General features: G+C 60.0%; 44 protein-coding genes and 1 tRNA gene (2 of these 45 only partly in view). 32 read left to right on the top strand and 13 right to left on the bottom strand.

Going from position 1 to position 57,671, the window contains the following annotated elements; translation table 11 throughout:
* Together thiC and cytX are read left to right on the top strand one after the other, a co-directional pair.
* Nucleotides 1-1,820: the 3' portion of a phosphomethylpyrimidine synthase ThiC gene (thiC, locus tag D8U70_RS00645; protein WP_110644886.1), read on the top strand. The gene continues 70 nt to the left of window position 1, outside the view; only the last 1,820 of its 1,890 coding nucleotides appear in the window; its start codon lies beyond the left edge, outside the window; its stop codon occupies nt 1,818-1,820.
* A 69-nt stretch (nt 1,821-1,889) separates the two neighbouring features.
* Complete coding sequence (gene cytX, locus D8U70_RS00640; protein WP_130928093.1) at nt 1,890-3,182, top strand: putative hydroxymethylpyrimidine transporter CytX; 1,293 nt, start codon at nt 1,890-1,892, stop codon at nt 3,180-3,182.
* Here the strand turns inward: cytX and D8U70_RS00635 are convergent.
* The gene (locus tag D8U70_RS00635; protein ID WP_016771974.1) at nt 3,151-3,897 is read right to left on the bottom strand and encodes an RsiV family protein; all 747 of its coding nucleotides are present in this window, start codon (nt 3,895-3,897) and stop codon (nt 3,151-3,153) included. The two genes, cytX and D8U70_RS00635, sit on opposite strands and share 32 nt — an antisense overlap.
* Nucleotides 3,898-4,124: 227 nt before the next feature.
* On the opposite strand from D8U70_RS00635, the gene D8U70_RS00630 reads away from it, so the two are divergent.
* The 9 genes from D8U70_RS00630 to D8U70_RS00590 all read left to right on the top strand — a co-directional run bounded on the left by D8U70_RS00630 (nt 4,125) and on the right by D8U70_RS00590 (nt 13,624).
* Nucleotides 4,125-4,742, top strand: a complete 618-nt coding sequence (locus D8U70_RS00630) for an NUDIX domain-containing protein (protein ID WP_130928092.1) — start codon at nt 4,125-4,127, stop codon at nt 4,740-4,742.
* Nucleotides 4,733-5,185 carry a DUF1249 domain-containing protein gene (locus D8U70_RS00625; RefSeq protein WP_039756811.1) on the top strand — a complete coding sequence of 151 codons (453 nt, stop codon included), beginning with the start codon at nt 4,733-4,735 and terminating at the stop codon, nt 5,183-5,185. Before D8U70_RS00630 ends, D8U70_RS00625 begins: the two co-directional genes overlap by 10 nt.
* A gap of 97 nt (nt 5,186-5,282) precedes the next feature.
* Entirely contained in the window at nt 5,283-6,098 is an 816-nt protein-coding gene (gene cpdA / locus D8U70_RS00620; RefSeq protein ID WP_130928091.1) for a 3',5'-cyclic-AMP phosphodiesterase, read from the top strand.
* A 290-nt stretch (nt 6,099-6,388) separates the two neighbouring features.
* Entirely contained in the window at nt 6,389-6,997 is a 609-nt protein-coding gene (locus D8U70_RS00615; RefSeq protein ID WP_071174223.1) for a YqiA/YcfP family alpha/beta fold hydrolase, read from the top strand.
* Nucleotides 6,998-7,038: 41 nt separating this feature from the next.
* Nucleotides 7,039-8,946: a DNA topoisomerase IV subunit B gene (gene parE / locus D8U70_RS00610; RefSeq protein ID WP_024011346.1), complete on the top strand. Its 1,908-nt coding sequence runs from the start codon at nt 7,039-7,041 to the stop codon at nt 8,944-8,946.
* The gene (locus D8U70_RS00605; protein ID WP_130928090.1) at nt 8,946-9,935 is read left to right on the top strand and encodes an esterase-like activity of phytase family protein; all 990 of its coding nucleotides are present in this window, start codon (nt 8,946-8,948) and stop codon (nt 9,933-9,935) included. Before parE ends, D8U70_RS00605 begins: the two co-directional genes overlap by 1 nt.
* Complete coding sequence (locus D8U70_RS00600) at nt 9,932-10,456, top strand: TIGR02281 family clan AA aspartic protease (protein WP_130928089.1); 525 nt, start codon at nt 9,932-9,934, stop codon at nt 10,454-10,456. The genes D8U70_RS00605 and D8U70_RS00600 overlap by 4 nt, the downstream gene beginning before the upstream one ends.
* Before the next feature lie 7 nt (nt 10,457-10,463).
* Nucleotides 10,464-12,728, top strand: coding sequence for a DNA topoisomerase IV subunit A (gene parC, locus D8U70_RS00595; protein WP_024011349.1), 2,265 nt, complete (start codon nt 10,464-10,466; stop codon nt 12,726-12,728).
* Nucleotides 12,729-12,913: 185 nt separating this feature from the next.
* On the top strand, nt 12,914-13,624 hold the full coding sequence (locus D8U70_RS00590; RefSeq protein WP_024011350.1) for a PqiC family protein: 711 nt from the start codon (nt 12,914-12,916) through the stop codon (nt 13,622-13,624).
* 347 nt (nt 13,625-13,971) lie between these two features.
* Here the strand turns inward: D8U70_RS00590 and D8U70_RS00585 are convergent, their stop codons facing one another.
* Nucleotides 13,972-15,483: an AhpA/YtjB family protein gene (locus D8U70_RS00585; RefSeq protein WP_130928088.1), complete on the bottom strand. Its 1,512-nt coding sequence runs from the start codon at nt 15,481-15,483 to the stop codon at nt 13,972-13,974.
* A gap of 134 nt (nt 15,484-15,617) precedes the next feature.
* On the opposite strand from D8U70_RS00585, the gene serB reads away from it, so the two are divergent.
* Entirely contained in the window at nt 15,618-16,832 is a 1,215-nt protein-coding gene (gene serB / locus D8U70_RS00580; protein WP_041477650.1) for a phosphoserine phosphatase SerB, read from the top strand.
* A 104-nt stretch (nt 16,833-16,936) separates the two neighbouring features.
* Here the strand turns inward: serB and D8U70_RS00570 are convergent, their stop codons facing one another.
* The 4 genes from D8U70_RS00570 to D8U70_RS00555 all read right to left on the bottom strand — a co-directional run bounded on the left by D8U70_RS00570 (nt 16,937) and on the right by D8U70_RS00555 (nt 22,027).
* The gene (locus D8U70_RS00570; RefSeq protein WP_130928087.1) at nt 16,937-18,685 is read right to left on the bottom strand and encodes a molecular chaperone; all 1,749 of its coding nucleotides are present in this window, start codon (nt 18,683-18,685) and stop codon (nt 16,937-16,939) included.
* A gap of 66 nt (nt 18,686-18,751) precedes the next feature.
* Nucleotides 18,752-19,612, bottom strand: coding sequence for an archaetidylserine decarboxylase (asd, locus tag D8U70_RS00565; RefSeq protein ID WP_024011354.1), 861 nt, complete (start codon nt 19,610-19,612; stop codon nt 18,752-18,754).
* An 18-nt stretch (nt 19,613-19,630) separates the two neighbouring features.
* Nucleotides 19,631-20,446 (bottom strand): thiosulfate sulfurtransferase, encoded by an 816-nt coding sequence (gene rhdA / locus D8U70_RS00560; RefSeq protein WP_130928086.1) that lies wholly within the window; start codon nt 20,444-20,446, stop codon nt 19,631-19,633.
* A gap of 42 nt (nt 20,447-20,488) precedes the next feature.
* A complete protein-coding gene (locus D8U70_RS00555) occupies nt 20,489-22,027 on the bottom strand; it encodes an HDOD domain-containing protein (protein ID WP_130928085.1) in 1,539 nt (512 codons plus the stop codon).
* Between the two features lie 166 nt (nt 22,028-22,193).
* Here D8U70_RS00555 and motA point away from each other — a divergent pair, with 166 nt between their 5' ends.
* Complete coding sequence (motA, locus tag D8U70_RS00550) at nt 22,194-23,045, top strand: flagellar motor stator protein MotA (protein ID WP_024011357.1); 852 nt, start codon at nt 22,194-22,196, stop codon at nt 23,043-23,045.
* Nucleotides 23,046-23,048: 3 nt separating this feature from the next.
* Nucleotides 23,049-24,089, top strand: coding sequence for a flagellar motor protein MotB (motB, locus tag D8U70_RS00545; RefSeq protein ID WP_016771961.1), 1,041 nt, complete (start codon nt 23,049-23,051; stop codon nt 24,087-24,089).
* A 106-nt stretch (nt 24,090-24,195) separates the two neighbouring features.
* On the opposite strand, the gene D8U70_RS00540 is transcribed toward motB, so the two are convergent.
* From D8U70_RS00540 to rsgA, 3 genes are all read right to left on the bottom strand, one after another.
* Nucleotides 24,196-24,681, bottom strand: a complete 486-nt coding sequence (locus D8U70_RS00540) for a toll/interleukin-1 receptor domain-containing protein (protein WP_130888311.1) — start codon at nt 24,679-24,681, stop codon at nt 24,196-24,198.
* The gene (locus D8U70_RS00535) at nt 24,681-25,640 is read right to left on the bottom strand and encodes a caspase family protein (RefSeq protein WP_073471669.1); all 960 of its coding nucleotides are present in this window, start codon (nt 25,638-25,640) and stop codon (nt 24,681-24,683) included. Before D8U70_RS00535 ends, D8U70_RS00540 begins: the two co-directional genes overlap by 1 nt.
* 312 nt (nt 25,641-25,952) lie before the next feature.
* Nucleotides 25,953-26,984, bottom strand: coding sequence for a small ribosomal subunit biogenesis GTPase RsgA (rsgA, locus tag D8U70_RS00530; RefSeq protein WP_130928084.1), 1,032 nt, complete (start codon nt 26,982-26,984; stop codon nt 25,953-25,955).
* A gap of 107 nt (nt 26,985-27,091) precedes the next feature.
* On the opposite strand from rsgA, the gene orn reads away from it, so the two are divergent.
* The 6 genes from orn to D8U70_RS00500 all read left to right on the top strand — a co-directional run bounded on the left by orn (nt 27,092) and on the right by D8U70_RS00500 (nt 38,418).
* Nucleotides 27,092-27,634 (top strand): oligoribonuclease, encoded by a 543-nt coding sequence (gene orn, locus D8U70_RS00525; RefSeq protein ID WP_016771957.1) that lies wholly within the window; start codon nt 27,092-27,094, stop codon nt 27,632-27,634.
* Between the two features lie 102 nt (nt 27,635-27,736).
* Nucleotides 27,737-28,351, top strand: coding sequence for a trimeric intracellular cation channel family protein (locus tag D8U70_RS00520; protein WP_174823854.1), 615 nt, complete (start codon nt 27,737-27,739; stop codon nt 28,349-28,351).
* Nucleotides 28,352-28,527: 176 nt separating this feature from the next.
* Nucleotides 28,528-29,562: a hypothetical protein gene (locus D8U70_RS00515; protein ID WP_130928083.1), complete on the top strand. Its 1,035-nt coding sequence runs from the start codon at nt 28,528-28,530 to the stop codon at nt 29,560-29,562.
* A 177-nt stretch (nt 29,563-29,739) separates the two neighbouring features.
* Nucleotides 29,740-32,262 (top strand): leucine-rich repeat domain-containing protein, encoded by a 2,523-nt coding sequence (locus D8U70_RS00510; RefSeq protein WP_130928082.1) that lies wholly within the window; start codon nt 29,740-29,742, stop codon nt 32,260-32,262.
* Nucleotides 32,263-32,473: 211 nt separating this feature from the next.
* Nucleotides 32,474-33,589 (top strand): hypothetical protein, encoded by a 1,116-nt coding sequence (locus tag D8U70_RS00505; protein WP_122751692.1) that lies wholly within the window; start codon nt 32,474-32,476, stop codon nt 33,587-33,589.
* An 80-nt stretch (nt 33,590-33,669) separates the two neighbouring features.
* Entirely contained in the window at nt 33,670-38,418 is a 4,749-nt protein-coding gene (locus D8U70_RS00500; protein ID WP_130928081.1) for an RHS repeat-associated core domain-containing protein, read from the top strand.
* A gap of 56 nt (nt 38,419-38,474) precedes the next feature.
* On the opposite strand, the gene queG is transcribed toward D8U70_RS00500, so the two are convergent.
* Entirely contained in the window at nt 38,475-39,575 is a 1,101-nt protein-coding gene (gene queG, locus D8U70_RS00495; protein ID WP_073471674.1) for a tRNA epoxyqueuosine(34) reductase QueG, read from the bottom strand.
* 63 nt (nt 39,576-39,638) lie between these two features.
* Between queG and D8U70_RS00490 the strand changes: the two genes are divergently transcribed.
* From D8U70_RS00490 to D8U70_RS00435, 12 genes are all read left to right on the top strand, one after another.
* Nucleotides 39,639-41,138, top strand: coding sequence for an NAD(P)H-hydrate dehydratase (locus D8U70_RS00490; RefSeq protein WP_130928080.1), 1,500 nt, complete (start codon nt 39,639-39,641; stop codon nt 41,136-41,138).
* The gene (gene tsaE / locus D8U70_RS00485) at nt 41,126-41,596 is read left to right on the top strand and encodes a tRNA (adenosine(37)-N6)-threonylcarbamoyltransferase complex ATPase subunit type 1 TsaE (protein WP_016771950.1); all 471 of its coding nucleotides are present in this window, start codon (nt 41,126-41,128) and stop codon (nt 41,594-41,596) included. The genes D8U70_RS00490 and tsaE overlap by 13 nt, the downstream gene beginning before the upstream one ends.
* Nucleotides 41,597-43,027 carry an N-acetylmuramoyl-L-alanine amidase gene (locus D8U70_RS00480; RefSeq protein WP_024011366.1) on the top strand — a complete coding sequence of 477 codons (1,431 nt, stop codon included), beginning with the start codon at nt 41,597-41,599 and terminating at the stop codon, nt 43,025-43,027.
* Nucleotides 43,024-44,931 carry a DNA mismatch repair endonuclease MutL gene (gene mutL / locus D8U70_RS00475; RefSeq protein ID WP_024011367.1) on the top strand — a complete coding sequence of 636 codons (1,908 nt, stop codon included), beginning with the start codon at nt 43,024-43,026 and terminating at the stop codon, nt 44,929-44,931. The genes D8U70_RS00480 and mutL overlap by 4 nt, the downstream gene beginning before the upstream one ends.
* Nucleotides 44,931-45,902 carry a tRNA (adenosine(37)-N6)-dimethylallyltransferase MiaA gene (gene miaA, locus D8U70_RS00470; protein ID WP_130928079.1) on the top strand — a complete coding sequence of 324 codons (972 nt, stop codon included), beginning with the start codon at nt 44,931-44,933 and terminating at the stop codon, nt 45,900-45,902. Before mutL ends, miaA begins: the two co-directional genes overlap by 1 nt.
* A gap of 95 nt (nt 45,903-45,997) precedes the next feature.
* Complete coding sequence (gene hfq, locus D8U70_RS00465) at nt 45,998-46,264, top strand: RNA chaperone Hfq (RefSeq protein WP_016771947.1); 267 nt, start codon at nt 45,998-46,000, stop codon at nt 46,262-46,264.
* Nucleotides 46,265-46,276: 12 nt separating this feature from the next.
* Entirely contained in the window at nt 46,277-47,578 is a 1,302-nt protein-coding gene (gene hflX, locus D8U70_RS00460) for a ribosome rescue GTPase HflX (protein ID WP_041480728.1), read from the top strand.
* 96 nt (nt 47,579-47,674) lie between these two features.
* On the top strand, nt 47,675-48,841 hold the full coding sequence (hflK, locus tag D8U70_RS00455; RefSeq protein WP_024011368.1) for an FtsH protease activity modulator HflK: 1,167 nt from the start codon (nt 47,675-47,677) through the stop codon (nt 48,839-48,841).
* Nucleotides 48,841-49,710 (top strand): protease modulator HflC, encoded by an 870-nt coding sequence (gene hflC / locus D8U70_RS00450; RefSeq protein WP_016771945.1) that lies wholly within the window; start codon nt 48,841-48,843, stop codon nt 49,708-49,710. Before hflK ends, hflC begins: the two co-directional genes overlap by 1 nt.
* 312 nt (nt 49,711-50,022) lie before the next feature.
* The gene (locus tag D8U70_RS00445; RefSeq protein ID WP_016771944.1) at nt 50,023-51,210 is read left to right on the top strand and encodes an ATP phosphoribosyltransferase regulatory subunit; all 1,188 of its coding nucleotides are present in this window, start codon (nt 50,023-50,025) and stop codon (nt 51,208-51,210) included.
* Nucleotides 51,211-51,264: 54 nt separating this feature from the next.
* Nucleotides 51,265-52,554 (top strand): adenylosuccinate synthase, encoded by a 1,290-nt coding sequence (locus D8U70_RS00440; protein ID WP_016771943.1) that lies wholly within the window; start codon nt 51,265-51,267, stop codon nt 52,552-52,554.
* Between the two features lie 139 nt (nt 52,555-52,693).
* Entirely contained in the window at nt 52,694-54,628 is a 1,935-nt protein-coding gene (locus D8U70_RS00435; protein ID WP_110602740.1) for a methyl-accepting chemotaxis protein, read from the top strand.
* A 90-nt stretch (nt 54,629-54,718) separates the two neighbouring features.
* On the opposite strand, the gene D8U70_RS00430 is transcribed toward D8U70_RS00435, so the two are convergent.
* The 3 genes from D8U70_RS00430 to D8U70_RS27680 form a co-directional block, all read right to left on the bottom strand.
* Entirely contained in the window at nt 54,719-56,284 is a 1,566-nt protein-coding gene (locus D8U70_RS00430; RefSeq protein ID WP_130928078.1) for an iron ABC transporter permease, read from the bottom strand.
* A complete protein-coding gene (locus D8U70_RS00425; protein WP_016771941.1) occupies nt 56,284-57,294 on the bottom strand; it encodes an extracellular solute-binding protein in 1,011 nt (336 codons plus the stop codon). The genes D8U70_RS00430 and D8U70_RS00425 overlap by 1 nt, the downstream gene beginning before the upstream one ends.
* A 311-nt stretch (nt 57,295-57,605) precedes the next feature.
* A tRNA-Leu gene (locus D8U70_RS27680) sits at nt 57,606-57,671 on the bottom strand; it runs 86 nt beyond the window's last position.

Below are 57,671 nucleotides of genomic sequence, written 5' to 3'. Positions count from 1 at the left end.
CGTTCACCCGTTCGCAAAAAGTCTACGTTCAGGGCTCGCGCCCGGACATTCGCGTACCGATGCGCGAAATCAGCCTCGATGTAACCCCGACCGATTTCGGCGGCGAGATCAATGCGCCGGTCACGGTCTACGACACCTCCGGCCCGTACACCGATCCGAATGTGGTCATCGATGTGCGCAAAGGTCTGGCCGATGTGCGTTCAGCGTGGATCGATGACCGTGGCGATACCGAGCGCCTGCCGGGCCTGAGTTCGAACTTCGGTCAGCAGCGTCTGGCCGATGCCGAACTGACCAAATTGCGCTTTGCCCACGTCAACAATCCGCGCCGGGCCAAGGCCGGGGCCAACGTCAGCCAGATGCACTACGCGCGCAAAGGCATCATCACTGCCGAGATGGAATACGTCGCCATCCGCGAAAACATGAAGCTGCAAGAGGCCCGCGCAGCCGGCCTGCTCAAGCAGCAGCACGCCGGCCACAGCTTCGGTGCAAGCATTCCGCAAGAAATCACCCCTGAATTCGTCCGCGAAGAAATCGCCCGTGGCCGCGCGATCATTCCCGCCAACATCAACCACGTCGAACTGGAACCGATGATCATCGGCCGTAACTTCCTGGTGAAGATCAACGGCAACATCGGCAACAGCGCCCTGGGTTCTTCGATCGAAGAAGAAGTGGCGAAACTGACCTGGGGCATTCGTTGGGGCTCGGACACGGTGATGGACCTGTCCACCGGCAAACACATTCACGAAACCCGCGAGTGGATCATCCGCAACTCGCCGGTGCCGATCGGTACCGTGCCGATCTATCAGGCGCTGGAGAAGGTCAACGGCGTCGCTGAAGACCTGACCTGGGAGTTGTTCCGCGACACCCTGATCGAACAGGCCGAGCAGGGCGTCGACTACTTCACCATTCACGCCGGCGTGCTCCTGCGCTACGTGCCGCTGACCGCCAAACGCGTCACCGGCATCGTCTCCCGTGGCGGCTCGATCATGGCCAAGTGGTGCCTGGCGCACCACAAAGAGAACTTCCTCTACACCCACTTCGACGAAATCTGCGAAATCATGAAGGCCTACGACGTCAGCTTCTCGCTGGGCGATGGCCTGCGTCCGGGCTCGATTGCCGACGCCAACGACGAAGCGCAATTCGGCGAACTGGAAACCCTCGGCGAGCTGACCAAGATTGCCTGGAAGCACGACGTGCAATGCATGATCGAAGGCCCGGGCCACGTGCCGATGCAGTTGATCAAAGAGAACATGGACAAACAGCTCGAATGCTGCGACGAGGCGCCGTTCTACACCCTCGGCCCGCTGACTACCGACATTGCGCCGGGCTATGACCACATCACTTCCGGTATCGGCGCGGCAATGATCGGCTGGTTCGGTTGCGCGATGCTCTGCTACGTGACGCCGAAGGAACACTTGGGCCTGCCGAACAAGGATGACGTGAAAACCGGGATCATCACTTACAAGATCGCCGCACATGCGGCGGACCTGGCCAAGGGACACCCGGGCGCGCAGATCCGTGACAACGCACTGAGCAAGGCGCGTTTCGAATTCCGCTGGGAAGACCAGTTCAACCTCGGCCTGGACCCGGACACCGCGCGCTCCTATCACGACGAAACCCTGCCGAAGGACTCGGCCAAGGTCGCGCATTTCTGCTCGATGTGCGGGCCGAAATTCTGCTCGATGAAGATCACCCAGGAAGTCCGCGAGTATGCGGCCAACCAGCGCATCGACGCGGTCGATGTGGACGTCGCCAAAGGTCTGGCGGAACAGGCCGAGCGGTTCAGGCAGGAAGGCAGTCAGCTTTACAAGAAAGTTTGACCCCGTACTGATCGTTCCCACGCAGAGCGTGGGAACGATCACAACAAATGTCCCTTTGAGATAACACCCTTGAGCATTCAACCCGGCACCTATTCTCCCGATCACGCCGTCCCCGCTGCAAAGCGTGTGTTCGGCGGGCGCGATCTGTTTTCCCTGTGGTTCTCCCTCGGCATCGGCCTGATGGTTTTGCAGACCGGCGCATTGCTCGCGCCGGGTCTGGGTCTGTCCGGTTCTTTGCTGGCGATCTTCCTTGGCACGCTGGTGGGCGTGCTGTTGCTCGCTGCAGTCGGCGTGATCGGCAGCGACACCGGCCTGTCATCGATGGCGGCGCTGAAGCTCAGCCTCGGCAGCAAAGGCGCGAGCCTGCCGGCGCTGCTCAATCTGCTGCAACTGATCGGCTGGGGCTCGTTCGAAATCATCGTCATGCGCGACGCCGCCAGCCTGCTCGGCAGCCGCGCGTTCAGTGAAGGTTCGCTGTGGTCGAACCCTGTCTTGTGGACACTGGTTTTCGGCGCATTGGCAACGTTGCTCGCGGTGAGCGGGCCGTTGACGTTCGTGCGGCAGATTCTGCGCAAGTGGGGCATCTGGCTGTTGCTCGCGGCGTGCCTCTGGCTGACCTGGAACCTGTTTGCCAAAGCCGACCTCGCGGCACTGTGGGCGCGCGCCGGTGACGGTTCGATGCCGTTTGCCGTGGGCTTCGACATTGCCATCGCCATGCCGCTGTCATGGCTGCCGCTGATTGCCGACTACTCGCGTTTCGGCAAACGCGCGAAGAATGTTTTCGGTGGCACGGCTGTGGGTTTTTTCATCGGTAACTTCTGGCTGATGAGCCTTGGGGTGGCCTACACCCTGGCGTTCGCGCCGAGCGGTGAAGTCAATGCGTTGCTGCTGGCCTTGGCAGGCGCCGGTCTGGGCATTCCGCTGTTGCTGATTCTGCTCGACGAGTCGGAAAACGCTTTTGCCGACATTCACTCGGCGGCGGTATCGAGCGGGATTCTGTTGCGTCTGAAAGTCGAGCATCTGGCCTTGGCCATCGGCGTGATCTGCACGCTGATCGCACTGCTGGCGCCGTTGGCGCAGTACCAGAATTTCCTGCTGTTGATCGGCTCGGTGTTCGCGCCGCTGTTCGGCGTGGTGCTGGTGGATCACTTCATTCTGCGCAAACGCAGTGCTCAGGTCGCGTCAGCCGCATTGCGCTGGCCGGCGTTGCTGGCGTGGCTGGGTGGTGTGAGCACCTACCACTTGCTGGCGAATCTGTATCCGGATGTCGGCGCAACCCTGCCGGCGCTGGTGCTGGCAGGATTGCTTCAACTGGTGCTGGGCCGGGCCTTCAGTTACGGCCGGGAAACAGCTCAGGCTTGAGAATGCCGTTCAGGCGCGGGTAAGGAATCTTCAGTTCGACGTGGCCCAGCGCATAGGGCGCGATGGTGGTCACGTCGTACTTGAGAATCACGCCACCGTAGGTCAGCGCCACGTGCGGGGTTTTCACGAACGGCCAGTTCGCGACGAATTCCGCCTCCTGATCGAGCTTGGTACTGATCAGCCAACTGTTGTGCGCCACTTGCGCGGCTTTCCAGAACGCCTCTTCCTGCCCCGGCAGCAACATGTCGGACAGGTTCAGCACCTTGTGCTGCTGGCGCGAATAGTTGATGAAACCGCGACCCGGCGTGCCGTGGGCGCCGCCGGTGTCGAGGTAGCTCGACAGCTCGATGATCACCAGTCCGTCATGCTGCTCGCGTACTTTCGCTTGCAGATAGCTGCTGTTGCGCGGGCCGGCGCTGGCGAGGAACTGCTCGCGGTAGGCGGCCAGGGTTGGCGCTACGGGTGCGTTCTTCTCGGTGCGAGTCATTTGCAGCAGACGTTTTTCGATGATGCCATCCAGCGCCGGCTCATCCGGGAAGCGCAGGGTGTCGATGTTCACCAGCGGGCAATCGGGATTGGAACAGCCGGGTTTGAGTTGTTCCGAGGCGTCGCGGGTGGTTTCCAGCGGCGTGCGATAGTTGGGCTGGAACAGGCTGGCACAAGCGCCCAGAGTCAGGGCAATAGCGGCCACAGAGGCAATTTTGAAAAGCGACATGGGCGTCCTTTCGAAAGCAGGGGAAGGCAAAAAGATACCGCTTCGACTCTCAACGGAGCAGTCAGTTCGCCACTAAGCTGATTAGAGTGTGTTTCAGCTTCACCGTCCATCCCGCTGACGGTAAAGGGGCTGCATCAAACGGTGCGGGCGCGTTAGGATGGCGCGAAGTCGAGGTTGCCGGTTGTACGCGGAAACCCCGTAAAGGATATGCAGTAAAGAGGATGATCATGACTGACTTTGCCAACGCCATTCCGACCGCCGTGGATATCGTGCGGCGCGAAAAATGCTACGAGGGCTTCTACAAGCTCGACCGTGTGCACTTGCGCCATGAGCTGTTCGCCGGGGGCATGAGCCGCGAGATCAACCGGGAAATCTTCGTGCGCCACGATGCCGTGTGCGTCCTGCCTTACGATCCGCAGCGCGATGAAGTGGTGCTGATCGAGCAGTTTCGTGTCGGCGCCATGGGCAAGGCCGACAACCCGTGGCTGATCGAACTGGTCGCCGGTCTGATCGACAAGGATGAGCAACCGGAAGAAGTTGCTCACCGCGAGGCGCAGGAGGAAGCTGGGCTGGACATCAAGGCGTTGTGGCCGATGACCAAGTACTTTCCATCGCCAGGTGGCAGCAACGAATTCGTGCATTTGTATCTGGGGCGTTGCAGCACCGACGGTGTCGGCGGTCTGCACGGGCTGGAAGAAGAGGCCGAAGACATTCGCGTAACGGTCTGGGCCTTTGAAGATGCCTTGCAAGCCGTGCGTGACGGACGTATTGCCAACGCGGCGAGCATCATCGCCTTGCAGTGGCTGGCGCTCAACCGCGCCGAAGTGAGGGGGCTATGGTCGTAAACAAGCTGCGCGATCGTTATCGGGTTGACCTCGTGGGGCTGCAAGCCGCCTGCGAGGCCAACTACGCGCGCCTGATGCGACTGCTGCCGGACATGCGCAACGAACCCGAGGCGCGGCGCATCGCCGTGACCCAGGGCGAGCAGATGCTCGGCGTGCTCGCCCTCGAAGTGCTGCAGACCTGCCCGTACACCACGACCTTGCAGGTACGCCAGGAGCACAGCCTGCCGTGGTTGCCGGTGCCGCAACTGGAAGTGCAGGTCTACCACGACGCGCGCATGGCCGAAGTGATCAGCGCCGAGCATGCACGACGCTTTCGCGGCATCTATCCTTATCCGAACGCCGCCATGCACCAGCCCGATGAAAAGGCCCAGCTCAATGTGTTTCTGGGCGAATGGCTGAGTCATTGCCTGGCGTTGGGGCACGAGTACGAAGTCGTTCGCTAGTTGTGAACTGCGTCCGCTTCGGCGGTTTCCCCTTTGTGTCATCCCCCAGCATAATTGCCGCACCCATCCATTGCGTGCCTAGCCCCGGGAGAGCGCCTTGCCCAGCGTATCGACATTGACCAGCGCCGACCCGGCGCTGCTGGTGCAGTTGTCCGACAGCCACCTGTTCGCCGAAGCGGACGGCAAGCTGCTGGGCATGAAGACCCGCGAGAGCCTGCAACAGGTCATCGACCTGGTGTTGGCGCAACAGGCGCAGATCGATCTGGTGCTGGCCACCGGCGACATTTCCCAGGACGGCACGCTGCAGTCGTATCAGGCCTTCCGCCAACTGAGCGCGCAGATCAATGCACCGGCGCGCTGGATTCCCGGCAATCACGATGAGCCGATGGTCATGGCCGAGGCGGCGGTGCAGAGCACCTTGCTCGAGTCGGTAGTCGACATCGGCAATTGGCGGGTGACGATGCTGGATTCGGCGGTGCCGGGTTCGGTGCCGGGCTATCTGCAGGATGATCAATTGCAGTTGCTGGCCCGCGCACTGAGCGAAGCGCCCGAACGTCATCATCTGGTGTGTCTGCATCATCATCCGGTGTCGATCGGCTGCGCGTGGATGGAGCCGATCGGCCTGCGCAACCCGGAAGCGTTCTTTGAAGTGCTGGATCGCTTTCCCCAGGTTCGCGCGGTGTTGTGGGGGCATGTGCATCAGCAAATCGATCGCGAGCGCAATGGCGTGCGCTTGATGGCTTCGCCTTCGACGTGCATCCAGTTCGAGCCCGGGAGTGCGGATTTCAAAGTGGGCGAGCAGGCGCCGGGGTATCGCTGGCTGCGGTTGTTGCCGGACGGGAAATTGGAAACGGGCGTCGAAAGAGTCACCGACTTCGAGTTCACAGTCGATTACGGCTCCAACGGTTACTGAACTGACAATCAAAGACCCTCACCCCAGCCCTCTCCCAGAGGGAGAGGGGGCCGACCGCGGTGTCTTTGGCTGTGCATCGACCTGAAACAGCGATATCGATTATGGATTCGCAGCAAAACGTTCAGGTCGGTGTAGCTCTCGAATATCCCCCAGTCGGTTCCCTCTCCCTCCGGGAGAGGGTTAGGGTGAGGGCAGCTTGTGCTGTCACACCAATTTATTGAACCCACCCCCAATCCCGGTCCTTCTCCCTGTAAACTCCGCTATCTTTCGCCGACAGCCAGGGAGCTCAAATGTCCGGTTCGATCCTCTATATCCACGGTTTCAACAGCGCGCCGGCCTCGAAGAAGGCCTGTCAGCTGGTCGCGGTCATGGAGCGGCTGGGATTGAGCGGGCAATTGCGCGTGCCGGCGCTGCATCACCATCCGCGCGAAGCCATCGGTCAGCTCGAGCAGGCAATCGCCGAGCTGGGCCGGCCGTTGCTGGTGGGAAGTTCGCTCGGCGGCTACTATGCGACTCACCTGGCCGAGCGCCATGGCCTGAAAGCCCTGCTGGTCAACCCGGCGGTCAGCCCGCACCGGATGTTCGATGGTTATCTGGGCACGCAGAAGAACCTCTACACCGATGAAACCTGGGAACTGACCCACGACCACGTCACGGCGCTGGCCGAACTGGAAGTGCCGCCACCGCAGGATCCGCAGCGTTATCAGGTCTGGTTGCAAACCGGCGACGAAACGCTGGATTATCGCCTCGCCCAACAGTATTACCGCGCCTGTGCCTTGCGCATCCAGGCTGGCGGCGACCACAGTTTCCAGGGCTTTGCCGGGCAATTGCCGGCGTTGCTGAGTTTTGCCGGCATGGCTGCCGATATGTATCAGGCAATCGATTTCACCACGCTGTGAAGTCTTGCCCCTCTTTCATGAATGACTGACGACGAGACCTTATGGCCACTCCCAGCGCTAGTTCTTATAACGCCGACGCCATCGAAGTCCTCTCGGGCCTCGACCCGGTGCGCAAACGCCCCGGCATGTACACCGACACCAGTCGGCCGAACCACCTCGCCCAGGAAGTCATCGACAACAGCGTCGACGAAGCCCTGGCCGGCCACGCCAAATCGGTGCAGGTCATCCTGCACGCCGACCATTCGCTGGAAGTCAGCGACGACGGCCGTGGCATGCCGGTCGACATTCACCCGGAAGAGGGTGTGTCCGGCGTCGAACTGATCCTCACCAAGCTGCATGCGGGCGGCAAGTTCTCCAACAAGAACTACCAGTTCTCCGGCGGCTTGCACGGCGTGGGTATTTCCGTGGTCAACGCGCTGTCGACCGAAGTGCGCGTGCGGGTCAAACGTGACGGCAACGAATACCAGATGACCTTCAAGGACGGCTTCAAGGCCTCCGAGCTGGAAATCGTCGGCACCGTCGGCAAGCGCAACACCGGCACCAGCGTGTACTTCGCGCCGGACCCGAAATACTTCGACTCACCGAAATTTTCCATCAGCCGCCTCAAGCACGTGCTCAAGGCCAAGGCTGTGCTGTGCCCGGGGCTGCTGGTCAGCTTCGAAGACAAAGGCACCGGCGAGAAAGTCGAATGGCATTACGAAGACGGCCTGCGCTCTTATCTGGTCGACGCGGTCAGCGAATTCGAACGTCTGCCGAACGAGCCGTTCTGCGGTGCTTTCGCCGGTAACAAAGAAGCGGTCGACTGGGCGCTGCTGTGGCTGCCGGAAGGTGGCGACGCGGTGCAGGAAAGCTACGTCAACCTGATCCCGACGGCCCAGGGCGGTACCCACGTCAACGGTCTGCGTCAGGGCCTGCTCGACGCGATGCGCGAATTCTGCGAATTCCGCAGCCTGCTGCCGCGCGGCGTGAAGCTGGCGCCGGAAGACGTCTGGGAACGTATCGCCTTCGTCCTGTCGATGAAAATGCAGGAGCCGCAATTCTCCGGCCAGACCAAAGAGCGTCTGTCGTCCCGTGAAGCGGCGGCATTCGTTTCCGGCGTGGTCAAAGACGCTTTCAGCCTGTGGCTCAATGCCAACCCGGAAACCGGTCTGGCGCTGGCGGAGCTGGCGATCAATAACGCCGGGCGTCGCCTCAAGGCGAGCAAGAAAGTCGAGCGCAAACGCGTCACCCAGGGTCCGGCACTGCCGGGCAAACTGGCCGATTGCGCCGGGCAGGACCCGATGCGTTCCGAACTGTTTCTGGTCGAAGGTGATTCCGCCGGCGGTTCCGCCAAGCAAGCACGGGACAAGGAATTCCAGGCGATCCTGCCGTTGCGCGGCAAGATTCTGAACACCTGGGAAGTCGACGGCAGCGAAGTGTTGGCCAGCCAGGAAGTGCACAACATTGCCGTGGCCATTGGTGTCGATCCGGGCGCGGCGGACATGAGCCAACTGCGCTACGGCAAGATCTGCATCCTCGCCGACGCCGACTCCGACGGTCTGCACATCGCGACATTGCTCTGCGCGCTGTTCGTCCAGCATTTCCGCCCGCTGGTGGATGCCGGTCACGTCTACGTCGCGATGCCGCCGCTGTACCGCATCGACCTCGGCAAAGAGATTTACTACGCCCTAGACGAAGCCGAGCGCGACGGCATTCTCGATCGCCTGGTCGCCGAGAAGAAACGCGGCAAGCCGCAGGTCACCCGATTCAAGGGTCTGGGCGAAATGAACCCGCCGCAACTGCGTGAAACTACCATGGACCCGAACACTCGGCGCCTGGTGCAGTTGACGCTGGGCGAAGACTTCGCCGAAACCTCGGAAATGATGGACATGCTGCTGGCGAAGAAACGCGCCGGTGACCGCAAATCCTGGCTGGAATCCAAAGGCAACCTCGCCGAGGTGCTGGCCTGATGCAGTTTGGCTGGGCCTTGGCGGGTGCGTTGCTGCTGAGTGCGCTGAGCGTGTCGGCCGAGCCGCTGCAACAATTGCGGCTGCTTTCCGAACACCCGGTCGAAGGCATGCGCGGCGGTAACCTGTCGGGGCTGGCCATGTGCGGCAATGAGCTGTGGACGGTTTCCGATCGCGATGACGAGCAGATCTATCGGCTCGATACCCGCGATCCGGTCTGGCAGGCGCAAACCGTGCACATCGACGTGCCGCCCGTGCCGGAGAGCGGCTTGCCGTGGGGCTTGAGTTCGCGCACCTGGGCGGCGTCGTTCATTCGCGGTGGCGATCTGGATTTCGAGGGCATCAGTTGCGACAGCGTAGGCAATCGCTACATCGTCAGTGAGGCCCATGCGGCGGTGTTGCAGGTGCCGGTCAGTGGCCCGGCTAACTGGCTGAAAATCTCGCCGCTGCTGGTTCGCGAAGCGCGGGCGAGCGGCATGCTGCTCAAATTCAATTCGATCTTCGAGGGCTTGGCGATCAACCCGGCCGGTGATCAGATGTGGCTGTCCGCCGAACGGCAAAAACGCGGTTTGCTGCTGATCAAGCGCCAGCAGACGGTGTGGGATTGTGACGGTCGCTGCGTGCTGCTCAGTGAGGGCGGCAGGGAGATGCAGCCGCCGCAGTTTCCCAAGGCGAAAGCGGTTCATCGCGACTTTTCCGACATTTCCTTGTTCAACGGCAAGCTGTTTACCCTTGAACGCAACGCTTTCGAGATCTGCCGTCGCGATGCGCAGACGGCCAAGGTCGAGCAGTGCTGGTCGTATGCCGGCGAACTGTTGCAGGAACAACGTCGGTATTCGCAGAACTACGGACTGGAGGAAGCGCTGATCATTGATGCCGAAGGTGCGTGGATCGGCGTCGACAACAATTTTGGCCCGCGTGCTGATGGCGAAGTCCGCCCGGTGGTCTGGCGCTTTGCCGCGCCGGACGGTGGCTGGAGCGCCAGGCCTTGAGTCAGCAGCCACCGGGCAAGCGTGCCGGTCGGGTGCTAATGGTCCTCGCCTGGTGCGCGGCACTTTTTCTCGCGACGCGGTTTTTCGGTCAGTGGGAGCAGCGCCAGCAGAATCCGAACATCGTGGTCACGTCGGAGCAGGGCGAAGGTTTTATCGAAGTGAAACTGGCGAGCAATGCCCAAGGGCATTTTGTCGCCAGCGGCCAGATCAACGGCGAGCCGGTGGAGTTCATGCTCGACACCGGCGCGACCGATGTGGCGATCCCGGCGGATCTGGCCAAGCGTTTGAAGCTGCAACAAGGTTTCGGCGTGACCCTGAGCACGGCCAACGGCCTGAGCCAGGGCTATCGAACGAAGATTGCCCGCCTGCAATTGGGCGACATCATCTTGCGCGATGTCCGCGCACTGGTGGCGCCGGGGCTGCATGGCGATCAGGTGCTGCTCGGCATGAGCGCCCTGAACAGACTTGAATTTACCCAGCGCGGTGGCACCATGCTGCTGCGCCAGACAACGAACCGATGAGGCCCGCATGAGCGACTCCCTTGATCTCAGCCTGGACGGTGTAGAACGCCGCTCGCTGGCTGACTTCACCGAAAATGCCTACCTCAACTACTCCATGTACGTGATCATGGACCGCGCCTTGCCGCATATCGGCGACGGCCTGAAGCCGGTACAGCGGCGTATTGTCTACGCCATGAGCGAGCTGGGGCTGGACGCTGATTCCAAGCACAAGAAATCGGCGCGTACCGTCGGTGACGTGCTCGGTAAATTCCACCCCCACGGCGACTCGGCTTGCTACGAAGCGATGGTGCTGATGGCGCAGCCGTTCAGCTATCGCTACACGCTGGTCGACGGCCAGGGCAACTGGGGTGCGCCGGACGATCCCAAGTCCTTCGCCGCCATGCGTTACACCGAAGCGCGGCTGTCGCGCTATTCCGAAGTGCTGCTCAGCGAGCTGGGCCAGGGCACCGCTGACTGGGGGCCGAACTTCGACGGCACCCTGCAGGAGCCGCTGGTGTTGCCGGCGCGCCTGCCGAACATTCTGCTCAACGGCACCACCGGTATCGCCGTGGGCATGGCCACCGACGTGCCGCCGCACAACCTGCGTGAAGTCGCCACCGCCTGCGTGCGTCTGCTCGATGAGCCGAAAGCCACGGTCGAGCAGCTCTGCGAACACATTCAGGGGCCGGACTATCCGACCGAAGCGGAAATTATCACGCCGCGTGCCGACCTGCTGAAAATGTACGAAACCGGCAAGGGCTCGGTGCGCATGCGCGCCGTGTACCACGTCGAGGATGGCGACATCATCGTTACCGCGCTGCCGCACCAGGTCTCCGGCGCCAAGGTGCTTGAGCAGATCGCCGCGCTGATGCAGGCCAAACCGTCGAAAGCGCCGCAGATCGCCGATCTGCGTGACGAATCCGACCACGAAAACCCGTGCCGCATCGTGATCATTCCGGTCAACAGCCGCGTCGATCACGAAGCGCTGATGCAGCACCTGTTCGCCAGCACTGAGCTGGAATCGACCTACCGGGTCAACGTCAACATCATCGGTCTGGACGGCAAGCCGCAGCTGAAAAACCTCCGTGCGCTGCTGGTCGAATGGCTGGAGTTCCGCGTGCTGACCGTGCGTCGCCGCCTGCAATTCCGCCTCGACAAGGTCGAACGGCGCCTGCACCTGTTGGACGGTTTGCTGATCGCCTACCTCAACCTGGATGAAGTGATTCACATCATCCGTACCGAGGAGCACCCGAAAGCCAAGCTGATCGAGCGTTTCGCCCTCAGCGAGATTCAGGCCGACTACATCCTCGACACCCGCTTGCGCCAGTTGGCGCGACTGGAAGAAATGAAGCTGCGCGACGAGCAGGACGAACTGCTCAAGGAACAAGCCAAGCTGCAAGCGCTGCTGGGCAGCGAAGCGAAGCTGAAGAAGCTGGTGCGCACCGAGCTGCTCAAAGACGCCGAAACCTACGGCGACGACCGCCGTTCGCCAATCGTCGAGCGCGCCGAAGCCAAGGCGCTGAGCGAACACGATCTGCTGCCGAACGAGAAAGTCACCGTCGTGCTCTCGGAAAAAGGCTGGGTGCGTTCGGCCAAGGGCCATGACATCGACGCCACCGGTCTGTCGTACAAGGCCGGCGATGGCTTCAAGACCTCGGCGGCGGGGCGCTCCAACCAGTTTGCCGTGTTCATCGACTCCACCGGCCGCAGCTATTCGGTTGCTGCGCATACCTTGCCGTCGGCCCGTGGTCAGGGCGAACCGTTGACCGGCCGTCTGACGCCGCCACCGGGCGCCTCGTTCGAATGCGTGCTGATGCCCGAAGACGATGCGCTGTACGTGATTGCCTCCGACGCCGGTTACGGCTTCGTGGTCAAAGGCGAAGACCTGCAAGCGAAGAACAAGGCCGGCAAGGCGCTGTTGAGCCTGCCGAACAACGCCAAGGTCATCGCGCCGCGCCCTGTGGCCGATCGTGAGCAGAACTGGCTGGCCTCGGTCACGACCGAAGGTCGCCTGCTGATTTTCAAAATCAGTGATCTGCCACAATTGGGTAAGGGCAAAGGCAACAAGATCATCGGCATTTCCGGTGAGCGCGTGGCCAGTCGCGAAGAATATGTCACGGACATCGCCGTTCTGCCGGAAGGCGCCACCCTGGTGTTGCAGGCTGGCAAACGGACCCTGTCACTGAAAGCCGACGACCTCGAGCACTATAAAGGTGAGCGTGGACGGCGCGGAAACAAACTTCCGCGGGGCTTCCAACGGGTCGATGCGCTGCTCGTCGAAAACCTCAATTAGGCGAGAACGCCTTCCTAGAGCGTTCGATCTGCGATTAAACGCGTAGATCGACGCTTTGGCGCTGGAGTCGGAACGCATATTCACGGATGATATGGCCTTTCAAGCGCCGGCGTGGCCGAGCGTTCTTCATATTTATTGAGTATTTTCACTGTGGTCAGCCTTGTGGCGGCCACCTGGACGGGATGATGACTGCTCTACGCCCCCTTATTTTGTTGCTCGCCGGCGTTCTTGGCCTGGCGGGTTGCAGCGTTCACCAGCCGGTGTCGCTGTACCAACTGGACAGCGGAAGTCCGGTTCAGCCTGCGCAAAGCGCGGGCATGGCGGTTTTGCTGGGGCCGGTGGTTGTAGCCGATTACCTGCAACGCGAAACCCTGCTGCAACGTCAACCCGACGGTAGCCTGCAAGCAGCGACCGACGGTCGTTGGGCTGGCAGCCTTTCATCGGATATCGATCAGTTGCTGATGCGTCAGGTCGCCGGTCACCTGGACAGCCAGCGTGTGGTGCTGGCGCCTGCTACCGCCGGGTTCACGCCCGATGTGCAGGTGTTGCTGACCATCACCCGTCTGGATTCCGGAGCGAAACAACCGGCGATTCTCGATGCGCAGTGGCGTTTGATCGATCGTCGCGGCAAGGTGCGCGATAACCGCATCATTCACCTGCAGGAAACGCACGCTGGCAGCACCGCGTCCCAGGTGCAGGCACAAGGGGTTCTGTTGCAGCGTCTGGCCGAGCAGTTATCGGTGGCGCTCAAGCCACTGGCCAACCAGCCGCCCGTGGCCGAGGCACCGCGTAAAGCCGCGCCGAAACCCGCAGCGCCAGCGGCGGATGCCGAGAAGCAGCCGAAGATTCCAATGGCCTCGCCGATTCGTACGGATATGGAAGTCTTTCGCTTCTGAGGCTGGAACGAGTCAGAACAGAGCCCGCCTTGTGCGGGCTTTGTTTTGTCTGGAGGTGGGGTGGAAGATCAAAAGCCCCTCACCCTAGCCCTCTCCCGGAGGGAGAGGGGACCGATTGGGGGATATTCGATAGCTACACCGACGTGAACGCGCGGAGGTGAATCCATAATCGCCAAGATCTGTCAGGTCGATATATGGCGCCAGACACCTCGGTCGGTTCCCTCTCCCTCTGGGAGAGGGCTAGGGTGAGGGGCTTTTCAGGGATGCACACATTCCAGTAACGCCGCGCACAAAAAAGCCCGCAGACAATCACTCGTCTGCGGGCTTTTGCGTATCGGGCCTAAGCCTTACGCCCGGCGCTCATGCATCCGCGCCAGTTGCCGCTCCAGCATCGACGGATACGGCTCCATCAACCGCTCCACACAGCAAGCGCCCTCAGGGCTGGCGATCGGCCGGATCCGCGCACGCTGGCGGATCAACGCGTCATCGCTGATCTTGCGTTCAACCAGTAGCAGATTGCGGCTGTGTTGCGACAAGGCCAGTGCATCCTGGGCCGAATCGGTCAGCAGCAGATCAATCTGGCTCAGACCGAACAACTCATCGCCCAGGGTCAGGCCCAGCTGCAATTGCAGGGTGATGCCGCTGTCTGCGACCTCGATCTGCAACTGATGACCCAGAGCACGCAGCAGTTCGCCGCAGCAGATGGCATTGGTCAGGTAATCGTCGCCGCAATCTTCGGTGTGGAACAGCAACAGCGTGCTGCCATCGTTGAGGGTTTCGATTTCGCCCTGATACAGCGACGCGGCCTGCTCGAGGCAGTCGCGATAGCGATCCTGCAATTCTTCCAGACGTGCGCGAGGCAAACGACGCAGTTGCTCCTGCGAACCCAGCTGCACAGCCAATACGGCGGTGTGCTGTGGCACGTCAGGGCTCGGTTTGCGCGTGAGCGGTTGTACGGCGCCGTTGAGCGATTCGTCGCGCAGGTCGGCGAAGGCGTCATCGTCATCATCGTCTTCGACCGTGCTGACCAAGTGACGCGGCGCCGGTTTCTTCGCGGCCAGCGGGCGGCTTTCGTCGAAGCTCGGATCGCGCAGGTTACGCACCTCGAATTCAGGCTCGTCTTCTTCCTCGGCGAATTCCGGCTCGGGTTCGGGTTCGGGCTCGGGTTCCGGGGCGTAGCTGGCGTGCAGCTGGCGCGCCAGATCGCCGATTTCATCCTGGCGATCGATGCCCGGTGTATGCGCGTCGATGCGGCGCAGCCACACGCGCAATTGCAGCAGTGGCGTCGACAGATAACGGCCCATGCGCAGGCTCAGAGCCAGCGACAGTGCCAGCAGAATCGCACTCAGAATGCCCATGCTTTGCAGGCTGATGGTCATTGGCTGCTGGAACTGATCCATGTCCAGGCTGATGCGCAGTTGCCCGGCAGTCACGTCCTGGAAAGTGATCTTGCTCTCGTACATGCCCTCGGCTTCGCCCAGCAGGCTGTGCTTGGGACGCTGACCGGACTCGGCGAGGATGCGGTTGTCCACGCTGTAGATCGCCGCGTGGGCGACCAGTTTGTTCTTGGTCAGGTTGTTGAGCAGCACGTTGAGGCTGAGGATGTCGTTGGACACCAGCAGCTCGGTGGCCGACGTGGCAGTCTGCGTGGTCAGGCTTTCGCCCAGCGCATCGGCCTGCTCGTGCATGGCCTGCTTGAATTGCAGCCCCATCACCCCGGCATAGATCACCAGGGCCAGAGCGACCAGGATCACGTTGTGGCTGGCAATGCGCAATGCAATCGGTACACGGCGATGGCGCAGTGCACGGAAGATCAGCAGGAAGAAGTTATCGGTTTTGACTGGCGTGGGCCGGTTCACTTGAGCTCGGCTCTTTGTCCGTGAAGTTGACGCGCAGTATAGCGACAGGCCCCAGACCGGCAAAGCGCTCGCGGTGCCCGATGGTCACTGAAAGTGGGTAGAATGCGGTTTTTTTCCAGTTGCGGGGGTGCGCGTTGCGCGAAATCGTCCTGATTAACATCACGGGAGTCGACCGTCCCGGTCTGACAGCGGCCATCACCGGTGTTCTGGCACAGGGTGGTGTGAACATTCTCGACATCGGTCAGGCGGTGATCCACGACACCCTGTCGTTCGGCATCCTGGTTGAAATTCCCGATTCCGAACAGGGCAAGTCAGTGCTCAAGGACATCCTGTTCAAGGGCTACGAACTGGATCAGCAAGTGCGCTTCACCCCGGTATCCGAAGAGGATTACCAGCAGTGGGTGGGCAATCAGGGCAAGAAGCGCCATATCGTTACCCTGCTGACGCGCAAAGTCACCGCCGGCCAATTGCAGGCGGTCAGCGCAATCACCGCCAAATACGGCCTGAACATCGACCATATCGACCGTCTGTCGGGGCGCATGCCGCTGGACACACCGGCCGACAAGGGCAAGGGCTGCATCGAATTTTCCGTGCGCGGCGAAGCTGCCGATCCGCAGGCCCTGCGCGCCGAATTCCTCAGCGTTGCCCAGGAACTGAACGTCGATATCGCCTTTCAGGAAGACTCGCTGTTCCGTCGCAACCGACGTCTGGCCGTGTTCGACATGGACTCGACGCTGATCGAAGCGGAAGTCATCGATGAGCTGGCCAAGGCGGCCGGCGTGGGTGACCGGGTCTCGGAAATCACCGAGCGCGCGATGGCCGGCGAACTGGATTTCCGCGCCAGCTTCAAGGAGCGTCTGGCGCTGCTCAAGGGCCTCGACGTCAGCGTGCTCGACTCGATCGGCGCCTCGCTGCGCCTGACCGAAGGCGCCGAAACCCTGTTCGCCGAACTCAAGCGCCTCGGCTACAAAACCGCCATCCTGTCCGGCGGCTTCACTTATTTCGCCAAGCAGCTGCAAGCCAGGCTGGGCATCGACTACGTGTTTGCCAACGAGCTGGAAGTGGTCGACGGCAAGTGCACCGGCGTGGCGATCGAGCCGATTGTCGATGCGCAGCGCAAGGCTGATCTGCTCAAGGAGCTGGCGCACAAGGAAGGTCTGCGTCTGGAGCAGACCATTGCCGTCGGCGACGGCGCCAACGACTTGCCGATGCTGGCGATTGCCGGGCTGGGCGTGGCGTTCCGCGCCAAACCGCTGGTCAAGCAGTCGGCGAAGCAGGCGATCTCAACGCTGGGGCTGGATGGTGTGTTGTATCTGCTGGGTTTCCGCGATCGCGACGGGCAGCTCTAAGATCTCGATAAGCTGATCTGGCCTCTTCGCGAGCAAGCTCGCTCCCACATTTGAAATGCATTTGAATGTGGGAGCGAGCTTGCTCGCGAAGGCCGCACCTCGGTCTAAAGTGAATTCCACAACGAATCAAAATCCTCCTCACCTCCGCCATTCTGCGCAGGATCCAGCGAGCGATAGGCGAACTGGTTGAAGCTGTGCGTACTCGCCACCCGCCGATCCAGTCCGGCGCGGTGTTCCTCGCCCTGGGTGTTGATCAACACCTTGTTGCCTTCCTGAAACGGCAGGCGCGGCGCAAGCACGGTTGCCGGCAAATCGATTGCGCTGATTTCCGGCAGCAGTAAACCGCGCAGATAATGGCTGTGATCGTCCTTCGAACGCACCAGTTGCAGACCGCACGGCTGCGCGTGTGGCGCGACCAGTTCAATGCCCATCTGCGTGCCGCTGCCGCGCACTTGGCGGATCCAGCGAATCACCGCAATGCTCCAGCCTTTGCCCTCGCTGTCCTGAATGCCGAGCATTTCCCCGGCCTGCAACTCCGGCGGTACTTCGCTGGGCCAGGCCAGGCAATAACCGCCAGGACTATGGTTGATCACCGGCAAGGCGTAAGTCGGATAATTCGGCGCGGTGCCGGGGCCGTCGTCCTCGGTCAACTGGTCGTACTGGATTTCCTCGTACGGCAACAGCTCATCGTTACTTTGCGGGGCAGCGTCGAACGCCTGACTCCAGCTGTCCTTTTCGCCGCTGGCCACGACGCTGCTGAAATTTGCCGCGCGGGCACCGGGATGTTTGAGCAATTCGCTGAAGGTGCGCTCGCCGCCGAGGTAAAAGTGCAGGGCGCTCATGCCGACGCACACGGTTAATGAGCCTTGGCCGGCGATGCGTTGAAAGCTGCGTTCCGCCGCTTGGCCCCAAGTAGCGTGCAGATGTTGCAGGGTGTCGACGCTGAGGCCGGCGGAAACGGGCAGTGGGGTCGAGGTGGACTGGTGCAGCAGGTGCGTTTCGAGCTGTTTGACCAGCGGTTGCGGATCGAAGCCCAGCAGCCCGTTCTGTTGTTCGCTGCGAAACATCTTGCGGTAGCGCGGGCCGACATCGAGTTCCGGGCTGATGGCGAACAAACCGTCCTCGGCGCTGCCGGGATGCAGTTTGAGCAGGGCGCTCCACGGCTCGATCACCTCGGCCAGCCGGGCAATCTGGCTTTGACGCAGTTGATTGCAACGGGCACTGCCCAATAGCAGTGCGGCGATGTAGGTCTGTTCGACGCTCAGTTCGCTGGTCAAAAACGCCAGATCATCGCGCAGCCGCCGTTGTTGCAGCTGCATTTGCGCAGCGCTGCGATACAGCTGATGCAATTCCAACCACACGTGTTCCGGCGGTGAACTGTACAGCTGCGTGGCGCGCACCAGTTGCGCCTTGAGGGCATGCGCGGCGCGTTGCAAGGCGGTGCCGACCAAACTCGCGCGATCCTTGCTGTATTTGGGCAGGATGCGCAGAACGATCTGTTTGTAGCCGATGGCCAATTGGCCTTGCAGCGCCTGACACAGGTTGCTGACTTTGCGCGAGCGCTCGTCGAGCATGATCGCCTGATGCAGAAAGTGCCGTTCCAGATGCTGGCAGACGAAATACACCTCGGGCCGCAGCAGCTCAAGCAATTGCAGGCGATTGTCGCTGGGGGTGAGCAACAGGTTCAGTTCGCCGAGGCCTTGATAGAGCAGGCGGGCGGTTTCGCCGATGTTGGCTTTGGGCAGGCTGGCGATCCAGCGCTTGAGGTCGCGCGGGCTGGCGTCGCAGAACGACAGGCGCGTTTGCGTGGGAGTCGGAGCGCGCAGCTTGGGAGAAAAGTTGGTCTGGCTCATGAGCAAAACCATAGCAGCAAATGCCGCGGTTCGCGGAAGCAGCCTCGGCTGCTTCCGCGAACAGAGTCACGCTTTTGGCAGTGCCAGGCCTTGGCCCATCTGCACGGGTGAACCGGCCACCAGCTCTTCAGCCCACTTCACCTGATCCGGGCCAAACAGCACGATTGCCGTCGAACCGAGCTTGAAGCGCCCCAGTTCCGCGCCTTTTTCCAGATGAATCGGTGCGCGTGCGGCTTCGTCGTAGCGGAAGGTTTTCAGCTCGCGCTTCGGTGGGGTGACCAGACCGGCCCACACGGTTTCAATCGAAGCGACAATCATCGCGCCAACCAGCACCACGGCCATCGGCCCGCGTTCGGTGTCGAAAATGCACGCCACGCGCTCGTTGCGGGCGAACAGCTCCGGGACGTTTTCGGCAGTAGTCTGGTTCACCGAGAAAATGCGGCCCGGGATGTAGACCATTTCGCGCAGGGTGCCGGCCAGCGGCATGTGCACGCGGTGGTAGTCCTTCGGCGACAGGTAGATCGTGGCGAAATCGCCGCCCATGAACGGCGCTGCGTTGGCCGCATCACCGCCGAGCAATTCGAGCACGCTGAAACTGTGGCCCTTGGCCTGGAACACGCGACCGTGCTCGATCGGGCCGAGCTGACTCACCGCACCGTCGGCCGGGCTGAGGATCGCGCCCGGAGTTTCGTCCAGTGGACGCGCGCCGTCTTTCAACGCACGCGTGAAGAAGGCGTTGAAGTGCTCGTAAGCGGTCAGGTCTTCGACCAGTGCTTGCGACATGTCCACTTGATAACGCTTGGCGAACCATTGGGTGAAGGCATTCTTGAACCAGCGCACACGGCATTCGGCGATGCAGCCGGCCAGGCGCGACAGCAGGTGATGCGGCAGCAGGTACTGGCTGAGGATAAACAGACGCTCTTTCATTAGTTGTCCTTAAAAACCTTAAATCTCGACTGGCGTGTCAGGGTGGTTGCCCCATTCGCCCCAGGAACCGGCGTAGCCCTTGACCCGCGGATAACCGAGGGCTTTGGCCACCAGATAAGTGAAGCCCGACCGGTGATGGGTCTGGCAGTGGGTAATGATTTCTTTGTCCTTGGTGATCCCGAGGTCTTCGAGGATCTGCGGCATGTCGCTGCGGATACGCAGCTGACGCGTCTGGTCCATGCCGGCGGTCCATTCGAAATTGACCGCGCCGGGGATGTGTCCACCCTTGGCAGCGAGGACTTTCTCGCCGGAATACTCCAGCGGCCCGCGCGCATCCCAGATCGCCAGATCGGCGGCGCCGAGACGGCTTTGCAGGTATTCGCGGGTGGCGGTCGGTTCGTCGTGCAGGGTCAGCGAGACCGGGCCGCCGACGGCGGCCGGCACCTGAATCGACATCGGCATACCGTCCGCCAGCCAGGCCGGCAGACCACCGTCTATATAGTGGTACTTGTCGTGGCCAATGACATCGAGCAGCCAGATAAAGCGTCCGGCCCAGCCACCGCCCTCATCGTCATACACCACGTAGACCGCGTCTTTGCGATGACCGAGCTCACCAAACAACGCTTCCAGATCGGCCTTCGCCGGCATCAGCCCGGGCGCCGGTGGCTGGCCGAGCTGGGTGCGTTTCGGGTCGACAAAACGTGCGCCGGGCAAGTGACCTTCGGCATACCGGGCAGGGCTGGTCAGGTCCACCAGAATCAGTTCCGGGGACTCCAGACGCGGCAGCAGGTCGTTCGGCTCGATGACAAGCGGCAAGCCAGAGAAGTCAGACATGTGAGGTCTCCAGAGCACAAAGGGGAGGATTGTAGCGCAGGCTCATTGGCCACGGCTGCTAAAGCTGTGCAGGGCTTTTTCGATGCACTGCGCGGTTTTGCCGAAGGCTTGCACAGTGATGTCGGCGAACGGCCCGCCGCCCTGATCGGCAACGACGATCATGATCACCCGGCCGTTGTTGACCAGCGAACGCAGGAACAGATGCTCACCTCGAAACAGCGTGCGCAGGCTCGCTGGCAATAAGGCCGAGAATTGTGCGTTGTTCTCCGGCGTGATCCGCACCTGCGCCTGCTGAGCGAGCAGGCGCTGCAGGACTTTGCTTTGGCTGACGACAAAACTCAGCGCCGCCGCATCCTTCGGCAAACCGGCGGTCTGGTGTACGCGCAGGGTCGAGTGCGTGCGGTCGGCCATCAGAATCATCACCCGGCGCATGCCGCTGGCCACCAGTGCCTCGCGGGCTGCGACGGTCAGGCTCATGGCATTGGTGAAGCGGCTGGGCTCGGCGAGGAGTTCGGCGCATTGCCGACGCCACTGGCCCAGATCATCCGCATTCGGCGCTGCTGCCGGGAGCATGCCGGCCGGCAAGCGACGAGTGCCCCAAGGCCAGATCAGCGAAACCGCCGGGTGCCACAAATCAGGCATTGCATGCTGACGTGCACTGTTCGCCGCTTGCTGGTGCAGCTGTTGCTGCACTTCGTCCATGGAAATCTGCAGATAGAGGCTGGTCAGGTACTGCCAGCGCTTGCTGTGCGGACTGTCCCAGGCCTGTTGCGCCGACAGCGCCAGCCCATTGGCCAGCAGCACGGTATTCGCCGGCTGGTTGAGCCAGCGGCGCAATGTCGGGTCATCGTCGAGGCGATTCTGCTGGCGCAGCGGGTGTTCGCTGTCGCGGGCGATGCGCAGCACTTTGACCAGTTCGCGTTGTTCGCTGAGCAGCAATTTGTAGCCTTGCTCGACCCAGATCGGCAGATGCCAGGCGTGGACCAGTGCCTCGGCGATCTTCAACAGGCGCACGCCGAACAATTGCTTTTCGACCACACGTGCCGACTCGCCCTTGTGGATCACCCGCAGTTCCCACTCTTCGAGCAACTGCGGATAGGTCAGTGCCAATGGCCACAGCGGCGACAAAAACAGCAAGCTGCCCCAGTGGATGTCCTGCCACAGCCGCGCCAGGCGACTGGCAAAAAAGCCGTTGGCCTGCTGTGTCGCGTGTTGGCTGATCAGCTGCAATTGGCGCAAAGCCTTGGGGATCTGCCGGTGCGGTTCGGCCGGCAGGCGCGCGAGCAATTCTTCGGTGCGGGCAAGGCCCAGGCGATTGATCGCCACCTCGAGATTTTCCGCTGGCGCGGCCATGGTGCCGTGGGTGTGACGATTCGCCTCACGGATGATGCTCAAGGCCAGCGCCGGGCTGTCCTGCATCAACTCGGCAATGTCGCGCAGCGAGCTGCGATTGTCGCGGATCGCCCGGCAGACTTTGTCGTGAGCCTCTTGTGGTACGGGCAGGCGGACGCTGTCGAGCAGCTTGACCCAAGCCTGGAGGGTGCTCGGTTTTACCGATGGAATGTTCGTTTCATTAGCCATGTCTGGACGAGATCTTCACTGACTGTAGACGCGCCCGGCATGGGCTAAATTGGCTTTTCGCCTGAACTGGCTATAGTCTGGCGCAGTTTTGCCGATAAGTAGAAGAAGAGATTTTTTAACTTCCGAATATGACCTTGAACCCGACTTAAACAAGTACCTTCTACCTATGGCTAAAATTATCGGCATCATCGTCGTATTCGCGAGCGTGCTCGGCGGATACGTGCTCTCCCACGGCAAGATTGCCGCCCTGATCCAGCCCTTCGAGGTGATGATCATCGGCGGTGCGGCCCTCGGCGCATTCCTCCAGGCCAACCCCGGTTACATGACGATGCACGTGCTCAAGAAATCCCTGAGCATGTTCGGTTCGCGCTTCACCCACACCTTCTACCTGGAAGTGCTCGGGCTGATCTACGAAATCCTCAACAAGAGCCGCCGTGAAGGCATGATGGCGATCGAAGGCGACATCGAAGATGCCGCCGCGAGCCCGATCTTCGCCAAGTACCCGGCGGTGCTCAAGGATGAACGCATGACCGCGTTCGTCTGCGATTACCTGCGCATCATGTCCTCCGGCAACATGGCTCCCCACGAACTGGAAGGCCTGTTCGACATGGAGCTGTACAGCCTCAAGGAAGACCTCGAGCACCCATCGCACGCAGTCAACGGCATCGCCGACGGCATGCCCGGTTTCGGTATCGTTGCGGCGGTACTCGGTATCGTGGTGACCATGGCTTCGTTGGGCGAGGGCGACCAGGCGTCGATCGGTCTGCACGTGGGTGCGGCACTGGTCGGTACCTTCTTCGGTATTCTCGCGGCATACGGTTTCTTCGGTCCGCTGGCGCATTCCCTGGCCCACGATGCCAAGGAAGAGCTCAACGTCTACGAAGCCATCAAGGCCTCGCTGGTGGCTTCGGCGTCCGGCATGCCGCCGTCGCTGGCGGTCGAGTTCGGGCGCAAGGTTCTGTACCCGGCGCACCGTCCAAGCTTCGCCGAGCTGGAACAAGCGGTTCGCGGTCGCTAAGTCATGGAAAATAATCAGCCGATCATCGTCAAGCGCGTCAAGCGCATTGCCGCCGGGCACCACGGCGGGGCGTGGAAAATCGCCTTCGCCGACTTTGCTACGGCGATGATGGCGTTCTTCCTCGTGCTGTGGCTGCTGTCCACCGCTACGCCGGAACAGAAGATCGCCATCGCCGGTTATTTCAAGGACCCGGTCGGCTTCTCCGAAAGCGGCACGCCGTACATCATCGACCTCGGAGGTACACCGACCCTGGCGCCGGAAAACACCCTCAACCCGGAAGTGAAGTCGCAGCCGCAACCGGACAAGGTCACGGTCGACACCGATCAGGTTGAAGGCATGGCCGAGCAGGTCGAGAAGGAGCGTCTCGAACTGCTCCTGCAAGAACTGCAGAACAAGGTCGACGAGAACCCGCAACTGCAGAAATTCAAGGATCAGATCCTCTTCGAAATCACCCCGAACGGCTTGCGCATCCAGATCATGGACGCCGAGAATCGGCCGATGTTCGACTCCGGATCCGCACGCCTGAAACCGTACTTCGAAGACATCCTGCTGGCCATGGCCGACACCATCAAAGCGGTGCCGAACAAGATCAGTATCAGCGGCCACACCGACGCCAAGCCGTACATTGGCACTGGCGATTACGGCAACTGGGAACTCTCGGCCAACCGTGCCAACGCCGCGCGTCGTGCATTGGTGGCGGGCAGCTATCCGGATGCACAGGTGGCGCGGGTGGTCGGTTATGCCTCGTCGGCGTTGTTCGATCGGGAAAATCCGTTCAACCCGGTCAACCGCCGCATCGATATTGTCGTGCTGACCAAGAAAGCCCAGGCTGCCATCGAAGGTGCGCAGGGTCCCGAGGCAGCGAAACCGGCGGATCAGGGTCAGAACGGTGCTGCTCCGGCAGCCCCGGTTGATCCCAATGCCTTGCCGGCGGACAAACAGCCAGTGCCGGCTCACGAGTTGCGCGAGCGGTTGAATCTGTTTGACGATGCGGCGCCGAAACCGGCCGAGCCGGGGAGTGCAGCGCCTGCGCCGAAGCAGTAAGTGAAAAAAAGCCGACAGTGATGTCGGCTTTTTTGTGGCTATCGCTTCATGCCCCCGACCATTTTCTTCGCGTTACTAAAATAATCGGGGACAGGCCGGTACAGTCTCAGAATCCCCGACGAATCCGGTTCTTCAACTGTTCATGAAACATCTCCGCATCGCGCTTGTAAGCCCCTTTCACCGATTCGCTGATCGAATCCAGTGCCATCGACCGCTTGTTCGACACCTCATCACGATACGCGTCGATGAAGAAATCCAGATCGCTGGCCGTGCTCAGCTTCGGCCACTTGTCCAGATAGATCGGCAGTTGCGCAGGTCCGGTCTTGAACGTACAGATCCGCCGATTGCTGATCGTCGCCTCGCCGATTTCGAACGGCACCCACCACGACAGCGCAGTCTTCTCCGACACCACTGCCAGCAAATGCGTGCATTCGGTGATGTTGCGAGTGATGACCCCGGTGATGTCGTCCGTGGTCTGCGATTCCGGATCCAGCACGTCGAGGTAAGTCCTGATCTTCGCCTGGGTCAGACGGGTATTGATGGCAATCGCATGAGCGCGATCCATATGGCGGTAGCTGATAAAGACTGGCATCAGAAATGTCCTTTGAGGGCGAGTTCGCGGTAATAGGCGCCGAGTGCCGTCAGGCGGCAGCCGGTCGAGTGAATGGCGGCGTAGTACATGTGCTCGGCGTCGACCGGTTCGATCAGGCTGTGGCGGTTGCACTTCTGCAACTGGGCGAAGACCTCGCCGTGCTCAGGCACGAACGCCTTTTCGGTGGGTTCGTAGCTGGGGTCGAGCGGCAAGACCGATTCGGCTTCGGCAAACCAGTCGGGCAATTTGCGCAGGATCTCCTTGGGAATCAGCGGCGAGACTTCGCGCAGGGAAATGAACTGCGACACATTGGTCTTGAACACCGGACGCTGTTCCCAGGCACCGAGGGCGTTGTCGACGAAGGAATACAGGCTGCCGGGGGTGATTTTGCCGAGGATATTCGCCGCGCCGCCATGCAGCGCTTGCAGGAGCAGGCCGGTGAACACGCCGTGCTGCGCGCCCTCCAGCGCCGGCTCGGCTTTTTTGCAGGCGGTGAGGATGGTCATGCCTTCGCTGACCATGCTGCTCTCGCTGCGCAGGGCGCGCACTTCGCCGGCGGAACCGCTTTCGCAGCAGTCGAGGATGATCACTTTGTTTTTGATCCGCGTGGCTTTGTCCGCCCAGTTGATAATGTCGCTGATGCGGATGCCGTTCTGGGCGTTGCGGTAGTCCTGCGGGATCAACATGCCTTCGTTTGTGTCGGCATCGAAACCGCCATGACCGGCGAAATACAGCAGGGCGACGTTGCAGTCACCGGAAAACAACTCGCGGATCTGGTCTTCGAGTTTTTCCCGGCTCAGGTAATCCTCGGCAGACGTCAGTACGACATTTTTGAAGTTGGGGTCGCCGTTGGCGTTGCTTTTCAATACCGAAGCCATAGCCATGGCGTCGTTGCAACAGCCGCTCAGCCCGCCGATATGCGTGTAATCGTTGATACCGATGAACAATCCTTTGCGCATGGTCACACCGCCTTGTGCAGGCGGATCGCGCCGGGGGTTCTGTGGGTATTGCTCGGGCGGGCGCAGCGAGACAAATGGCTGATGAACACAAGATGTTTTTTCATGGCTTTCCTCGATGGTCGCTGTGAGCGAAGGAGGAAAGAAATGTAGGCCGCTGGCTCAGGCCTACAAGGTCTGCGCGGCAAAACAGAAAGGTCCTGCAAGCAATCGCGCAAGTGCCTACAGAAGAAGCTGACGTTTAAGAGGAGAGGGGTGAGTCAGATGCAGTCCGACAGCCGGCAACCCATGGCACAGGGCTGCCGGCGTGGCTGTTTAATAGCCGTTTTCAGGCAGGCTGGCGATGATCGAGCGATAGCTGTTCATCCGTTGCTGCTGGATGCGGCCATCTTCCAGCGCCTTGAGCAGTGCACAACCCGGCTCGCGATCGTGCTTGCAGTCGCGGAAGCGGCAAGTGCCAAGCAGGTCGTCGAACTCGATGAAACCGGCTTCGACGTCGGCGCGGCTGACATGCCCCAGACCGAATTCGCGGATGCCCGGGGAGTCGATCAGTTCACCGCCACCGGGGAAGTGGAACAGCCGCGCAGTGGTGGTGGTGTGCGTGCCCTGACCGGACAGCTCGGACAATGGTCCGACGCGGGTTTCGACTTCCGGCAGCAGACTGTTGACCAGCGACGACTTGCCGACGCCGGACTGGCCGACGAACACGCTGATGCGTCCGTCGAGCTGCTTTTGCAGCTGCTCCATGCCATCGCCGTGGTGCGCCGAGACTTCCAGCACCGGATAACCCAGCGTGCGATACACCGCCAGCAACGCGTTCAGCGCCGGGGCGTTCTGCTCGTCGATCAGGTCGAATTTGTTCAGCAGCAAAAGCGGGCGGATGCGGGCATGTTCAGCGGCGACCAGATAGCGGTCGATCAGGTTGGCGTGAGGCTCGGGCAGCGGCGCGAACACGATGACGATCATGTCGACGTTGGCAGCAACCGGTTTGAGCTGGCCACGGCTGTCGGGGCGGCACAGTTCGGTGCTGCGCGGCAGTTGCGCGACGATCACGCCGATGCCTTGGTTGCCGGCGCGCCAGACGACTTTGTCGCCGGTGACCAGCGCCGGCAGGTTGGCGCGCAAGTGGCAGCGGAACACTTGGCCGGCGAGTTCGCCGTCAACAGCTTCGACTTCGACCTGCACGCCGAAGTGGGCGATCACCAGGCCGTGCTGCTCAGGGCCAAGGTCGCCGCCCTCGAGGGCCTCGACCGCCGAGGACTCGCGTTTGGCGGCGCGTGCGGCGCGCTCGCCCTGAATCTTTTCGATGCGCCAGTTTTGACGACGATTGAGTTGGCGTTTGGCCATGGGTGTTCCGTCTGAAGAATGCAGCGATTAGGTAAAACGGCCGCGAGTTTAGCACGCCCGGCCACCGGCCTAGGCTAAACTGCGCAGCATTGCCTAGGAGCCCGAATATGCAAAACCCGCAGAACCTGATCTGGATCGACCTGGAAATGACCGGTCTGGACCCGGACAACGATGTCATCATCGAAATGGCCACCATCGTCACCGACAGTGAGCTGAATACATTGGCCGAAGGCCCGGTGATCGCCATCCATCACAGCGACGAAGTGCTCGCGCGCATGGACGAATGGAACACCCGCACCCACGGCAACTCCGGTCTGACCCAGCGTGTGCGCGACAGCCGCATCAGCATGGCTGAGGCAGAAGCTGAGACCATCGCCTTTCTGGAAAAGTGGGTGCCGAAGGGCAAATCGCCGATCTGCGGCAACAGCATCTGCCAGGACCGTCGCTTTCTTTATACCCACATGAAGGCGCTGGAAAGCTACTTCCACTACCGCAACCTCGACGTCTCGACGCTCAAGGAACTGGCCGCACGCTGGGCTCCGGATGTGCGCGACAGCTTCAAGAAGGGCAGCACGCACCTGGCGCTGGACGACATTCGCGAATCGATCGCCGAGTTGCAGCATTACCGCAAGCACTTCATCAAGTTCTGAGGGAGCGGCTTTCCGCCTTCGCGAGCCTGCTCGCGAAAGGCGCGCCCTCTTCTGGTGCGGCGCTGAAATGGCTAGACTGCGCGCCTTCCTGCCTGGACTGCCATCATGTTGCTGATGCTCTATCTGATCGCCATTACCGCCGAAGCCATGACTGGCGCGCTGTCCGCCGGACGACGAGGCATGGACTGGTTCGGCGTGGTGCTGATCGCCTGCATCACCGCGCTCGGTGGCGGTTCGGTGCGCGACGTGTTGCTCGGGCACTACCCGCTGACCTGGGTCAAACATCCGGAATATCTGGTGCTGACCTCGGTGGCAGCGATGTTCACCGTGTTCGCTGCGCGCTGGATGCGCCACCTGCGCTCGCTGTTTCTGGTGCTCGATGCAGTTGGACTGGTGGCATTTACCTTGATCGGTTGCATGACCGCGCTGGAAATGGGTCACGGCATGTTGGTGGCTTCCGTCAGCGGAGTCATCACCGGCGTCTTTGGCGGTATTCTTCGCGATATCTTCTGCAACGATATTCCCTTGATCTTTCGCCGCGAACTTTACGCCAGCGTCTCTTTTGCTGCGGCGTGGTGCTACATGTTGTGTCTTTATCTCAATGTGCCAGGTGAACAAGCCATTCTGATCACTTTGTTTGGCGGATTCCTGTTGCGTCTGCTGGCCATTCGTTTCCATTGGGAAATGCCGAAGTTCGTTTATAACGACGAACACTGATAGATCGTGCGTTCTTGTCATTGAAGTTGATTAATGGCAAATATGTTGTTTGTGACTGGCGCGCGCATATTTCTTACACTTTTCACTTTGATCTTTGCTTGATGGATATGTAGTTTTTTTCGCTGACATATTTTCGATGTCAGTATCAAATTATATTCTTACAAAGGAGCTGCATTGTGAGTGAAAGCATGGATGTTACAGATAATCAAAATGACAACCCGCCCACTCTGGCGGGGCTGTCCAGTTTAAAAGTCAAGTTTGATGCCGGTAATAATACTCAAAGCAGGGCACTTGTCGCTAATGGCCGAATGCAGGTCAAAGTTCAAGTACTCGTTGCCGGAGTAGACGCCGACGGCAACGCAATGCATGTACCCGCAGATGTAATGGAAAGCATCCAGCTTATTCATTACGCGACCGGCAAGACCTTGCGCGATGGCTGGGTCGCGAGCGCAGTCCAAGGGCGGTTTACGCGTGAGGCACGTCCTGCACCTGACGCCGAAGACAGGCACGACGATGATCTTGAGAATGACAGCGTTCATCCACAGGTTCGTACGTTCTGGGTTTCCTCATCGAGCGCCGGAACGACTGAGATCGGTGCGCGCCTGTCCGTGAACGGGGAAACAATCCTCAGTAACGGAACCACGCCTGCCAGTGTTCATTACAGCAGCGTGACTGTAGAAGCGGAAACGCCTTCGACATATGGTGTAGACGGAGTATTTCGGTTGTACCAGACCAGGATGGGTAATGAGTCGCCCGGCAACCGTATCTGGAAGTACCATTTGGGACTGTACCCGGGTGGGAAGCAGATCCGGCTGGTCGACTGGATTGCAGAGGGGGCAGAAGAGGGCAAGGATTACGATTTTGCGGGTGGTAACCGGCTTAACGAAATAAAAACAAATTACATGGAATGCATTTTCGTGCGTCCCGAGCAATCCAGTGTCGTCGTCTCTTTGCCTGACAGGGGTGATCCGTTTGCATACACTTTTACCAGTGATGCGCAAACATGGAATTCGAAGCATTATCACGTTAATACTCAAAGCGACGGAGAGTTGACCATCGTCCAGGCTCTATCCGAATACTCGAAAAGCACCGGGCCACAAAAATATGGCGGCGTCCTCCACTTCATCGCCATCGATGAATATGGTACCGAGCATAAATTGGCAATCCGCGTGAATTTTCACGAGCGTAATTTATATCTTCAACGAGGCTGAGTTCGTTCACTGATGCAATGTCGGTGAATGTAGTAGATGTATATGCGTTTGGCATTTCGACTGCAGATAAGCTGCCATGTCGATGATCAGGCATATGCACGAAAGTGCTTTTCTGATGACTCGCGTTGGCCCTGCACTCTGTGTGGCCAGCGCACCCCCTCTCAAGGATGAGCGATCATGACTGGCAAACCGCCGAAGATCAAACCTGTATCTATCCCAACCAAACCCTCCGATTCCAGCATCGATGTCTCCCACCGACCGTTGTCCTCGTCTCCGACAGTGGCGCATTTGACTGTTGCACATCATCAGGAACCGCTGCATTCGCCGTCTTCATCAGATCCGCTGGCGATAAAGCCTGGCGTCAATGTGAGCACGACCACGACGTATTCCACATTCGACGAATTCCCAAGGTTTTCCGTGAACGATTCCCTGGAAAGCTACTGGATACCCTCGCAAGAGGGTCTCGATGAGTCCGTTGCTCTGGGTATCAAAACCTTGAAGCATCGCCAGTATGTTGCCGTGGCTGATAACCACATCGTGCAAGTGGTCCGAGACGCTGAGAGCGGTCTGCTTCGCGCCACGCATGCCAGAGAACTGCATCCTTCCGGTCCGCTGTTGAGGCCTGACAGCGAGGGCCGGTTGTGGCACCCGCTGGACGACCCTGAGTCGACCAATCCGCTTGCAACTGTCTATTCCGAACACAAACGCGCGGCAGAGCTGCTTACCGGCGCGGAATATTCAATAGAAGATTTTTCTCCATTGATGATCAAACGCTTGCTCGCAGTGAGCGGCGTAAGCACAACGATGCTGCACAGGTCCGGGATTCATCCCACCTCGCTGGCATTGCTGCAGGACACAGCGAGGCGTTTTGCCCTCGATCAAAAGATCCAGCTGTTCATCACCCAGGTGCAACATTCCGACCCCGCCGTGCGGGCGCAGGCCGATTCACGACTGCAGGCTTTGTTGCCGCCACGGGCAGATGATCTGAGCGAGCGCGTTATCGAACAATCCAGCGCCTTGCTTTTTGAGCAGAGTGAGCGGGCGTTCGAACTCGATTGCGATGACAGCACATTGAAGATGCGGCGGATTTTTCCTGACCTGCCCAAGACAATCGCTCAGGCGTTGTGGCGAGAGGCCAGTGCCGCCGACCATATGCATTTGCGCCTGCGGCCGGGAATGCCGAGGCACATGGCAGAAAAGACGCTGGTGGCGCTGCGCGAGGTGCGTCTCGCCAGGGCGTGCGCAGGAATCTATCTGGATTCGGTAGCCACTCTGGACAGTGATCTGCTGGCTTTGCAGATGATCGGCCAGCTTGAACTGTGGCCGCGACACATTCGTATCGAGATTCGTCGGCAAGCGTCAGAGGGTGAGTTGTTATGTGCTATTGGCGATGCTCGATCGCCAGTGCGTCACACATTTATTCGTCAGCATGAAGGCTACGTTATCCAACTCAGCGGCGTCCCGTCATCCCAAGGTCGGACGGATCTATTTGCCGCCGTCTGGCTCCTTTTACTGCCCGGGCAGCGCCAGTTGCTCGGTGTAGCGCAGGGCGGTGGTGCGGCTCTGCGGCAGCTGGTACGTGCACAGCCATTGCCGTCGCGCCAACATGTGAGCGAATTGCTGGGACTGGCACCGGTGCAGGTGACGGCGATTCCGGCCAGCGCCCAATACGTGCAAGCGGGGCTGCGAGGGGGCGGCGATGTCAACCCGACGTCGACAAAATCCGTTGAAGAGCGTGTCCGTGATCTTTATCCGCAGCTTGCCGAACAAGAACTGGCCATGTTCATTTCCGAGCGTCTGAAGTCGGACCCAGTCAGGGTCTTGGCTCGCCTGGAGACAGAATTGGCAACACTGCGTAGTGAGTTGGCGATCTGGAGTGCTGAAGAATTATCGACTCAAGCGGATGCATCGCAGGACCCAGCGCAATTCGCAGAACAACGCCAGGCTCGCGAGCGGTTCAGCGCAAAGCTGCAAGATATCTGGCAACGCAAGTCGGTTTCGAGGTGGGGGTACGGTGACTATCATTTTTCCCATCATGTCGATTTTTCCGCTGAGTTACCAAAACTATCCGCCAGGTTCGACTACGTAACAGAGTTGATACTGACTGTGGAAAAACCAGGCGCACGCATCGGCGCTTTTTTTGACAGTTTTCCCAATGTTCAATATTTGATGGTCACTGGTATAAAGATGGAGGACTTCCCGTCAGGAGTACTCCAAATGCGCCAGCTGCGTCAGCTTGTGCTGAACGATTGCTCGCTTGAATTATCTGAAGCCACGGCTGAAGGTTTGTCCAGGATCGAGACGCTCACTTTGTTGAATCTTGCCAACAACCCTCTCACTGTTGCTCCGCATGTAGGCTTCATGACAGGTTTGACCGAGTTGATGCTATATAACGCAAATCTTTCCAGCCTGCCCTCCGGTATAGACAGGCTTGGAGACCTTCGTGTCATGGCGTTACAGGGTAATAATATTTCGCACGTAGGAGACGATCTGTTCGATATTCCGGATACGCAAGACCTATACATTGGTTTGTTGAATAATCCGCTGAGTAACGAGTCGATGCGGCGGATTAATCAATATCTTGAAAATTCCAGTATGGACCGAAAGGTAGAAATCCAAACGGTCGAAGCAGTTTCAGACGTTGATTCCGAAAGTGATTCGTCGGAGAGCGGATTTTCAACAGTTTCAGATAGCGACTGAGTGTTGTCGAAAGTAACGGGTCGATCACGCTGCTAACATGATTTGGCAAACATAAACTACTCGCTAACTCCCCTTCTGATTCGGTTTGATTGAATTCGGAAGGGGTAACAGGCCATCTTGGGCAGAATCAAAGGGGTCGAAGGTTTAGTGTTGAAGTGCGTTACATTCAGATCGCATTTTTTGAAGTTGTTAGCATCTGTGTGAATTATTCATGATGATGTTGAAAGATTACTTCTTCACAAAATGTCAAATGTCGCGACTTCTTATATTCAGGTTCGATGTTAATACTCTGCTGAGCCCTAAAGGGGTGAAATATATTAATCAGCTGAGGTGTTATCAAATGTTTTACGAGGAAGTAGGTATATCCCGTATCGAGGTAAAACTCGACACCACGAATCATGGTCAGCACAAAGTGCTTTATGCCAACGGTCGCATGCAGGTGCGTGTGTTAGTGCTACTACACGGGATCGATAACAATGGCGACGGCGTATCGCTGCACGGACATCCCGCATTGCAGTCACTGCGGCTGATTGCCTATAACGGCGCTCGCCCACTGGAGGGAGACTGGAGTGTAGCGATTCAGGAAAATCGTTACGCTCACGAAATGTCGGGTGGGGCAACGCGGCTGACAGAAGTCCCGCGGGTCATTGACAATCGGATCAGCAACGCCGCAGATCCGGTACAGATTTTACAATTCTGGGTTTCGGCTTCCCGACCTGGAATCATGGAAGTGGCTGCCGAGATTTCCTTGAACGGCGCGGTATTGCGAAGTAATGGGGTTGGTTTCGACAGCAGTGTCACGCTGGAGGCGATTCCGCCGAAAGAGTACTCGCTGAGTGACTTTTCGTTGAGCAAGTATGACAAGAAGCAGAATCGGGGCCTGTATGAGTGGGTTCAGCACTATCATATTGGCCTGCGAGCGGATGGCAGGCAGGTTCACCTTCTTGACTGGTACAGCAGTGAAGTGAAACTTGATCCTTATGATTCCGAAGATGCGGTGCAGGTTTATGTGTCCGGGAATATTCCCGGTGAACAAGGTAGTCGCAAAACTTTTTATGGATATATGGCGCCTATATATGGCCTGCAGGCAACATTTCGCAGTCCCCATGGCTACGTCACCGTACCTATCAACAAAGTGCCTGGACAGTTGACGCTCGTTCAGTATGTTTCCGCTGACCCGCAAGCGGCGCGGGAAAGTGATAGCGCCTTCGAATTTGCCGTGATTGATGAATTCGGTTCGGAGCACCGGCTAAGTGTCGATGGTGATAAAAAGCAGCTCACTTTTATTCTGGATCAATCCAGGCGGTCAATGAAGCGACTTGTCTGACTTCTTGTCTGGTCAGCGTACTTCGCTGGCCAGTGTTGCCTGCCAAAATCTGAGTCTGGAAATAAAAGGACGATTCATTAATGGAAAGTAATTTCTCTCCCTCTGTTCATTCGAACGCTTTCAACTTCGGTGAGTTTGTTTCGGGAGGCGTTGATCCCCGTACGGGCATGTATACGTGTGCATTTTCGCTTGGCAAGTTGCACTCGGCAGATCTCAATGGTCCGGAGCTTGCACTTTCAGTGAGTTTCAATCCGCTCAATCAGGCCGATAGTGGTTTCGGCGTTGGCTGGTCTTTGACCCTGACCAATTATGACTTGCGCAGCAAAGTCATGACCTTGTCCAACGGTGAACGCTACAAGGCTGTCGAGACGTCTGGCGGCCTGAAGTTCAAGGAAATGAAACTGCAAACGGCGAAGGTGTCAGTCACTGGAGCAGGGCGCTATGAAGTTCGATACAAGGATGGTCGGCGGGAACTGCTCAAAGTGTTGGCCGGTACTCAGGTCGCTGTCGCGGAAAAAATAATCGCGGCGAACGGCGTGAGCATTACGCTGAAACATGAGTTGTTCAACCAGTCTCCCCGTTTGGCCGAAGTCCGTGATGCCACGCGCTGCCTTTTGAAAATTTCTCGTACGGCAGGTCAGGTGACGTTGTCGCGATATCCCGACATTACTTCGAGCTCCAACTTCAGGCTGATTCTGAAAAACAGTCGGGTAACGGCCATCGAGCTTCCGGTGGGTAAAGGTTGGGAACTCGAGTATGAAGTCATCGCTGGGGCCAGCTATGTTCATCGCATCGTCAACCCGCTGCGCGGGGTCGAAATCGTTCGCTACAAGCGGCACGGCCACCGCTTCATCAGCGGTGTGGAACAGACACTGCCGTTTGTTATCGCTCACGATGTCTACCCAGGGCGCGGCCAGCCCAGAGTGTGCAAGACATACACGTACTCCGACCATAACTTCCTTGGGCAGGGCCTCCTTCCAGCCAAGGATAGTGACCTGGATCCGCTCTATCTGGCGCCCAGCAACTACGTCTACACCTCGGACGAGCACTTGCTGGTCAGCGGCAAAGTACATACCCGCATTAAACGCACCTACAACAAATTCCATCTGTTGGTGGCTGAGGTTACGAGCTGTGGCGACGCGCAGATCGCCACTGCCACGGAGTATCACTGTTCCGTTACCAAGCCGTTCAGTGAGCAGGTGGCCCAGTTCCGCATGCCTAAAGTCCATACGGTGACGTACCTCGATCGGCGCACCCAACAGCAGCGTGTGGAAACCACGATCACTGAGTTCGATGGCGAAGGTAACTTGCTCAAGCAGGTGGAGCCCACGGGGGTGACGACTACGACGGAATACTATCCGGCCAGTGGCGGGGATAACTGCCCGGAGGATCCGCTGGGCTTTTCCAGGTTCCCGAAAAAGAGGACGGTGATTGCTGCCGCATCGCAAGGTGCTTCGACAGTCACCTACTACGACTACGCTTTGCATCCGGCGCTGGAGGGTGCCGAACTGGCCTCTGTGTTACCGATCGAGGAGCGTTTTTTCGAAGTGGTGGAGGGTGTAGAGGTGTTGCGTTCGAAAACCGCACGCAGCTATCTGAATACGCCCCAGGATCCACTCAAGCATGGAGCCACAAAAGAGCAAAGTGTCACCCTGAATGATAAAAAAACCGCTATCGAATTTTCCTATGAGCTTGAGGGTGACAGGCTGCGAGTCAGGTCCATCACGCGCGGATTCGACGGCGTGCTGCAGACCAGTGAGAAGGTGCTGTCGACGCTGACCGGATTACAGGTCTCTGAAGTCGGTGTCGATGGCGAGCACATCGAATATGAATACGATGCAATCGGCCGGGCCGTGGGCAAAACGGTTGCTGCCGGCACCCCCTATGCGGCCGCTACCCGGTGGGCCTATCTGGCCGCCAGCAAACAGCAGCCGGCGACAATGGTGACCACGGATCCTGCTGGCGGCGAGCAAAAAGTCGCCTATGACGGACTGGAGCGGGTGATCACCGTTCAGGAAAAGGACTGCGACCATCCCGACAAGGACGGTCTCATTCAGACACGCACGCTTTATTCTGCCCTGCATGATTCGGTCGGTCACAAGGTGAAAGTGACGCTGACTGATTGGCGTGATGGCAAGCCTTGTCCGGTCAGTACCCGCTACGAATTCGATTCCTGGGGCCAGGTCAGCAAGACGCTGCACGATGATGGGCGTATCGAACACAGCGAAGCGGATCCGGTGCTTCGCCAGCAAACCAATTGGCTCCAGGGCATGGGCAAGACGATCACCCTCGTCAATGATTTCGGTAAACCGCTGAGTGTCGAGAGCTTCAATCTGAAGAACAAGAGCCTGGGCAAAACCGTTTACACCTATGACGGTTATGGGCGCACAGCCAGCCAGACAGACCCTGTCGGCAACACCAGCCGATATGAGTACGACGTTTTTGACCGAATGACCCGCAATTTCCTGCCCGACGGCAGTAAGGTCGTGACCGAGTACGCCGAGCATAGTGATGAAGGGCTGGCGATCGACATCAAGGTCGGTGACAAAGTGCTGGGCCAGCAAACGTATGACGGTTTGGGGCGGTTGATCCAGAGTACTGTGGGCGGGCGAAAGTCCGAGGCTGGCTATGAAGCGGGCTTCACTCAGCCACAGTGGTACAAGAGTGCTGATGGCAAAAAAACCGAATTCACTTATTTGCGGGAACTGGGCGGTTTGCTGACTGAGCGCAAGGCAGAGGACCTGGTCACAACCATGACCTATGACCCCGTCAGTGGCAAACCCTTGACCTGTACCGAAAGCGGCAGGAGCCGCAGCTTTGCCTATCACCCTTCCGGGCGCCTGAAATCCGAAACGACGACCTTCGGCGCTGTCACGAAAGCAACGTCCAGTACCTGGTCCCTGCAGGGGCGACCGATCAGCCACGTTGATGTGCTCGGTACCGACAACAGATCCGAATACGATGAGTTCGGCCGCCTTCTATCCGCCTCGCAAGGCTTGCTGACAACCGAGTTCCACTACAACGCCCGGACGGGGATGCTGGAGTGGACGAAAACCGAAGACACCTCGATCAAGCGTCAGATGATCACCCGGTTCGTCTATGACGATATCGGTCGTGAAACCCGGCGTACATTCGAGATTCAGGGTCAGCCTGACCAGACCCTCGAATCGACTTACACGCTGGCTGGCAAACTGGCGCAGAAAGTGTCCAGACGTGGCACTCAACTCTTACGTGATGAACAGTTCACCTACGACGTGCGCGGGCGCTTGATCCAGTACGACTGTGCTGGCACCCAAAAGCCCCGTGACCCGTATGGCAAGGAAATTATCCAGCAGACGTTCACCTTCGATGCGCTGGACAACATTCTTACCGTGCAGACGAAGTTCCCGCTGGGCGTGAATCTGACCACCTTCAGTTATGACAATCCCGATCCGGTACAGCTCAGCGCAGTCAAACATTCCCATGTCGACTATCCACCAGCAGCGACGCTGGAATACGACGCCAACGGCAGGATGATCAAGGACGACCAGGCGCGAACGCTGGCCTATGACGCGTTCGGACGTCTTGAGCAATTGTCCGACGCGGGGGGATCAGTGTTCCGTGGCTACCATTACGACGGTTTCGACGATCTGGTTGAACTGTCGCAACCCGATAAGGCGACTGTGCAGCGTTACTACCACGCAGGCCGGGTCGCCAATGAGGTCAGTGGTGAAAATTCATCCAGTGTCGTGCGTCACGGTGGCGCGCTTGTGGGACAGCGGCAACTCGGTCTGAACGGCAGCGCGCAGCTGTTTGGCACCGATCAGCAGCAAAGCGTGCTGGCAACACTGGGTAAGGAGCACCTCACCGATTGCGCCTACAGTCCTTATGGGCACCGTCCTGCCGACGGCGGATTGTTCAGCCTGGCGGGGTTCAACGGCGAACAGCTGGATCCGGTTACCGGGCTGTATCTGCTGGGCAACGGTTACCGGGCCTATAGCCCGACACTGATGCGTTTTCTTTGCCCCGATAGCATGAGTCCGTTCGGTGCGGGCGGATTGAATGCCTACAGTTATTGCCTGGGGGACCCGGTCAATCGGGTTGACCCTACCGGGCATGTCTCCTGGCAATCGATCCTGGGCATCGGCCTCAGTATTCTCGGGATTGTTGCCAGCGTGGTGACGATGGGCGCGGCGACGCCATGGGCAGTGACGGCACTGGGGCTGGCGGTTGCTTCAGGCCTGGCGGGTATTGCCAGCGAGGTGGTCAATGAACTCGCACCGGGTTCTCAAGCGGGCGAGATATTGGGCTGGATCAGTTTTGGTCTCGGGCTGGCTTCGGTGGGGGCAGGGCTGGCAGCTGGTGCCAAAGCGGGCATCAATGCTGGCAGGAAACTGGCTGGCGCCTTCAAGCAAGGCCTGAGTAGTAAAGGCTCCAAAGCAGCGGGTCGAGAGATGGCCCGAGGTATGATCAAGGGCAAGGGAAACAAGGCGGCGGCCAAGGCTAAGGCGAAGGCCAGCGCGGCCGTTCAGGAAGAGGCCGAAAAACCATGGTCACTCGTCAGGGTCAATCCCAAAAATAACATGCTTGAGAAAAGGGGGCTTACGGGCTTGCTTGAAAAGGCCGAAACCTTCATGCAGCACATTGAGGCGGGTAACTCCCCAACGTCTTCTGCAGCGCTGATTCATGCCGAATACACGCCAATGTATGGCCCATCCGGATCAGCATCAAAGTCGATGCATCTCTATCTGTCGCAAGGAGACCGAATATATATGACCGAAAACGCTAAGGAGAGGATCGCGGTCATCAACCAGCTGGGTGGTCATTTAAAGGAAAAAAAGAAAGGGTAAGCCTGGAACACGCAGCGAAACGATACAAAGCGAAAGCAGGAACACTCAAGGTCCGGCTACGACTTGAACATCGCGCTCGCCGGTTTCGCAAGCTCGCGGCGGGCGTGCCGTTCCAGTGCCCACTCGACATGTTCCCTGACCAACTCTGACGGATAATCCCGTCGCGCCTTCAATGCTTCCAGCACCGGAATCGTTGAAGGCGCATTACCCAGTCCCACCGCCAGATTGCGTAACCAGCGCTCGTACCCGGCACGCCGCAATGGCGAACCTTCGGTGCTGCTTAGAAACTTCTCTTCATCCCACAAAAACAACTCGGCCAACTGTGCGTTATCCAGATTGTGCCGTGGCTTGAAATCGTTTTCCCCAGTCGGCCGGGCAAAACGGTTCCACGGGCAGACGATCTGGCAATCGTCGCAGCCAAACACGCGATTGCCAATCAACGGCCGCAACTCTTCGGGAATCGCGGTTTTCAGCTCGATGGTCAGATAGGAAATGCAGCGCCGCGCGTCCAGCACATAGGGGCCGACGAAGGCGTTGGTCGGGCAGATATCCAGGCACGCGGTGCAACGCCCGCAATGTTCGCTGCTGTGCGGTTCGTCCACCGGTAGCGGCAGGTCGACGAACAGTTCGCTCAAGAAAAAATAACTCCCGGCCTTGCGGTTCAACACCAAGGTATTTTTACCGATCCAGCCCAGTCCAGCCTGTTCGGCGATGGCTTTTTCCAGCACTGGCGCACTGTCGACAAAGGCACGAAAACCGAACGGGCCGATCTCTGCCTGGATCCTGTCGGCCAATTGTTGAACACGTTTACGGATCAATTTGTGGTAATCGCGGCCCAAGGCATAACGCGACACGTAAGCCTTTTCCGGTTCAGCCAGGCGTTTGGCCATTTCGGTATCGCCCGGCAAGTAGTCCATGCGCAGGGAAACCACGCGCAACGTGCCCGGCACCAGCTCGTCGGGGTGCGAGCGTTTGCTGCCATGGGCGCCCATGTAGTCCATTTCGCCGTGATAGCCGGCGTCGAGCCAGCGTTGCAGATGCTGCTCGTGCTCGGCCAGGTCCAGACCGCTGATGCCGACTTGCTGGAAGCCCAGCTCGCGGCCCCAATCCTTGATCGATTGGGCGAGGGCGGGCAGGTCTGTGGTGATGGCGGACATGAGGCGAGAGAAACCGGAGCTGAGGTGCGTATAATTCTGCCAGACATCGGAGCCCGAAGACGCATGCCGCAGACGAAAGATGAATTACCCGACGCGCTGTACCGCGCCGCGCAGGTGCGAGAACTCGACGCGCGGCTGATCGCCGCCGGCACGCCGGGCTTCGAATTGATGCAGCGCGCCGCCCGCGCGACATGGCGCGCACTGGTGCGCAAGTGGCCGGCAGCGAACGAACTGACGGTGCTCGCCGGGCACGGCAACAACGCCGGCGACGGTTATTTGGTGGCCGGGTTGGCGCTGCGGGCCGGTTGGACGGTGCGCGTTCTCGCCGTCGGCGATCCGCAGCGTTTGCAGGGCGATGCCGCACTGGCCCATGCCGAATCGGTGGCTGCTGGTGTTGTGGTGCAAGGCTGGCAGGCACAAAGCGAGCTGCGCTGTGTCGTCCTCGATGCGTTGCTCGGCACTGGCCTGAGCGGCGAAGTGCGTGAGCCCTATGCATCGGCGATCAGGGCGATCAACGCCTGCGGCTTGCCGGTAGCGGCGGTCGATATCCCGTCCGGGCTATGTGCCGATACCGGGCGTGAACTGGGCGTCGCGGTCCGCGCCGATCTAACGGTGACCTTCATTGCTATGAAGGTCGGGCTGTTGACCGGTGATGCTGCGGATCATATCGGCGAACTGGTCTTCAGCGATCTGCAAGCCGCCGACGAAATTTTCAGTGACATTCCTGTCTGCGCTCAGCGCCTGAGCGCCGCTAATCTCCCAGCACTTGCGCCGCGTGCGCCGACCTCGCACAAGGGCCGCTTTGGCCACGTGTTGCTGATCGGCGGCGATCACGGTTTCGGCGGGGCGATTCTGCTCAGCACGGAAATGGCCTTGCGCGGCGGCGCGGGCATGGTTTCGCTGGCGACTCGCCCAGAGCATGTGCCGGCGGCGCTTACCCGGGTGCCGGAGGCGATGGCGCTCGGCACCTCGTCAGCCAATCAACTGATGGGTCTGCTGGAAAAGGTTTCGGTATTGGTGGTCGGGCCGGGCCTCGGTCAGGCCAGTTGGGGCCGTGCGCTGTTGTCGGCTGCCGCCAATGCACCATTGCCGCAGGTGTGGGACGCTGACGCGTTGAACCTGCTGGCCAGCGATTTTGTCCAGTTGCCCAAGGATTGCGTGATCACCCCGCATCCGGGGGAAGCGGCGCGCTTGCTTGGCGTCAGCACCACCGAGGTGCAGGCCGATCGCCCGGCCGCTGCTCTGGCGTTGAGCAAAAAGTATTCAGCGGTAGTGGTTCTGAAAGGTGCCGGCAGTCTGATCGCCCATCCAGATGGGCGTCTGGCCCTCTGTCATCAGGGCCATCCGGCGATGGCCACAGGCGGGTTGGGTGATGTGCTGGCCGGTCTGACCGGCGCATTGCTGGCCCAAGGCATGGACGCGTTCGATGCGGCATGCCTGGCTGTCTGGCTGCACGCCAACGCGGGTATGCAACAAGGCAAATTCGGCCGTGGGCTGGCGGCCAGTGATCTGATTCCAGCCATTCGTCAGTTGTTGGAGGAGCAAGCACCGTGTCTGAAGTAACCCTGTACCTGGCCGATGAACAGGCGATGAGCGACTTTGGCGCACGGATCGCCCGCGTCACCCAGGGCCATGGCCTGATTTTTCTCGAAGGCAATCTGGGTATGGGCAAAACCACCCTGTCGCGGGGCATCATTCGCGGTTTGGGGCATGTTGGCGCGGTAAAAAGTCCGACCTTCACATTGGTCGAGCCCTACGAGATCGGTGACATTCGTGCCTTCCACTTCGACCTGTATCGCCTGGTCGATCCCGAGGAGCTGGAGTTTCTCGGCATCCGTGACTACTTCGAAGACGATGCCCTGTGCCTGATCGAGTGGCCCGATAAAGGTGCAGGCTTTTTGCCAAAGCCTGACCTGACCATTACCATTAGCCCGCAAGACAGCGGGCGTTCGCTGAAAATTTTAGCCCAGGGCTCGCGTGGCGAGGCCTGGTGTGCCGCTTTGGCATTGGAATCCAATTAAATGATGGGGTTTGGTATGCGCTTTCGCGCGTTGGTGGCTGCCGCTGGACTGATGTTGATGGCAGTAACCGTCAACGCTGTGGCCGATTCAAAGGTCAACAGCGTGCGCCTGTGGCGGGCGCCGGACAACACGCGACTGGTCTTTGACCTCAGTGGCCCGGTGCAGCACAGCGTTTTCACCCTGACAGCCCCGGACCGGCTGGTGATCGACATCAACGGCGCCACCCTCGGCGCGCCGTTGAACGTGCAGACCGCCAACACGCCGATCACTGCGATGCGCTCGGCCCAGCGCACCCCGACCGACCTGCGCGTGGTCATCGACCTGAAAAAAGCCGTCACCCCGAAAAGCTTCTCGCTGGCGCCGAACGCGCAGTATGGCAACCGTCTTGTGGTCGATCTGTTCGACAACCCGGCCGATGCCGCGCCGCCGCCAGCCCCGACGCCATCGGTGGCGACCGTGCCGGCAGTGCCGGTGACCCCGACCGAACCGGCGATCAAGCTGCCGCCAGCCCCGGCTGGCAAACGCGACATTATCGTGGTGATCGACGCCGGCCACGGTGGCGAAGACCCGGGTGCGTCCGGTTCGCGCGGCCAGCGTGAGAAAGACGTGGTACTGCAGATCGCTCGCGAGCTGCAGCGTCAGGTCAACGGCATGAAAGGCTTCCGCGCCGAGCTGACCCGTACCGGCGACTACTTCATTCCATTGCGCGGGCGTACCGAAATCGCCCGCAAGAAGGGCGCCGACCTGTTCGTCTCGATCCACGCCGACGCCGCGCCGTCCGCAGCCGCGTTCGGTGCGTCGGTGTTCGCCCTCTCTGATCGTGGCGCTACGTCCGAGACCGCCCGTTGGCTGGCCGACAGTGAAAACCGTTCCGACCTGATCGGCGGTGCCGGCAACGTCAGTCTCGATGACAAAGACCGCATGCTCGCCGGCGTGTTGCTCGACCTGTCGATGACCGCGTCGCTGACTTCCAGCCTCAACGTCGGCCAGAAGGTGCTGACCAACATCGGTCGCGTTACGCCGCTGCACAAACAGCGTGTGGAACAAGCCGGGTTCATGGTGCTGAAGTCGCCGGACATTCCGTCGATCCTGGTCGAAACCGGCTTCATCTCCAACGCCAACGAAGCGAACAAACTGTCCGCATCGAGCCACCAGCAAGCGCTGGCCCGTTCGATCAGCAGCGGCGTGCGCCAGTTCTTCCAGCAGAATCCGCCACCGGGCACCTACATCGCCTGGCTGCGTGATTCCGGCAAGATTGCCCAAGGCCCGCGCGACCACCGTGTCGGCCCGGGGGAAACCCTGGCGATGATCGGCGTGCGCTATCAGGTCTCGCCGGCCACCTTGCGTGCTGCAAACAACCTGAAAAGCGACGAGCTGAAAGTCGGTCAGCACCTGACCATTCCAGGCACCGAACTGGCGTCCAAAGAATGAACCAGGTAATGAACACGGCGCGCATCGAGCTGCTCAGCCCCCGGCTGGCGAACCAGATTGCCGCCGGTGAGGTGGTTGAGCGCCCGGCTTCGGTGATCAAGGAGTTGCTGGAAAACAGCCTCGACTCCGGCGCCAAGCGTATCGACGTCGATGTCGAGCAGGGCGGCGTCAAGCTGCTGCGCGTGCGCGATGACGGCAGCGGTATTTCCGCCGATGACCTGCCGCTGGCCTTGGCCCGTCACGCCACCAGCAAGATTCGCAACCTCGAAGATCTCGAGCAGGTGATGAGCCTGGGTTTCCGTGGCGAGGCGCTGGCGTCGATCAGCTCCGTGGCGCGTCTGACCCTGACCTCGCGCACCCGCGATGCCGACCAGGCCTGGCAGGTCGAGACTGAAGGCCGTGACATGGCGCCGCGCGTGCAGCCGGCGGCGCATCCGGTCGGCACTTCGGTGGAAGTCCGCGATCTGTTTTTCAACACCCCGGCCCGGCGCAAATTTCTCAAGACCGAAAAAACCGAATTCGATCACCTGCAAGAAGTGATCAAGCGTCTGGCGCTGGCGCGCTTCGACGTGGCTTTTCATCTGCGCCACAACGGCAAAACCATCCTCAGCCTGCACGAGGCCCACGATGATGCGGCCCGTGCGCGGCGTGTGGCGGCGATCTGCGGTTCAGGTTTCCTGGAGCAGGCGCTGCCTATCGAGATCGAACGCAACGGCCTGCACCTGTGGGGCTGGGTCGGTTTGCCGACCTTCAACCGTAGCCAGGCTGACTTGCAGTATTTCTTCGTAAACGGCCGAGCAGTGCGCGACAAACTGGTGGCCCATGCGGTACGCCAGGCTTATCGCGACGTGCTGTTCAATGGCCGGCACCCGACCTTCGCGCTGTTTTTCGAGGTCGATCCTGCAGCGGTAGATGTCAACGTGCACCCGACCAAGCACGAAGTGCGCTTCCGTGACGGGCGCATGGTCCACGACTTCCTGTATGGCACGCTGCACCGTGCGCTGGGCGATGTGCGTCCGGAAGATCAACTGGCCGGCTCGGTCACCACGGCGATCGTTCGGCCGAGCGGGATCGAGGCGGGCGAATTCGGCCCACAAGGCGAGATGCGTCTGGCCGCCAATGCGCTGCTGGAGCAGCCGCAGGCGCAGCCGGCGTTCAATACATCATCCGGGGCCAGCGCTGGCGGCGCTTATCAGTATCAATACACGCCGCGTCCGCAATCGGCGCTGCCCGCTGCCGAGGCTCAAGCCGCTTACAAAGAGTTTTTCGCGCCGCTGCCTGAAGCCAATGCCAGCGCACTGCCGACCGGTCAGGAAGATATCCCGCCGCTCGGCTATGCACTGGCGCAGCTCAAGGGCATCTATATTTTGTCCGAGAACGCCCATGGTCTGGTGCTGGTGGACATGCATGCCGCCCACGAGCGGATCATGTACGAGCGCCTGAAAATCGCCATGGCCAGCGAAGGTCTCAGTGGCCAGCCGTTGCTGGTGCCGGAGTCGCTGGCGGTCAGTCAGCGCGAGGCCGATTGCGCTGAAGAACACGCCGCGTGGTTCCAGCGCCTTGGTTTTGAATTGCAGCGCCTGGGTCCGGAAACCCTGGCGATCCGGCAGATTCCCGCATTGCTCAAGCAGGCCGAAGCCAATCGACTGGTCGGCGACGTGCTTTCGGATTTGATGGAGTACGGCACCAGCGACCGTATCCAGGCGCACCTCAACGAACTGCTCGGCACCATGGCCTGCCACGGCGCGATCCGCGCCAACCGGCGTCTGGCTCTGCCGGAAATGAACGGCCTGCTGCGTGATATGGAAAACACCGAACGCAGCGGTCAATGCAACCATGGCCGACCGACCTGGACCCAGCTGGGTCTGGACGATCTGGACAAACTGTTCCTGCGCGGTCGTTGATGAGCCAGCTTCCTCCAGCGATCTTCCTGATGGGCCCGACCGCTGCGGGCAAGACCGATCTGGCCATCGAGCTGACCAAAGTGCTGCCGTGCGAATTGATCAGTGTCGATTCGGCGCTGGTCTACTGCGGCATGGACATCGGCACGGCCAAGCCTTCGAAAGAGTTGCTGGCGCAATACCCGCACCGGCTGATCGACATCCTCGACCCCGCTGAAGCGTATTCAGCCGCCGATTTCCGTCGCGACGCGTTGCAGGCCATGGCCGAAATCACTGGGCGAGGAAAGATCCCGCTGCTGGTCGGCGGCACCATGCTCTATTACAAGGCTCTGGTCGAAGGTCTGGCGGACATGCCGGCAGCCGATCCCGAGGTCCGTGCGCAGATCGAGGAAGAAGCTGCACGTCTTGGCTGGCAAGCCCTGCACGATCAATTGGCGCAAATCGATCCGGTGTCGGCGGCGCGCATCCATCCAAATGATCCGCAACGCTTGAGTCGGGCACTTGAAGTCTATCGAGTCAGCGGGCAGAGCATGACCGCCCTGCGCGAGCAACAATCTGCGCAAAGTACTGAAGCAGCCGCTTCGGGACGCCAACAATTGCCCTATACTGTCGCGAACCTGGCCATTGCTCCGGCGAATCGTCAGGTTCTGCACCAGCGAATTGAACAAAGATTCACAAATATGTTGGAACAGGGATTCATCGACGAGGTCGTAGCCCTGCGTAAAAGAAGTGACCTGCATTCCGGGTTGCCGTCTATACGTGCGGTAGGCTACCGCCAAGTCTGGGATTACCTGGACGGCAAGCTGACATTGGCCCAGATGCAGGAGCGGGGCATCATCGCCACGCGCCAATTGGCCAAACGCCAGTTTACCTGGCTGCGCAGCTGGGACGATTTGCATTGGCTGGACAGTCTTGATTGCGACAATCTGCCACGCGCCTTGAAATACCTTGGGACCATCTCCATATTGAGCTGAGTCCTTGCAATTGCCGTCTATCCTTGGGGGTGTGACGGCCGAAGCCATCTGAATTTACCTGTTTTTATTATTGAATCCTTAAAGGAGTGCGGCACATGTCAAAAGGGCATTCGCTACAAGACCCTTACCTGAACACTTTACGTAAAGAGAAAGTCGGGGTTTCCATCTACCTGGTCAACGGTATCAAGCTGCAAGGGACGATCGAGTCGTTCGACCAGTTCGTGATCCTGCTGAAAAACACCGTAAGCCAGATGGTCTACAAACACGCTATCTCGACCGTCGTGCCGGTTCGTCCAATTCGTCTGCCTAGCGCAACCGAAAACGAACAGGGCGATGCCGATGCAGCGCCGGGTAACGCCTGATAGGAGTCTCCTTTGTTCTTTGAGCGCCACGGTGGTGGTGAACGAGTCATCCTCGTTCACTTGGATGGACAGGACCCTGAGGCGCGCGAAGATCCGCAGGAGTTTCAGGAGTTGGCAAATTCGGCTGGCGCCGAGACCGTCGCGTTTTTTAACGTGCCGCGTCATCGGCCAACCGCCAAATATCTGATCGGCAGCGGCAAGGTCGAGGAACTGCGCGACCTGGTCAAGGCTGAAGAAGCCGATCTGGTGATTTTCAATCACATCCTCACGCCCAGTCAGGAACGCAACCTCGAACGTGTTTTCGAGTGTCGCGTGATCGACCGCACCGGGCTGATTCTCGATATTTTTGCCCAACGCGCACGCACCCATGAGGGCAAGCTGCAGGTCGAACTGGCCCAGCTTGACCACATGAGCACGCGGCTGGTTCGCGGCTGGACTCACCTTGAACGTCAGGGTGGCGGTATCGGTATGCGCGGCCCGGGTGAAACCCAGCTGGAAACCGACCGCCGTCTGCTGCGGGTTCGCCTGCGTCAGATCAAGGGGCGGCTGGAGAAGGTGCGCAGTCAGCGCGAGCAGTCGCGCCGTGGCCGATCCCGTGCGGACATTCCTACCGTTTCGCTGGTGGGATACACCAACGCGGGCAAATCGACACTCTTCAACAACGTGACGAAGTCCGAGGTGTACGCGGCTGATCAACTGTTCGCCACACTCGACCCGACCCTGCGCCGGCTGGAGCTTGACGACCTCGGTCCGATTGTCCTGGCCGATACCGTGGGGTTCATTCGTCACCTGCCACACAAGCTGGTCGAGGCATTTCGGTCTACGCTCGAAGAGTCGAGCAATTCCGACCTGCTGCTGCACGTGATCGATGCGGCCGAACCGGATCGCATGTTGCAGATCGAGCAGGTGATGGTGGTGCTGGGCGAGATTGGTGCCCAAGACTTGCCGATCCTCGAGGTCTATAACAAACTCGATTTGCTTGAGGGCGTCGAGCCTCAGATCCAGCGCGATGCCGATGGCAAGCCGCAACGGGTCTGGCTCTCGGCGAGGGATGGCAGCGGTCTGGAACTGCTTGAACAGGCCATCGCCGAGTTGCTCGGCAGTGATCTGTTCGTCGGTACCTTGCGCTTGCCGCAACGCTTCGCTCGGCTGCGTGCGCAGTTCTTCGAACTCGGGGCGGTGCAGAAAGAAGAATACGATGATGAAGGTGTCAGCCTGCTGGCCGTTCGTTTGCCCCGGATCGAGCTGAATCGATTGGTAAGCCGCGAAGGATTGCAGCCGATGGAATTCATCGAGCAACACACTTTGCAATAAAAGCCTGACAAAGCGGTTGTGCCGCAACGGCAGGCATTCTGTAGCATTGGTCGGCGCGCCGTGGGTGCGTCTTTGCTTTATCAGATGGAGAGCGCTATGGCTTGGAATGAGCCGGGTGGCAACTCGAATAATCAGGATCCCTGGGGTGGCAAGCGCCGCAATAACGGCGACCGCAAGGGACCACCGGATCTCGACGAGGCCTTCCGAAAGCTGCAGGAAAGCCTGAACGGGTTGTTCGGTGGTGGTAAGAAACGCGGTGATGACGGCGGCGGATCGGGGCGCAGCAGTGGCGGCTTCGGCGGTCTGCTCGGCATCGGCCTGGTCGTGCTGGCGGCTGTCTGGCTGTACAGCGCGGTCTACGTGGTGGACGAGCAGGAGCAAGCCGTGGTGCTGCGCTTCGGCAAGTACTACGAGACTGTCGGCCCGGGCCTGAACATCTACTTCCCGCCGATCGACAAGAAGTACATGGAGAACGTGACGCGTGAGCGTGCGTACACCAAGCAGGGCCAGATGCTGACTGAAGACGAGAACATCGTCGAAGTGCCGCTGACCGTGCAGTACAAGATCAGCAACCTGCAGGACTTCGTGCTGAACGTCGATCAGCCGGAAATCAGCCTGCAGCACGCGACTGAAAGTGCACTGCGTCACGTGGTCGGTTCCACCGCCATGGACCAGGTGCTGACCGAAGGTCGTGAATTGATGGCCAGCGAAATCAAGGAGCGTCTGCAACGTTTCCTCGATACCTATCGCACCGGTATCACCGTCACCCAGGTCAACGTACAGAGCGCAGCGGCACCGCGTGAAGTGCAGGAAGCCTTCGATGACGTGATCCGCGCCCGTGAAGACGAGCAGCGTTCGCGCAACCAGGCTGAAACCTACGCCAACGGCGTGGTGCCGGAAGCCCGTGGTCAGGCCCAGCGCATCATCGAAGATGCCAACGGTTATCGCGACGAGACCATCTCGCGCGCCAAGGGTGAGGCCGATCGCTTCACCAAACTGGTCGCCGAGTATCGCAAGGCACCTGAAGTCACCCGCGAGCGTCTGTACCTGGACACCATGCAGGAAGTCTTCAGCAACACCAGCAAGGTCCTCGTGACCGGCAACAAGAACGGCCAGAGCAATCTGCTCTACCTGCCGTTGGACAAGATGATCCAGAACAGTTCGGGTAATGCACCGGTGACCGGTTCGGCCGCCAGCAACAACACGGACGTCACGCCGCATGTCACTGACGTGCCGCAGACGCGTACAAGGGAGACCCGCTGATGAGCAATAAATCGCTGATCGCCCTGATCGTTGGCGTCGTTGTGGTACTGGTGGGCTGGAATTGCTTCTACATCGTCGCTCAGACCGAGCGCGCGGTGCTGCTGCAATTCGGTCGTGTGGTTCAGGCCGATGTCCAGCCGGGTCTGCATGTGAAAGTGCCTTACGTCAACCAGGTGCGCAAATTCGATGCGCGTCTGCTGACGCTGGATGCACCGACGCAGCGCTTCCTGACTCTGGAAAAGAAAGCCGTGATGGTCGATGCCTACGCCAAGTGGCGGGTGAAAGATGCCGAGCGCTTCTACACCGCGACTTCGGGTCTGAAGCAGATCGCCGACGAGCGTTTGTCCCGTCGTCTCGAATCGGGCCTGCGTGACCAGTTCGGCAAGCGCACCCTGCACGAAGTGGTGTCGGGTGAACGTGATGCGCTGATGGCTGACATCACTGCGTCGCTGAACAAGATGGCGGAAAAAGAGCTGGGTATCGAAGTGGTCGATGTCCGGGTCAAGGCCATCGATCTGCCGAAGGAAGTGAACCGCAGTGTGTTCGAGCGTATGAGCACCGAGCGTGAGCGTGAAGCTCGCGAGCACCGCGCCAAGGGTAACGAGCTGGCCGAAGGCATCCGTGCCGACGCCGATCGTCAACGCCGCGTGCTGCTGGCCGAAGCCTATCGTGAATCCGAAGAGGTTCGCGGTGACGGTGACGCCCAGGCTGCTGCGATCTACTCCAAGGCCTACGGCCAGGACCAGGAGTTCTACGGTTTCTACCGTAGCCTGCGTGCCTACCGTGAAAGCTTCGCGAACAAATCCGACGTCCTGGTCCTCGACCCAAGCAGCGACTTCTTCCGTTATCTGGAAAAAGCCAAACCTTGATACGACGTTGACCTGAATCAGTCCGCCCGGCGGCTAAAACCTCGGGCGGGGTGATCCTTTCGGAAAACGTGTGTATGATGCGGCAGCCGGGAAATTCCCGGCTTTTTTGCGTCTGCACGTTTGATTGCTGTTTTTGTTGCAGGCATCGGGTTTGAATAGCCCGAGCGTTTTTCGAGGAAAGTGATGGGCGAAGCCGCCAGCCGGCCTTTCGCTGCGTCGTTCATGCGCGTGCGTTTTGAACGCCCCGATCATTTTCTGCTTCACTCAAGGCTCGCCTAGTGCTGGCCGCCCGGATCAAAGGGGAATGGCGTAATGGCAACGGTAGACCGCTGGCTGCTGCCAGATGGCATCGAAGAAGTACTGCCACCGGAGGCGGCGCGCATTGAAGTCGCGCGTCGTCAGGTGTTGGATCTGTTCCAGAGCTGGGGTTACGAGTTCGTCGTGACTCCCCATATCGAGTACCTGGAATCCCTGCTGACCGGCGCGGGCCAGGACCTGGATCTGCGTACCTTCAAGGTCATCGACCCGCAATCGGGCCGGCAGATGGGTTTCCGCGCCGACATCACGCCGCAAGTGGCGCGCATCGATGCGCACACCCTGCGTCGCGAAGGCCCGAGTCGTCTGTGCTATGCCGGCAGCGTCCTGCACGCCCAGCCGCGTGCATTGTCGTCCTCGCGCAGCCCGATCCAGCTGGGCGCCGAGCTGTACGGCGACGCCAGCCCGAGCAGCGACGTCGAAGTCATCAGTCTGATGCTGGCCATGCTGCAGCTGGCCGATGTGCCGGACGTGCATATGGACCTCGGCCATGTCGGCATCTACCGTGGTCTGGCGCGTGCCGCTGGTCTTTCCGGTGAAGTCGAGCAGCAGTTGTTCGATGCCCTGCAGCGCAAGGCCATCGATGAAGTGATTACCCTGACCGAAGGTCTCCCAGCCGATCTGTCGGGGATGCTGCGCGCACTGGTTGATCTGTGTGGCGGCCGTGAAGTGTTGAGCGCTGCCCGCGAGCGTCTGGCCAACGCGCCGGCGCCGGTGCTGGCGGCGCTGGAAGATCTGCTGGCGATCGCCGAGCGTCTTTCCGTGCGCTTCCCGCAGCTGCCGCTGTATTTCGACCTCGGCGAGTTGCGCGGCTACCACTACCACACCGGTGTGGTGTTCGCGGTGTTCGTGCCGGGCGTTGGCCAGTCCATCGCTCAGGGCGGTCGATACGATGACATCGGCGCCGATTTCGGTCGCGCCCGTCCGGCGACTGGTTTCTCTACCGATTTGAAAACCCTGGTGACCCTGGGGCGTGCTGAGATCGAGCTACCGTCTGGCGGTATCTGGATGCCTGACAGTACGGATGCGGCACTCTGGCAGCAGGTTTGCCAGTTGCGCAGTGAGGGTCAGCGTGTCGTTCAGGCCTTGCCTGGACAACCTTTGGCCGCCGCCCGTGATGCGGACTGCGACCGGCAATTGATTCAGCAGAACGGGCTTTGGCAAGTATCGCCACTGGCTTCTTGAGTTTTCCTGCCGGCCATCGCCGGCACCAAGTTTGCGCGAATGAGGACAAGTGTTATGGGTAAGAATGTCGTAGTCCTGGGCACCCAGTGGGGTGATGAGGGCAAAGGCAAGATCGTTGATCTGCTGACCGAACATGCTGCCGCCGTAGTGCGCTACCAGGGTGGCCACAACGCGGGTCACACGCTGGTGATCGACGGCGAGAAAACCGTCTTGCACCTGATTCCGTCGGGCGTGCTGCGCGAAGGCGTGCAATGCCTGATCGGCAACGGCGTGGTGGTTGCACCTGACGCCCTGCTGCGCGAGATCACCAAGCTGGAAGAGAAAGGCGTACCGGTGCGCGAGCGCCTGCGTATCAGCCCGTCCTGCCCGCTGATCCTGTCCTTCCACGTCGCGCTGGACCAGGCCCGTGAAAAGGCCCGTGGCGAGCTGAAGATCGGTACCACCGGTCGCGGCATCGGCCCGGCTTACGAAGACAAGGTTGCCCGTCGTGGCCTGCGTGTCGGCGACCTGCTGAACATGCCGCGCTTCGAAGACAAGCTGCGTGAACTGGTGGACTACCACAACTTCATGCTGGTCGGTTACTACAAAGAGCCAGCCATCGAATTCGAAAAGACCCTGGCCGAGTGCAAGGAATACGCTGAGCTGCTCAAGCCGCTGATGCTCGACGTGACCGCCGAGCTGCACGACCTGCGTCGTGCCGGCAAGGACATCATGTTTGAAGGCGCGCAAGGTTCTTTGCTCGACATCGACCACGGCACCTACCCGTACGTGACCAGCTCCAACACCACCGCGGGTGGCGTGGCGACCGGTTCGGGCGTTGGTCCGATGTTCCTCGACTACATCCTGGGCATCACCAAGGCCTACACCACTCGCGTCGGTTCCGGCCCGTTCCCGACCGAGCTGTTCGACGAAGTCGGTGCGCACCTGGCCAAGCAAGGTCACGAGTTCGGCGCTACCACTGGCCGCGCCCGTCGTTGCGGCTGGTTTGACGCCGTCATCCTGCGTCGCGCTATCGACGTGAACAGCATTTCGGGCATCTGCCTGACCAAGCTGGACGTACTCGACGGTCTGGAAACCATCAACATCTGCGTCGGCTACAAAGACGCGCAGGGCAATGCCGTTGCGCCGACCGATGCTGACAGCTACGTCGGCCTGCAGCCGGTGTACGAAGAAGTGCCGGGCTGGAGCGAATCGACCGTGGGCGCCAAGACCCTGGAAGAGCTGCCGGCCAATGCTCGTGCCTACATCAAACGCGTTGAAGAGTTGATCGGCGCGCCGATCGACATTATTTCGACGGGCCCGGACCGCAACGAAACCATCGTTCTGCGTCATCCGTTCGCTTGATAAGTTGTTGATGTAAAAAACAAAGGCCCCTTAATCGGGGCCTTTGTCGTTTATGCCTGTTGGACGGCATGACCTTTGCTGTGAATCTGTCTACAAGAGTGCCATCAAATTAATGGCGTCAGAAGTAGAGGGATTTAAAGTGTCAGCCGTTCTCTCACTGTTACAAAGCCGTTTGTTGCGGCCGGTGTTCGTTACCCTTGGTATCGCCCTTTTGGTGCAGGTGTTGGTGGCGGTTGCCCTGACGCGGAGCACGGTCACGGCGCTCGAAGCTGATCTGGCCGTGCGCCTGGGTGCCGACAGCCAGAAGCTCTCCGGTGAGCTGGAGCAGGCCGGGCGTGAAGTCACTTCAAGTCTTGATGCGTTATCGGCCAGCACTCGTCAGCGCCTCACGGCTGGCCTGTCCGCACGCCTCAAAGAAGAGCAGGCGCAACTGCGGGCGACGCTGGAGAAGGATCTGAAGGATTCGGCCAACGACATGGCGCAGTTGCTTGCATCCGTAGCGCCGCGTGCGATGTGGGACAGCGACGTGCCGACGCTGTCGGAGTTTGCCCGCCGCGCCCAGCGCAATCCCAACGTGCTGTTCGTGGTGTATGACGACGCCACCGGCCAGCATCTGACCCGTTATCTCAACCGTGAAAATCCGATCAACAAGGCCTTGCTGGAAAAAGGTCAGGGCGAGCGTGCGCTGGATAAAGTACTGGATGCGGCGAAAAACGATCCTTCGGTCTACTACCTCGAGGCCTCGATCAATCCCAACGGCGTGGAAATCGGCAAAGTGCTGATGGGCGTGTCCACGGCCTCGGTAGAAACCGATCTGGCCGAGCTCGACAAGCGCTTCCTCGCGCTGATTGCCAGCAGCGATCAACTGGTCGGCGACAGCCTCAAAGGCGCAGCGGCGGACAGCGCCAAGGCAATGCAGGCGCGCCTGCAATCGGCGCAGGGCACCGCTGGCGAAATGAAAGCCAACACCGCACAAACCGTTCAAGACGCTGCCGCGACACTGCGCTGGCGTATCGGCCTTGGCCTGGCACTGGTCGGTTGCGGCGTGCTGCTGTTGCTGGCCGTGGTCCTCGGTCATCGTGTGGTCAATCGCCTGAAAATGCTCAATGCGGCAATGGACGATCTGGCAGCGGGCGAGGGCGATCTGACCAAGCGTGTGCAGATCAACAGCAAGGATGAAATCGGCGACATGGCCTCAGCGGTCAATCGCTTTGTGGATAAATTGCAGCCGATCGTACGCGAGGCGGGTGATGTCGCTCAGCGCACTGGCGTGGAAATCGGCGCGATGACTTTGCGCAACGCTGGCGCCGATGCGGCTGCCGGAATGCAGCGCGATGAAGTTGCAGAAAGCCTGCGCGCGCTGTCGCAAATGGCAGACGAGGCGCAGTCGGAAAGTCAGGCAATGCAGGCGGCGCTGAAGCAGGTTGTCGATATTCGTCAGGCCACCGATGAGAACACTCGTACTTCCGCCAAGGTCGGCAGCCTGATCGAAGCGCTGGCCGGGCAGGTCGATACCGGGGCGAAGGTCATCGAGCGACTGGCGCAGCAGAGCGAGCAGATTGAGGTGGTGCTGACGGTGATTCACGGCATCGCCGAACAGACCAACCTGCTGGCATTGAACGCTGCGATCGAGGCGGCGCGGGCCGGTGAGACCGGGCGTGGGTTTGCCGTGGTGGCGGATGAAGTGCGTGCACTGGCCAGCAAAACGCAGAGCTCGACGGGCGATATTCAAGCGCACATCGTCGCTTTGCAGCAGGGCGCACGTGAGGCCGTCGAGGCGATTGGTCAGGCCGGACGGCAGGCCAGCGAAGGTTTGCTGGTCTTGCGCGACAGTGCGCGGTTGCAGCAGTCGGTGCAGGCTTCGGTCGAGCAGGTGCACGCGGCGATCGGTCTGGCGACGCAAGCAGCAGCGCATCAGGCGCAGGGTGCACAGGCAGTGCGTGGGCGCGTCGAAACGATTCATGCACAGGCCGAGAAAGCGGCGCAAGCGGTAGTGGAGACCACGGCCAGTGGCAAGGTGCTGGATGGTCTGGCTGCGCAATTGAAAGCCAGCCTGGGGCAGTTCCGCGCTTAGTGTTATCCGGGCTGGCCTCTTCGCGAGCAGGCTCGCTCCCACAGGGAAACTCAACCCATTGTGAGAGCGAGCCTGCTCGCGAATACGGTATCAGCGGCTCAGATACATCCGCGTCGTCAGCAGATAAACCGGCAACCCCGAGACCACAATCAACAACGCCGCATAAGGCGCCGCCGCCGCAAACTCGACATTCGCCGTGTGCGCCCAGACTTCGGTCGCCAATGTATTGAGTCCGGTTGGGCTGAGCAGCAACGTTGCCGTCAGTTCCTTCATCGCATCAAGAAACACCAGCGCAAACGCCGCGCCCAGTGCCGGGAAAATGATCGGCAAGGTCACCCGGCAAAACGCGGTGAACGACGATGCGCCTAATGTCCGCGCCGCTTCTTCCAGCTGCGGTGCAGCCTTGTTCAGCGCAGTACGGATCGGCGCCTGCGCCAATGGCAGGAACAGCAGCGCATAGGCGATCAGCAGCAAGCCCGACGTCTGATACAGCACTGGCACGTAATGCAGGGCGAAATACACCAGCGTCAACGCAATCACCAGCCCCGGCAGCGCGTGCAACAGATAAGGCAGGCGTTCGGCCCAGATTGCCAATCGGCCTTTATAGCGCACCACCAGCAACCCGACCGGCACCGCCAGCACCAGGCACAGCGCCGCACCGCCCAATGACAATGCCAGCGATGACAACAGCGCCTCGGTGATCGCCGCTACCGGGAACGCCGCCGATGAGCCGACCGCCAGCCAATACGCCAACATCCCCAGCGGAACGCCACTGCCGATAATTGCCAGCAACAGGCAATACAACTGACCAAGCGCCGACCACGCTCCAAGATTTACTTGTTCAGCTTGCCGCGCCGCGCCCTGGCCGGTGCGCACATGCCGGCCCTTGCCACGCACGCGCAGCTCCAGCCACAACAGCAGCAGACACAGCGCCAGCAACACCGCCGAAAGCATCGCAGCATTGGCATTGCTGAATTCCAGTTCGAATTGCTGGTAGATCGCCGTGGTGAAGGTTTGCAGGCCGATGATCGACAGCGCGCCGAATTCCACCAGCATGTGCAGGGCAATCAGCAGCGAACCGGCCAGCAGCGATGGCCACAGCAGCGGCAGGGTGACGCGGAAAAACACGCCCCAGCGATTCTGTCCCAACGTGCGGGCGGATTCTTCGAGGGAGGGATCGAGATTGCGCAGGGTCGCCGCAACTGGCAGGAAGATCAGCGGATACTTCGACAGGCTCATCACCAGAATCGCCCCGCCGAGGCCTTCGAATTGCGCGCTGAGCGAGACCCAGGTGAAGCTGCTGACAAACGCCGGCACCGCAAACGGCAGGCACAGGATCACGCCCCACAGGCGCCGCCCCGGCAGATTGCTGCGCTCCAGCAGCCACGCCAGCGACAGACCTATCACGGCGCAGGTAACCGTCACGCCGACCATCAGTGCCAAGGTGTTGCGCAACAGGCCGAACACATACGGGCGCCACAGCAAATGCAGCGCCTCGGCCCAGCCGGCCTGCCAGGCTTTCAGTCCGACATAGCCCAGTGGCAGCAGGCTCATGACCACCAGTAGCAATACCGGCAGCACCAGCCAGATTGACGGTCTTTTGCGTCGTGGCACGTAACCCCCGCGCGCGGCGGGGGCCGATAACGATGCTGCCATCAGTTCAGGCCAACTTCGCGTTCCAGCTCCAGCGCTTCTTCAGCATTGCCCAGGTCCGCCGGAGTGACGTTCGGCGCTTCCAGTTCGCTGAACGGCTTGAGGCCGCGATCCGATTCCATGCCTTTGTGCAGCGGGTATTCGGCGGTGGTCTGAGTGATCACCCGCTGACCTTCTTCGCTGGCCATGAAGGCGAGGAATTGCTGGGCTTCTTTTGGATGTTTGCTGGATTTCAGCACGGCAGCGCTGGACACGGTGATCAGGCCGCCAGCGTCGCCGCCGGTGAAATAATGCAGCTTGGAGTCGAGCTTGCCTTTCTCGCGTTGCAGGGCGAACCAGTAGTAGTTGTTCACCAGTACGGTAGCGACTTCGCCGTTTTCCACCGCTTTAAGCGCGACCATATTGTTGCTGTAGGTCTTGCCGAACGCGCGCAGGCCTGTCAGCCATTCTTCGGCGGCGTCACGACCGTGCAGCTTGATGATTGCTACGGCCTGTTCCTGGAAGGCGCCGCTGGTCGGAACGAAGCCGACCTTGCCCTGCCACTGCGGCTCGGAGAATTCCATCACCGATTTCGGCAGGTCTTTTTCATCGATCAGTTTCGGATTGAAAGCGACCACGCGCACGCGTGCGGTAACGCCGATCCAGGTACCGTTGGCGGCGACGTATTTTTCCGGCAAAACCGCTAGGGTGGCGTCATCGGCCTTGGCCAGCAGACCCTGTTCGCCGAGGTTGTTCAGCGGCGGCGACTCTTCGGTGTAGATCACATCGGCGGGCGAGCGGTCGCCTTCTTCGATGATCTGGCTCGCGAGCTGGTTGCTGCTGCCTTTGCGCACGTTGACGTGGATGCCGGTCTTGGCTTCGAAAGCCTTGGCAATCGCGTCGCCGACTTCCTTGTGCTGGCCGTTGTAGAGAGTCAGGGAAACCGCATCGGCAGCCTGGGTGAGGGGAGTGGCGAGTGCCAGGCCGAGGAGGGTGAAGGTCAGGCCTCGGCGCAGGGTATTTCGAAACGTCATTCGCAGGGTTCCTCACTGTCGCATTGCAAAAACTTGCAACAATGATAAACGATATTGTTTCTCAAGTGCGCCTTGTGCGGGACAAGGGGATCGGGTAGGAGCTGCCGAAGGCTCGGGCCGCGTTCGGACGATCTTTTGATCTGCCTCCTGCGAGTTGCGGGGAAAAGCAAGATCAAGAGATCGCAGCCTCGTTGCACTCATCAGCTCCTACAAGCTCCTACAAGACCTGCGGAAATTCAGGAAGCCAGAAACGCAAAAACCCGCTTTCGCGGGTTTTTGTGAAATCCAAGGCCTGAACCTTGAATTTGAATTGGTGCCCAGAAGAAGACTCGAACTTCCACGACCGTAAGGTCACCAGCACCTGAAGCTGGCGTGTC

It is taken from the genome of Pseudomonas sp. Sample_20 (assembly GCF_004307585.1).
Classification (GTDB): domain Bacteria; phylum Pseudomonadota; class Gammaproteobacteria; order Pseudomonadales; family Pseudomonadaceae; genus Aquipseudomonas; species Aquipseudomonas atacamensis.
Note: the sequence above shows the minus strand (reverse complement) of the source record. Positions and strands in the feature narration are given on the sequence as shown.

Excerpts from the sequence above, each read along its gene's own strand:
- D8U70_RS00635 (WP_016771974.1), bottom strand. The coding sequence starts at position 3,897 with ATGTCGCTTTTCAAAATTGCCTCTGTGGCCGCTATTGCCCTGACTCTG.
- D8U70_RS00630 (WP_130928092.1), top strand. The coding sequence starts at position 4,125 with ATGACTGACTTTGCCAACGCCATTCCGACCGCCGTGGATATCGTGCGG.
- D8U70_RS00625 (WP_039756811.1), top strand. The coding sequence starts at position 4,733 with ATGGTCGTAAACAAGCTGCGCGATCGTTATCGGGTTGACCTCGTGGGG.
- D8U70_RS00615 (WP_071174223.1), top strand. The coding sequence starts at position 6,389 with ATGTCCGGTTCGATCCTCTATATCCACGGTTTCAACAGCGCGCCGGCC.
- parE (WP_024011346.1), top strand. The coding sequence starts at position 7,039 with ATGGCCACTCCCAGCGCTAGTTCTTATAACGCCGACGCCATCGAAGTC.
- D8U70_RS00605 (WP_130928090.1), top strand. The coding sequence starts at position 8,946 with ATGCAGTTTGGCTGGGCCTTGGCGGGTGCGTTGCTGCTGAGTGCGCTG.
- parC (WP_024011349.1), top strand. The coding sequence starts at position 10,464 with ATGAGCGACTCCCTTGATCTCAGCCTGGACGGTGTAGAACGCCGCTCG.
- D8U70_RS00590 (WP_024011350.1), top strand. The coding sequence starts at position 12,914 with ATGACTGCTCTACGCCCCCTTATTTTGTTGCTCGCCGGCGTTCTTGGC.
- D8U70_RS00570 (WP_130928087.1), bottom strand. The coding sequence starts at position 18,685 with ATGAGCCAGACCAACTTTTCTCCCAAGCTGCGCGCTCCGACTCCCACG.
- asd (WP_024011354.1), bottom strand. The coding sequence starts at position 19,612 with ATGAAAGAGCGTCTGTTTATCCTCAGCCAGTACCTGCTGCCGCATCAC.
- rhdA (WP_130928086.1), bottom strand. The coding sequence starts at position 20,446 with ATGTCTGACTTCTCTGGCTTGCCGCTTGTCATCGAGCCGAACGACCTG.
- D8U70_RS00555 (WP_130928085.1), bottom strand. The coding sequence starts at position 22,027 with ATGGCTAATGAAACGAACATTCCATCGGTAAAACCGAGCACCCTCCAG.
- motA (WP_024011357.1), top strand. The coding sequence starts at position 22,194 with ATGGCTAAAATTATCGGCATCATCGTCGTATTCGCGAGCGTGCTCGGC.
- motB (WP_016771961.1), top strand. The coding sequence starts at position 23,049 with ATGGAAAATAATCAGCCGATCATCGTCAAGCGCGTCAAGCGCATTGCC.
- D8U70_RS00540 (WP_130888311.1), bottom strand. The coding sequence starts at position 24,681 with ATGCCAGTCTTTATCAGCTACCGCCATATGGATCGCGCTCATGCGATT.
- D8U70_RS00535 (WP_073471669.1), bottom strand. The coding sequence starts at position 25,640 with ATGCGCAAAGGATTGTTCATCGGTATCAACGATTACACGCATATCGGC.
- rsgA (WP_130928084.1), bottom strand. The coding sequence starts at position 26,984 with ATGGCCAAACGCCAACTCAATCGTCGTCAAAACTGGCGCATCGAAAAG.
- orn (WP_016771957.1), top strand. The coding sequence starts at position 27,092 with ATGCAAAACCCGCAGAACCTGATCTGGATCGACCTGGAAATGACCGGT.
- D8U70_RS00510 (WP_130928082.1), top strand. The coding sequence starts at position 29,740 with ATGACTGGCAAACCGCCGAAGATCAAACCTGTATCTATCCCAACCAAA.
- D8U70_RS00505 (WP_122751692.1), top strand. The coding sequence starts at position 32,474 with ATGATGATGTTGAAAGATTACTTCTTCACAAAATGTCAAATGTCGCGA.
- D8U70_RS00500 (WP_130928081.1), top strand. The coding sequence starts at position 33,670 with ATGGAAAGTAATTTCTCTCCCTCTGTTCATTCGAACGCTTTCAACTTC.
- queG (WP_073471674.1), bottom strand. The coding sequence starts at position 39,575 with ATGTCCGCCATCACCACAGACCTGCCCGCCCTCGCCCAATCGATCAAG.
- D8U70_RS00490 (WP_130928080.1), top strand. The coding sequence starts at position 39,639 with ATGCCGCAGACGAAAGATGAATTACCCGACGCGCTGTACCGCGCCGCG.
- D8U70_RS00480 (WP_024011366.1), top strand. The coding sequence starts at position 41,597 with ATGATGGGGTTTGGTATGCGCTTTCGCGCGTTGGTGGCTGCCGCTGGA.
- mutL (WP_024011367.1), top strand. The coding sequence starts at position 43,024 with ATGAACCAGGTAATGAACACGGCGCGCATCGAGCTGCTCAGCCCCCGG.
- miaA (WP_130928079.1), top strand. The coding sequence starts at position 44,931 with ATGAGCCAGCTTCCTCCAGCGATCTTCCTGATGGGCCCGACCGCTGCG.
- hfq (WP_016771947.1), top strand. The coding sequence starts at position 45,998 with ATGTCAAAAGGGCATTCGCTACAAGACCCTTACCTGAACACTTTACGT.
- hflK (WP_024011368.1), top strand. The coding sequence starts at position 47,675 with ATGGCTTGGAATGAGCCGGGTGGCAACTCGAATAATCAGGATCCCTGG.
- hflC (WP_016771945.1), top strand. The coding sequence starts at position 48,841 with ATGAGCAATAAATCGCTGATCGCCCTGATCGTTGGCGTCGTTGTGGTA.
- D8U70_RS00445 (WP_016771944.1), top strand. The coding sequence starts at position 50,023 with ATGGCAACGGTAGACCGCTGGCTGCTGCCAGATGGCATCGAAGAAGTA.
- D8U70_RS00440 (WP_016771943.1), top strand. The coding sequence starts at position 51,265 with ATGGGTAAGAATGTCGTAGTCCTGGGCACCCAGTGGGGTGATGAGGGC.
- D8U70_RS00430 (WP_130928078.1), bottom strand. The coding sequence starts at position 56,284 with ATGGCAGCATCGTTATCGGCCCCCGCCGCGCGCGGGGGTTACGTGCCA.
- D8U70_RS00425 (WP_016771941.1), bottom strand. The coding sequence starts at position 57,294 with ATGACGTTTCGAAATACCCTGCGCCGAGGCCTGACCTTCACCCTCCTC.